This is a genomic window from Paenibacillus cymbidii (genome assembly GCF_004764705.1).
GTDB lineage: Bacteria > Bacillota > Bacilli > Paenibacillales > NBRC-103111 > Paenibacillus_AN > Paenibacillus_AN cymbidii.
In genome coordinates, this window is the sequence record NZ_SHLX01000002.1 from 57,672 (window position 1) to 115,342 (window position 57,671).

General features: G+C 58.6%; 39 protein-coding genes and 1 riboswitch (2 of these 40 cut by a window edge). Of the genes, 6 read left to right on the plus strand and 33 right to left on the minus strand.

Going from position 1 to position 57,671, the window contains the following annotated elements:
• The 7 genes from EXY20_RS03660 to EXY20_RS03690 all read right to left on the minus strand — a co-directional run.
• On the minus strand, nt 1–1,298 hold the 5' portion of the coding sequence (locus EXY20_RS03660) for a histidine kinase (protein WP_135547791.1). 1,024 nt of this gene lie to the left of the window's left edge; 1,298 of the gene's 2,322 nt are visible here — the first part of the coding sequence; it begins with the start codon at nt 1,296–1,298; its stop codon lies off the left edge, out of view.
• Entirely contained in the window at nt 1,295–2,128 is an 834-nt protein-coding gene (locus tag EXY20_RS03665; protein ID WP_135547793.1) for an alpha/beta fold hydrolase, read from the minus strand. The genes EXY20_RS03660 and EXY20_RS03665 overlap by 4 nt, the downstream gene beginning before the upstream one ends.
• A gap of 46 nt (nt 2,129–2,174) precedes the next feature.
• Nucleotides 2,175–2,789: a potassium-transporting ATPase subunit KdpC gene (kdpC, locus tag EXY20_RS03670; RefSeq protein WP_135547795.1), complete on the minus strand. Its 615-nt coding sequence runs from the start codon at nt 2,787–2,789 to the stop codon at nt 2,175–2,177.
• Between the two features lie 24 nt (nt 2,790–2,813).
• Complete coding sequence (gene kdpB, locus EXY20_RS03675; RefSeq protein WP_135547797.1) at nt 2,814–4,850, minus strand: potassium-transporting ATPase subunit KdpB; 2,037 nt, start codon at nt 4,848–4,850, stop codon at nt 2,814–2,816.
• A gap of 19 nt (nt 4,851–4,869) precedes the next feature.
• On the minus strand, nt 4,870–6,552 hold the full coding sequence (gene kdpA / locus EXY20_RS03680; RefSeq protein ID WP_135547799.1) for a potassium-transporting ATPase subunit KdpA: 1,683 nt from the start codon (nt 6,550–6,552) through the stop codon (nt 4,870–4,872).
• A 32-nt stretch (nt 6,553–6,584) separates the two neighbouring features.
• On the minus strand, nt 6,585–6,662 hold the full coding sequence (locus EXY20_RS40570; protein WP_407944892.1) for a potassium-transporting ATPase subunit F: 78 nt from the start codon (nt 6,660–6,662) through the stop codon (nt 6,585–6,587).
• Nucleotides 6,663–6,788: 126 nt separating this feature from the next.
• Entirely contained in the window at nt 6,789–7,304 is a 516-nt protein-coding gene (locus EXY20_RS03690; RefSeq protein ID WP_135547803.1) for a hypothetical protein, read from the minus strand.
• A 2-nt stretch (nt 7,305–7,306) separates the two neighbouring features.
• Nucleotides 7,307–7,468, minus strand: a riboswitch (cyclic di-AMP (ydaO/yuaA leader).
• Nucleotides 7,469–7,893: 425 nt separating this feature from the next.
• Here EXY20_RS03690 and EXY20_RS03695 point away from each other — a divergent pair.
• Both EXY20_RS03695 and EXY20_RS03700 read left to right on the plus strand, forming a co-directional pair.
• On the plus strand, nt 7,894–9,459 hold the full coding sequence (locus tag EXY20_RS03695; RefSeq protein ID WP_235885341.1) for an ATP-binding protein: 1,566 nt from the start codon (nt 7,894–7,896) through the stop codon (nt 9,457–9,459).
• Nucleotides 9,446–10,147: a response regulator gene (locus EXY20_RS03700; protein WP_135547805.1), complete on the plus strand. Its 702-nt coding sequence runs from the start codon at nt 9,446–9,448 to the stop codon at nt 10,145–10,147. Before EXY20_RS03695 ends, EXY20_RS03700 begins: the two co-directional genes overlap by 14 nt.
• Before the next feature lie 76 nt (nt 10,148–10,223).
• Here the strand turns inward: EXY20_RS03700 and EXY20_RS03705 are convergent, their stop codons facing one another.
• The 8 genes from EXY20_RS03705 to EXY20_RS03740 all read right to left on the minus strand — a co-directional run bounded on the left by EXY20_RS03705 (nt 10,224) and on the right by EXY20_RS03740 (nt 21,372).
• Nucleotides 10,224–11,210 carry a zinc-dependent alcohol dehydrogenase gene (locus tag EXY20_RS03705; RefSeq protein WP_135547807.1) on the minus strand — a complete coding sequence of 329 codons (987 nt, stop codon included), beginning with the start codon at nt 11,208–11,210 and terminating at the stop codon, nt 10,224–10,226.
• A gap of 51 nt (nt 11,211–11,261) precedes the next feature.
• Nucleotides 11,262–12,098: a carbohydrate ABC transporter permease gene (locus EXY20_RS03710; protein ID WP_135547809.1), complete on the minus strand. Its 837-nt coding sequence runs from the start codon at nt 12,096–12,098 to the stop codon at nt 11,262–11,264.
• 26 nt (nt 12,099–12,124) lie between these two features.
• The gene (locus EXY20_RS03715) at nt 12,125–13,081 is read right to left on the minus strand and encodes a carbohydrate ABC transporter permease (protein WP_135547811.1); all 957 of its coding nucleotides are present in this window, start codon (nt 13,079–13,081) and stop codon (nt 12,125–12,127) included.
• On the minus strand, nt 13,081–14,550 hold the full coding sequence (locus EXY20_RS03720; RefSeq protein WP_235885364.1) for an extracellular solute-binding protein: 1,470 nt from the start codon (nt 14,548–14,550) through the stop codon (nt 13,081–13,083). Before EXY20_RS03720 ends, EXY20_RS03715 begins: the two co-directional genes overlap by 1 nt.
• Nucleotides 14,551–14,599: 49 nt before the next feature.
• Nucleotides 14,600–17,839 (minus strand): DUF4838 domain-containing protein, encoded by a 3,240-nt coding sequence (locus EXY20_RS03725; RefSeq protein WP_167858964.1) that lies wholly within the window; start codon nt 17,837–17,839, stop codon nt 14,600–14,602.
• A gap of 44 nt (nt 17,840–17,883) precedes the next feature.
• On the minus strand, nt 17,884–18,978 hold the full coding sequence (locus tag EXY20_RS03730) for a sialidase family protein (RefSeq protein ID WP_135547817.1): 1,095 nt from the start codon (nt 18,976–18,978) through the stop codon (nt 17,884–17,886).
• Between the two features lie 289 nt (nt 18,979–19,267).
• A complete protein-coding gene (locus tag EXY20_RS03735; protein ID WP_135547819.1) occupies nt 19,268–20,671 on the minus strand; it encodes an extracellular solute-binding protein in 1,404 nt (467 codons plus the stop codon).
• A gap of 233 nt (nt 20,672–20,904) precedes the next feature.
• Nucleotides 20,905–21,372, minus strand: a complete 468-nt coding sequence (locus EXY20_RS03740) for a winged helix-turn-helix transcriptional regulator (RefSeq protein ID WP_328592486.1) — start codon at nt 21,370–21,372, stop codon at nt 20,905–20,907.
• 310 nt (nt 21,373–21,682) lie between these two features.
• Between EXY20_RS03740 and EXY20_RS03745 the strand changes: the two genes are divergently transcribed.
• On the plus strand, nt 21,683–22,045 hold the full coding sequence (locus tag EXY20_RS03745; protein WP_135547821.1) for a DoxX family protein: 363 nt from the start codon (nt 21,683–21,685) through the stop codon (nt 22,043–22,045).
• A 209-nt stretch (nt 22,046–22,254) separates the two neighbouring features.
• Here the strand turns inward: EXY20_RS03745 and EXY20_RS03750 are convergent, their stop codons facing one another.
• A complete protein-coding gene (locus EXY20_RS03750) occupies nt 22,255–23,292 on the minus strand; it encodes an LLM class flavin-dependent oxidoreductase (protein WP_135547823.1) in 1,038 nt (345 codons plus the stop codon).
• A gap of 169 nt (nt 23,293–23,461) precedes the next feature.
• Between EXY20_RS03750 and EXY20_RS03755 the strand changes: the two genes are divergently transcribed.
• Nucleotides 23,462–24,130 carry an ABC transporter ATP-binding protein gene (locus tag EXY20_RS03755; RefSeq protein WP_328592487.1) on the plus strand — a complete coding sequence of 223 codons (669 nt, stop codon included), beginning with the start codon at nt 23,462–23,464 and terminating at the stop codon, nt 24,128–24,130.
• Nucleotides 24,131–24,151: 21 nt separating this feature from the next.
• Here the strand turns inward: EXY20_RS03755 and EXY20_RS03760 are convergent, their stop codons facing one another.
• Both EXY20_RS03760 and EXY20_RS03765 read right to left on the minus strand, forming a co-directional pair.
• Nucleotides 24,152–27,220: an ATP-binding response regulator gene (locus EXY20_RS03760; RefSeq protein WP_135547826.1), complete on the minus strand. Its 3,069-nt coding sequence runs from the start codon at nt 27,218–27,220 to the stop codon at nt 24,152–24,154.
• A 348-nt stretch (nt 27,221–27,568) separates the two neighbouring features.
• On the minus strand, nt 27,569–28,660 hold the full coding sequence (locus tag EXY20_RS03765) for a TlpA family protein disulfide reductase (RefSeq protein WP_167858965.1): 1,092 nt from the start codon (nt 28,658–28,660) through the stop codon (nt 27,569–27,571).
• A 141-nt stretch (nt 28,661–28,801) separates the two neighbouring features.
• On the opposite strand from EXY20_RS03765, the gene EXY20_RS03770 reads away from it, so the two are divergent.
• On the plus strand, nt 28,802–29,674 hold the full coding sequence (locus EXY20_RS03770) for an SPL family radical SAM protein (RefSeq protein ID WP_135547831.1): 873 nt from the start codon (nt 28,802–28,804) through the stop codon (nt 29,672–29,674).
• A 41-nt stretch (nt 29,675–29,715) separates the two neighbouring features.
• Here EXY20_RS03770 and EXY20_RS03775 read toward each other — a convergent pair whose 3' ends face one another.
• The 13 genes from EXY20_RS03775 to EXY20_RS03835 all read right to left on the minus strand — a co-directional run bounded on the left by EXY20_RS03775 (nt 29,716) and on the right by EXY20_RS03835 (nt 48,599).
• On the minus strand, nt 29,716–30,636 hold the full coding sequence (locus EXY20_RS03775) for a dihydrodipicolinate synthase family protein (protein WP_135547833.1): 921 nt from the start codon (nt 30,634–30,636) through the stop codon (nt 29,716–29,718).
• 70 nt (nt 30,637–30,706) lie between these two features.
• Nucleotides 30,707–32,650: an SUMF1/EgtB/PvdO family nonheme iron enzyme gene (locus EXY20_RS03780; RefSeq protein WP_135547835.1), complete on the minus strand. Its 1,944-nt coding sequence runs from the start codon at nt 32,648–32,650 to the stop codon at nt 30,707–30,709.
• A gap of 1 nt (nt 32,651) precedes the next feature.
• Nucleotides 32,652–35,054, minus strand: a complete 2,403-nt coding sequence (locus EXY20_RS03785; RefSeq protein WP_167858966.1) for a helix-turn-helix domain-containing protein — start codon at nt 35,052–35,054, stop codon at nt 32,652–32,654.
• 126 nt (nt 35,055–35,180) lie between these two features.
• Nucleotides 35,181–36,746: an extracellular solute-binding protein gene (locus EXY20_RS03790; RefSeq protein ID WP_135547839.1), complete on the minus strand. Its 1,566-nt coding sequence runs from the start codon at nt 36,744–36,746 to the stop codon at nt 35,181–35,183.
• 123 nt (nt 36,747–36,869) lie between these two features.
• Nucleotides 36,870–37,790: a carbohydrate ABC transporter permease gene (locus tag EXY20_RS03795; protein ID WP_235885342.1), complete on the minus strand. Its 921-nt coding sequence runs from the start codon at nt 37,788–37,790 to the stop codon at nt 36,870–36,872.
• Between the two features lie 16 nt (nt 37,791–37,806).
• Nucleotides 37,807–38,757: an ABC transporter permease gene (locus tag EXY20_RS03800; protein ID WP_135547841.1), complete on the minus strand. Its 951-nt coding sequence runs from the start codon at nt 38,755–38,757 to the stop codon at nt 37,807–37,809.
• A gap of 233 nt (nt 38,758–38,990) precedes the next feature.
• Entirely contained in the window at nt 38,991–40,535 is a 1,545-nt protein-coding gene (locus tag EXY20_RS03805) for an ABC transporter substrate-binding protein (RefSeq protein WP_135547843.1), read from the minus strand.
• 28 nt (nt 40,536–40,563) lie between these two features.
• Nucleotides 40,564–41,454 (minus strand): carbohydrate ABC transporter permease, encoded by an 891-nt coding sequence (locus tag EXY20_RS03810; RefSeq protein ID WP_135547845.1) that lies wholly within the window; start codon nt 41,452–41,454, stop codon nt 40,564–40,566.
• Nucleotides 41,455–41,466: 12 nt separating this feature from the next.
• A complete protein-coding gene (locus EXY20_RS03815) occupies nt 41,467–42,396 on the minus strand; it encodes an ABC transporter permease (protein ID WP_135547847.1) in 930 nt (309 codons plus the stop codon).
• Nucleotides 42,397–42,671: 275 nt separating this feature from the next.
• Complete coding sequence (locus EXY20_RS03820; RefSeq protein ID WP_135547849.1) at nt 42,672–45,008, minus strand: AraC family transcriptional regulator; 2,337 nt, start codon at nt 45,006–45,008, stop codon at nt 42,672–42,674.
• Between the two features lie 128 nt (nt 45,009–45,136).
• On the minus strand, nt 45,137–46,708 hold the full coding sequence (locus EXY20_RS03825) for an extracellular solute-binding protein (protein ID WP_135547851.1): 1,572 nt from the start codon (nt 46,706–46,708) through the stop codon (nt 45,137–45,139).
• Nucleotides 46,709–46,744: 36 nt separating this feature from the next.
• Nucleotides 46,745–47,611, minus strand: a complete 867-nt coding sequence (locus EXY20_RS03830; RefSeq protein WP_135547853.1) for a carbohydrate ABC transporter permease — start codon at nt 47,609–47,611, stop codon at nt 46,745–46,747.
• A gap of 19 nt (nt 47,612–47,630) precedes the next feature.
• Nucleotides 47,631–48,599: an ABC transporter permease gene (locus EXY20_RS03835; RefSeq protein WP_235885343.1), complete on the minus strand. Its 969-nt coding sequence runs from the start codon at nt 48,597–48,599 to the stop codon at nt 47,631–47,633.
• 240 nt (nt 48,600–48,839) lie between these two features.
• On the opposite strand from EXY20_RS03835, the gene EXY20_RS03840 reads away from it, so the two are divergent.
• Entirely contained in the window at nt 48,840–51,128 is a 2,289-nt protein-coding gene (locus tag EXY20_RS03840) for a helix-turn-helix domain-containing protein (RefSeq protein WP_135547855.1), read from the plus strand.
• A gap of 145 nt (nt 51,129–51,273) precedes the next feature.
• Here EXY20_RS03840 and EXY20_RS03845 read toward each other — a convergent pair whose 3' ends face one another.
• Together EXY20_RS03845 and ileS are read right to left on the minus strand one after the other, a co-directional pair.
• Entirely contained in the window at nt 51,274–54,552 is a 3,279-nt protein-coding gene (locus EXY20_RS03845) for a beta strand repeat-containing protein (protein WP_167858967.1), read from the minus strand.
• Between the two features lie 156 nt (nt 54,553–54,708).
• Nucleotides 54,709–57,671, minus strand: partial view of an isoleucine--tRNA ligase gene (gene ileS, locus EXY20_RS03850; protein WP_135547860.1) — the 3' portion only. Its footprint extends 121 nt past the window's final position; the window shows 2,963 of its 3,084 coding nt (coding positions 122–3,084); its start codon lies beyond the right edge, outside the window — the gene reads right to left on this strand; the stop codon is at nt 54,709–54,711.

Genomic DNA, 57,671 nt, shown 5'->3' on the forward strand with positions numbered 1-57,671 from the left:
TGCAGCATCTTGAACGTTTTACCCACGCCGGGGGCCGCCCCGATATACACTTTAAAGGTGCCGCGGCGGATGGTTTCGATTTTCTGCTCGATTTCCCGGGAGGTGAGCCGACGGAACGGATCCTCCTTTCCGTTCGGCCGGGGCTTGATCGGCAAAATTCGTTCGCCCTCGTGTTCCGCGCGGTCGGCCATAAGAAACACGTCGATATGCCGCGCTTTTTTCAGCACCCTGCCTGCAATCGAGCCTTGCCAGCGCTCCTGCCAGCGGCTTTTTTTGGAATGCCCCATCACGATTCGCGTGACGTTGTTCCGAACCGCATAGTGGACAAGAACGGACGGCAGCTTGCGCAGATGCGGCAGCGGAAGCTCTTCGAACTTGGCGTCCACCTTCTCCACCAGCTTCTGCACGGATCGTTTGAACGTGATCTGCTCTTTGGACAGCGTTCGTTTCGGCGATACGAAAGTGACCACCATCAAATCGCCGTTAAGCCGTTTGGCGATCTGCTGCCCTCTGCGCACGTATAGCGATCCGTTCCAGTGGTACTGCGCCGAAACCAGAATTCGTTCCGCCGCTCCGGACGGGCCGATCAGGCCAAGCTCCTCCCGGTGCTTCTCGAGCGAATCGTTGACGCCCTCCGCCATCAGCCGCAAGGAAATTTCCCGCAGAACGCCCAGATTGCCGCGACGGGACAATGCCGGATGGGTATGGTCGCCCAATATCCCTTCGTCAATACGTTTCAGCATCGTCTCCGGCGAGACATCGATCAAGCGGACTTCATCCGCCAATTCCAGCGTGTCCGCCGGCACCGTTTCTTCCGACCGGATCCCGGTCAGCTTGTAAACCAGCTCGTCTTCCCCGTCGAGCTCGTACACGTTGATCGTCGTGATAATGCTGATGCCGCGATCCATCAAATAACGAATGTCCTCAAGCCTCGTCTTGAACTTCGCTTCCTGGCGGTTGCGATGGGCAAGGCCGTCGACCAGGAGCACTTCCGGATTGCGGGCGATCAGGGCATCCAGCGGCAAATCCTTCTGTTCCTTGCCGTCCTTCCACCAATGAATGCTCGGTACCCGTTCGAGCTCCAGCGTCTGCTGCACCGTTTCCGAACGCTGCATCGTCGACACCGCGCAAATGACCACATCGATCCCCTGCTGCTTCAGCAGGTTTCCTTCCCGCAGCATATGATACGTTTTGCCTGAGCCGCTGACCGCGCCAATAATGATCTTCAAACGTCCCCGCTGCAGCCGATGGATCGATTGCAAAATTTCTTCCGGCGTCTTGCGCCGAAACTCGGTCATTCTCCCGCCTCCTCCCGCAACGGCTTACTCTGGCGCACCCCCGTCTGGCTTTCCAAAAATTGCTGCACCACCGCGTTAAACACGTCGGGCTGGCACAAATTGCTCGGGTCGGCGGCATCGGGGATGACGACCAGTTGCGCCTGCGGGAGCCGGGAGACGACTTCTTTCATGCACGTGATGCCGAACTCCGTATAGTCGCCGACAACGCCCAATGCGGGGCGGCGAAAGGTCGTCAAATGCTCCGTATAATCGATTCGACTGACCGCGAGCCGCTGCCGGTACAATTCGCCCGGCCGTTTATCCAGCAGGTTTCTTCTGCTCTCGCGGTAGGCCAGTCCCCATCGCTTGTACAGCAGCCGAAGCGTTGGCAGGAGCAGCTCGCCGGGCGCATAGTACACCAGCCAGCTGAAATAAGCCGCGGCAAGCTGCAGCGCTCCCAGCACCGTCGACGTTTCGTTTCGGCAGAAGCTGTCGGCGATGACGATCGCTTTGACCCGCTCCGGGTACTGCCTTGCCATCTGCTGCACGATAATGCCGCCGTACGAGATGCCGACCAATACTGCCTCGCGAATCTGCAGATCGTTCATCAGCATGATCACATCCAGGCATTGCGTTTCGATAATGGCATCCGGCGACTGCCCCAGCTTGCCCGATTTGCCGTTGCCGCGAAGATCGCATACGATCACCCGATATTGTTTGGAGAAATAGTCCAGCTGCGGCTTGAACATCGTGTGCGTCCAACCGTGCCCATGAATAAAAACAATCGGAGTGCCCGTGCCCTTCATCTCGTAATATAGCGACGTTCCGTTTAATTGCGCGACCGGCAACACCAACACCTCATTTTCGCATCGTGATTGGATTCGTTAGCGCTCCTCGTCAGGGAGCCAGCTTCTCCGACAAAGCCAGATTGAGCTTCAGCACATTGACCCGCTTGTCGCCGAACACGCCCAGATCCCGGTTCTCCGTATAATTCGCGACCAGCGCCGCAAGATCGGACTCGGGAATGCCGCTCAGCTTGCTGATGCGGGGAATTTGCACAAGCGCCGATTGCGGCGTAATGTGCGGATCGAGTCCCGAACCGGAATTGGTAATGAGCGCGATCGGGAGCCTGGCGACCGGCACGTCCGGGTTGTCTTTCCGCCACTGTTCGATCGCCGCCTTCGTCCGCGCCAGCATGTCCGGATTGGACGGCGCATAGTTGTTGGAGCCGGACGCCTCCGCTTGATAATCGATGCTGGATACGCGCCCCTGAAAATAGTTCGGATCGGCGAACGATTGGCCGATCAACTCGGAACCGATCACGCTGCCGTTCTTGTCTTTGAGCAGACTTCCGTTCGCCTGCCGGGGGAACAACAGCTGCGCCGCCCCCGTGCTGACGAGCGGATAAACAATCCCGCATAATACGATGAATAACAGACTGACACGCAAGGCAATCCAGAACACAGACCCTCCGGATGGTTTCTCCTGCCCGTCTTGCGCCAAGGTGCTCATAGCCCATTCCTTCCTTCCGCTTAGTCAGATCCAGACATGAACGAACAAATCAATCAGCTTGATGCCGATGAACGGAGCGACTACACCGCCGGCCCCATAAACGAGCAAATTGCGGCTCAGCAGGCGCGCGGCGCTCATCGGCCGGTAGGCGACGCCTTTCATCGCCAGCGGGATCAACAGCGGGATGATGATCGCGTTGAAAATAAGGGCCGACAATACCGCCGACAGGGGCGAGCCGAGCTTCATCACGTTCAGCGCTTCCATCTCGGGAATGACCAGCATGAACATCGCCGGGATGATGGCAAAATATTTGGCAATGTCGTTCGCAATGCTGAACGTGGTCAATGCGCCGCGGGTCATCAACAGCTGCTTGCCGATCGCAACGACTTCAATGATTTTCGACGGATCGGAATCGAGGTCGACCATATTCGCCGCTTCTTTGGCAGCCGTCGTGCCGCTGTTCATGGCCAGACCGACGTCGGCCTGGGCGAGAGCCGGCGCGTCGTTCGTGCCGTCCCCGGTCATGGCGACGAGTTTGCCTTCGGCTTGTTCGCGGCGGATGACGGCGATTTTGTCCTCCGGCTTGCTTTCGGCGATAAAATCGTCCACGCCCGCTTCCCTTGCGATCGTTGCCGCCGTCAACGGGTTGTCGCCGGTGCACATGATCGTCCTGATACCCATCGCACGAAGCTGATCGAACCGTTCCTTCATCCCCGGCTTTACGGTATCCTTCAAATAAATGACGCCGAATATTTGCTTGTCGACAGCAACGGCCAGCGGCGTTCCGCCCTCCGAGGCGATGCGGTCCGCCAGTCGGCCCAGATCCTCCGGAATGGAGCCGCCCTGTGCCGCCACCCATTTGCGGATCGCGTCAACCGCACCTTTGCGCACCTGGCGTCCATCTCTCAAGTCGATGCCGCTCATGCGCGTTTCCGCCTTGAATTCGACGAAGCTGCCGCCTTCGCCAAGCGACGCGTCGTACGTTTTCCCGTTCTTCTTCATCCATTCCAGCACGGAGCGGCCTTCCGGCGTTTCGTCCCGGACGGAAGCGATCGCCGCCCAGGAAGCCGTCGCATCGATCGTTGCAGCGCTGACAGGTACGATTTCGCTGGCCATCCGATTGCCATACGTGATCGTCCCCGTTTTGTCCAGAATCATCGTGTTGATGTCGCCGGCGGCTTCCACCGCCTTGCCGGACATCGCCAGCACGTTGAACTGGGTGACACGATCCATGCCGGCGATGCCGATGGCCGACAGCAGCCCGCCGATCGTGGTCGGGATCAGGCAGACGAGCAGCGCGATCAGCACCGGCACTTCCAGCTTGATGTCAACGAAGGAAGCAATCGGTCCCAGCGTCACGACAACGATAAGAAAAATAAGCGTCAAGCTGATGAGCAGCGTACTGAGCGCGATTTCGTTCGGCGTCTTCTGGCGCTTCGCGCCTTCGACAAGTGCGATCATCCGGTCGATGAACGTTTCGCCGGGATCGCTGGTGATGCGGACTTTAATCCGGTCGCTGACGACTCGCGTGCCGCCGGTGACGGAATTGAAATCGCCGCCCGCTTCCTTGATGACCGGCGCCGATTCGCCGGTAATCGCCGATTCGTCGACCGAAGCGAGCCCTTCGATCACTTCCCCGTCCCCGGGAATCATCTCCCCTTGCGAAACGACGACGATATCCCCTTTTCGCAGTTCGGTCGAAGGAACGGTTTTGATCCCTCCGCCGCCAACGACTTTGTTCGCCGTAATTTCCTGCTTCGTTTTTTTCAACGTATCCGCCTGCGCCTTTCCTCTTCCTTCCGCCAGCGCTTCGGCAAAGTTGGCGAACAGCACGGTGAACAGCAGAATGAAGAATACGGCAACGTTAAAGCCCAGCCGGTCCGCCGCGTCGAAATAACCGGGGAACACAATCATCAACAGCACGATAAACGTCCCTGCGTAGACGACGAGCATGACCGGGTTTTTTATCATCACGGCCGGGTTCAGTTTGACGACGCTCGCCTTCAGCGCCTCGGCGACAAGAGCTCCGGAGAAGAGACTCCTTTTTCGATTTTCGTTCATGGCAGCTTCACCCCGTGTCTCAATAGCGTAACGTTAAATGCTCGGCAACCGGTCCAAGCGCAATGACCGGAAGAAAGGTCAGCGCACCGATCAGAATGACAGTGCCGATCAACAAGAACGCGAACAGCGCATTGTCCGTCCGGAACGTCCCGATCGTCTCCGGCACCCATTGTTTCCGGGTCAACGATCCCGCAACGGCCAGCAGCGCGATCATCGAAATGTAGCGGCCGAAAAACATCACTAGACCGGTCGTGATATTCCAGAAAGGCGTATTATCCGCGAGCCCCTCGAAGCCGGAGCCGTTGTTGGCGGCAGACGACGTGTATTCGTACAGGACCTGCGATATGCCGTGAAAGCCTGGATTCGTGACGGCTCCCTTGCCGAGATCGGTCAGGAAAGCGATCGCCGTCGGCCCCAATATGATGAGCGGATGCGTCAAAACGGCAATGGCGATCAGCTTCATCTCGCGCGGCTCGATTTTTCGTCCGAGAAACTCGGGGGTTCGGCCGACCATCAATCCGCAGATGAATACGGCCAGAATCGCGTACATCAGCATATTGACCAAGCCGACGCCTTTGCCGCCGAACACGACGTTAAGCATCATTTCGGCCAGCGGCGCAAGGCCTCCGAGCGGCGTCAGCGTATCGTGCATGTTGTCGACCGAGCCGGTCGTCGCCGCCGTCGTCACGGTAGTGAACAGCGCGGATTGGGCGATCCCGAAGCGTACCTCCTTGCCTTCCATGCTGCCCTGCGAAGCGTCGATGCCAAGCGCGTTCAGCGCCGGATTTCCGCTCTTCTCCGCCGTATAGCCGACGGCAAGAAACACAAGAAACAGCGTCATCATCGCCGAAAAAATAACCCAGCCCTGCTTGCGGCTCTTCGCGAATCTGCCGTACATAAAAGGCAGCGCGGCGGACAGCATCCACATCGACAAAATTTCGATCACATTCGTCAGCCCGTTCGGATTCTCGAACGGATGCGCCGAGTTGGCGCCGAAAAAGCCGCCGCCGTTCGTTCCCAGATGTTTGATCGCTTCCAGCGAGGCGACAGGACCGATAGCGATCTGCTGCGCGGCGCCGGTCAATGTCGTGATCGAAAGCGTCGGATCGAGTGTTTGCGGTACATGCAGCGCGACGAGCAGCAGCGTCACGAGAAAGGCCAGCGGGAAAAAGACCCGCGTATGCGCCTTGACGAAATCTTCGAAGAAATTCCCTACGGTTCGGCCCTTGCTCGTAATCCCTCTGACGAAAGCGACGGCAACGGAGAAGCCGGTAGCCGCCGACGTAAACATCATCATCATGATGACCGCCATTTGCGAAAAATACGTCAGTCCCGTTTCCCCGCTGTAATGCTGAAGGTTCGTATTGGTGATGAAGCTTATTACCGTGTTCATGACCAGTGTCGGTTCCATATTGCCGATCTCGTTCGGGTTGAACGGCAGCCCGCCTTGCAGCCGCAATATCAGGTAACTGACAGCCACGAGCACGAAGTTGGTCGCAAGGAAGCTGAAGGCATACCGTTTCCAGCTCATGCCGACGCGCTGCTTCAGCCCGATGACGGCATAAATCGTTTTCTCCGCCCAGCCGAACAGCTTGTCGGTGCGATTGGGCTCATTCGAAAAGACGTGAAACAAATAATTGCCGAGCGGTTTGGCAATCAGCATCAAGATGCCGATGACGATGACGATTTGCAGCAAATCCATAGCCGTTCCTCCTTGAATTCAAGCGACCCCGCTTAAAACTTCTCCGGGTGCAGCAAGGCGTATATTAGGTAGAGCAGCACAGCGAAAGCCACGATCCATACGATCGTCATGACCGTTCTCCCTCCGTCTCCTCCACCGTTCTTCCGCACCAAATCGCAAATCCGGCAACAAGCGCAAACGCGGCGATCAACGTTACGGTCATCCACAGGTCCAGCATCACGTCACTCCCTTTCCGATTAATCGTTCAGGCGGCTGAGCAAAAATCCGACTTCCCCGGTCTGCGAGTATACGACGCAAGAAGCGCCAAGACTTTTATACACGGCCTCCGGATGCCTTGCACTCGTAATCACCATGATCGTTTTGACGGACCATCGGGCTGTCAGAAGCAAATACTGACAAGTGAGAGGCAAACTGGACTCGAAAATCATCAAGCGGCGGATCGGAAACGCCGGTGCCGAGACCTCTTTAGTATGGGTAGTTCTTACATGTAAAATGTCAGGAACACCAATTTGTTCGAGCAGCTTCGCTTCTTTCTTGTTATTCGTCAATGCCGCTACCGGCAGCTGTTTGTAAAGAAGCAGCCGAATGAAGGTTCTCCCCGCTTCATTCGATGCGGCAACCACGGTATGTCCTTGTTCCATAGGTTCCTCCCCCGGATATAAGGAAGAAGGCAACAAAAAGAAGCCTGGGGAAAGAGGAACCTTACCCGAGGCTTCCTTATCAAGACGCATGGTCCTGATCGCTCGCGACAAGTGTTGCCTCTCCGATACGCTTACGAGGTTAGCTGTCGGATTCGGGCGCGAGAGTCGCCCTACCCCCGGCACCGTTTTCGTGCCGGGCGATTCACCCCATGGGGCCGTTACGGCCCCTGTCGGTTCCCCCGCTTCTTCAATCGAGAATTCAGCGTCAATACGATCAAATGCTTCCTTGCTGCAGATTCGCTGACGGACGCGGGCGGTGAGAGTCGCCCGTCCTTCCGTCTTTCCCAAACGTTTCCGCGGTTGTCTTGCTCTCACACAAGCTCCATTCGGTTGTTGATTGGCCCGCCAGGCGGGAAATGCCGGCGGAAACAACGATTCGGATTATGACGTATCGTACTCGCTGGCCAAAAATCTGTAAAGCGACGCGCATCCGATATTCCATGGAATCCGCAACGCTGCGCTCTGAATAGCGTTTTCAAACCGGTGAATCTTCCCCATACTCGCATTTGCTCGCAATTATGGTGCTTTTCGTCGATTTTTATGGAAATTTTACACCCAGGAGCGGTTTATTTTATCGTATTTTTACGATAACCTAGAGTCACCATGAACGGGAAAGATAACGGGCGGGAAGTGAGAAGCGGTGCGCAAGCGGCAAGATATATGGATGACGTGGAGGTCCTACATCAGCATCACCCTGCTGATCGTTCTCATGACGGCAGCGTTGCAGCCGCTCGGGCTTGCCCTGGATTTGGTAAACATTGCGCTGATTTATTTGTTTCCGGTTCTTTTGAGCGCTGTTTTATGGGGCATTCGTCCCGCTATTTTTGCGACCGTCCTGGCCGTCCTGGCGTTTGACTTTTACTTCGTGCCGCCGTTATTAAGCTTTACCATAGCCGACTTGCGTTACCTGGTTTCGTTCGGCGTTTACTTGGCCGTAGCATGGTTAATCTCCAATCTGGCGGCCAGGCTCAAGCAGCAGCTCGTTTACGCCAAGAAGAGGGAGGCGCACACCGCCGCGCTCTATGAGCTTAGCCGGCAAATGAGCGCTATCACGGACATTCACGTTTTGCTGGAAAATGTCTCTCGCCAAATCTCACAATTCATCGGAACGGAGAACGCGATCTTCCTGCCGGACGACCGGAATCGGCTGGTACTTATCCACCGTTCGGCCACAAGCAGCGATTGGGGACTTGGCGAGTCGGAACGGGTGATTGCGAAGCTGGCGTTCGATCACGGCGAACCGGCCGGATACGGCTCCCGTACCTTGCGGGATACTCCGGGCTATTACCTGCCGCTGCGAACGGAGGATCGCGTATTCGGTGTTCTGGCGCTTAACCTGAAAGAGCGCAGCATCGGGCTTACCGCCGAACAGCAGCGGCTGCTCGAGGCGCTCGGCGGATTGGCGGCCAGCGGAATCGCTCGCGTGAAACTGGCCGAGGAGGCCAAGATCGCCCATTTGATGGCGGAATCGGAACGGCTTCGGACGGCCATCCTGGATTCGGTGTCCCATGAACTGCGAACTCCGCTCGCGGCCATAATCGGCTCGGCGACCGGGTTGATTCAGGGCGATCATCTGTTTACTTCGGAAGACCGCATGGAATTGCTCGTCACCATCCGGGATGGTGCGCTGCGCATGAATCGGCTTGTCATCAACCTGCTGAGCATGGTCCGGTTGGAAAGCGGCATGCTGTCTCTGCGGAAAAATTGGTGCGACGTAGAGGACCTGATCGGAGTGGTGCTGGCGCAGGTCAAGGAATTTCAGGAGCATCGCGAGCTGAAAGTCCGGCTGCCGGACAGCGCGCCCATGGTAGTGGGCGATGAGGTGCTGCTCGAGCAAATGCTGGTCAATGTGGTCGGCAATGCGATCAAATATAGTCCGGATTACAGCGAAATCGACATTGCGGTATCTACCGAGGAAGGCAGCTTGGTGATCGCCGTTTCCGACCAGGGGACCGGACTCGCCGACGAGGAATACGAACGAATTTTCGAAAAGTTTTACCGTGCGGATGCCACCAAACAAATAACCGGCACGGGATTGGGATTGGCCATTTGCAAAGGAATCGTGGAGCTGCACAACGGGACGATATCGGGCAAACGCAGGGAACCGCAAGGAAGCGTGATGACGATTGCCCTGCCGCTGCCCGAACAGAACGGATTGCACGCCATACCGACGGAAACGGGAACGGAGAGCGATGACCATGGGTGAGCAGGGAGCCCGGATATTGATTGTCGATGACGAGCCGCAAATCCGCAAGTTGTTGAAGGTGACGCTGCAAGCCCATCACTATGCGATCCATGAAGCGGCAACGGGCGAGGAAGGTGTCCAACAAGCTTCGCTGATTCATCCGGATTTGATCGTGCTTGATCTCGGCTTGCCGGATATGACCGGCCTGGAGGTCATGGGCCGCATTCGGGACTGGTCAAGCGCGCCGATCATTGTACTGACGGCCAAGGATCGCGAAGAAGACAAGATTGTCGCGCTGGATAGCGGCGCCGACGATTATGTAACCAAACCGTTCAGCATGGGCGAACTGGTGGCCCGCATTCGTGTGGCGCTGCGGCATGTGGCCAAATCGGTCAACGAGCCAGTCCTCCAGTTCGGCGAATTGGCCATCGATCTTGCACAGCGAATCGTGGAATTGAATGGCGAACGGGTCAAACTGACGCCGACCGAATACGACCTCTTGAAGGTTCTCGTAGCCAACGCCGGGAAGGTCGTGACCCAGCGGCAGCTGCTCCAGCAAGTATGGGGGAGCCAGCACAGCGAAGCCGAAAGCCACTACTTGCGGGTGTATATCGGGCACCTGCGCAAGAAGCTGGAGGAGAATTCGACGCAACCCAAATTGATCGTGACGGAACCCGGGATCGGCTATCGGTTTTCCCCTCGCGATTGATAAGCCGCTGCCGCCCCAAACATGCAAATAGGCCATAAAAGATGGCCTATTTGGTAATTCCCCCTTCGCCGCCCGATCAATAACGGATGATGACGCCAAGCGTCTCCCGCGGGGACTCGATCGACTGCCGGTACGCTTCCTTGATTTCGCCGAACGTGTATTGATGCGTAATCAGCGGGTGAAGGTTCAATCGGCGTTCCGCCAGCAAGCGGATAAATTCGGCGATATTGCGCCCTTCCGTCCAGCGCACGTACCCGTACGGGTAATCGATGCCTTTCTGCTCATAATTCGGGTCGCTCCGGCCGGGTCCGCCCGCTCGCGATATCGTAACGGTCGCTTCCTTGGCGAACAGGGCGTTGCGCTCAAAGGTCGTGTTCGTGTCGCCGACGATGACGATTTTGCCGCGGTCGCGCAGCCATTCCAGCCCCCGATCGATCATGCGCTCCGTCTTCGAGCCGGCGCAAATCATCACGCAGTCGGCGCCGTACCCGCCGGTGCGTCGGTCGACCTCCGCCTGCAGCTCCCCCGTCGTCCTGGCGGCGTATCCGCTCCCCGTACGGGCAAGCAGCTCGCAGCGCTCGGGCAGCAGATCCAGCGCAATGACCTGGCAGGCGGCGGCATGGGCGATCTGGGCGATCAGCTGCCCCAGGATGCCGAGTCCGGCGATCACGACCGTTTCGCCGAAGCGGAGATCGGCTTGCCGCAGCGCCTGCACGGCGATCGTGGCAACGCCGGTGAAAGCGGCCTCCAGCGGATCGACATGCGCCGGCACCGGCACGCACAGGTGCTTCGGGACGAGCACCCGCTCCGCGTGGGCGAATACGCCGTAGATCGCGACGCGCTGCCCGACTTGCGCATGCGTCACCTCCTTGCCCGCCTGCAGCACGACCCCCGTGCCGCTGTTGCCCAGCATCGTGGTCGCCTTGTTGCGCAGCAGCATCAATTCGGTGCCGGTGCTGAGGGCGGAATATTCCATTTGAACGAGAAGATAAGAATCCGGTACCGCGGCAATGTCGACATCGACGATTTCGACAACGCCCGCAACGCATTTTGCTGCTTTCATGTCAGGATTACCTCGCTTTTCTGATGGAACGTCTGTCGGGGTTGCCGGCCGTCATCCTTTGACCGCGCCGAGCGTAGCCCCTTCAATAATCGAACGCTGCAGGAAAATGAACATCAGCAAGGACGGAACCATCGCCATCATGACGCCGGCGAACAAGGTCACCCAGTCCGCGCTGTATTGCATCATCCGGTTGGCCGCATACATGTTGACGCCAATCGTATATTTGCTTTGGTCGCTCAAGTAAATGAACGGGGTCAGGAAGCTGTTGTACAGATGCAGGAACTTGAAAATCGCCACCGTCACGATGCCCGGCACCGCAAGCGGCACGATGATGCGGACGAACGTCTGGAACAAGGAGGAGCCGTCGATCGACGCGCTTTCTTCCAGCTCCTTCGGAATCGATTGCATGAACCCGCCGAGCAGCATCAAATAAAACACGCTTTCGCCGAAGCTCTCGAGAATGACGAGCCCGGTCAGGCTGTTCGTCAGATGCAGGTCCCGCATCAGCACGTATTGCGGCACCAGGGCATTGATTCCCGGCAGAAACAACGACAGCATGATGATGCCCCAGACCAAGGTTCTCCCGCGAAAAACAAGCCGGGTAAGCACATACGCGTTAAGCGTCGTAATTGCGATCCCGAGCAGCAAGCTCGCCCCCACGTAATACAACGTGTTGAGCAGGGCTTGGCCGATATGGTATTTCGTCCAGGCTTTCGAATAGTTCCCCCATTGCCATACGTCCGGAAGCGCCCATATGTCCTGAAAAAACTCGCGATTCGTTCGCAGCGACTCGTATACGATCCAGCCAAGCGGGAACAGAATGGTCAGCGCCCAAACCAGCAGCGCCAACACGCCCAGTACGTCTACCGCCCTTCGCCTTTCTTGCACGCGCTTGCCTCCTACGCCAATCGTGGTTAATATTCGTAAGCCCGGTTCGGCATGAATTTGTCCATCAGCAGCTTAATCGCGATCAGCAGCACGGACAACATCATGCCGATTGCCGAAGCATACCCGTAATTGTGGTATTCGTCCCCGAACGCCAGGTTAAACATGTACAACCCGATCACGTCCGTGGAACCCGCCGGCCCGCCGTTCGTCAGGATGAGCACCTTCTCGAAGCCGTTCAGCGCGCCAAGCGCGAGGAACAACATGCTAATGCGAATGATCGGCGTCATGAGCGGCAGCGTGATCCGAATCAGCCGGGTGCCGTGACCGGCGCCTTCGAGAATCGCGGATTCGTACAACGATTTGGGAATCGTCGCCATGGCGTTCATGAAAATGATGACGTACAAACCGACTCCTCCCCACACGTAAGGAGGGATAATCGCCCATAAGGCCGACTTCGTTTCGCCAAGCCAATAATACTTGCCGATCGGTACGCCGAGCAGCTTCAGCAAGCCGTTCAGCAGCCCGAATTGGCCGTCGTAGATAAACGCCCACAGCAGGGCGATCACCACCGTCGACAAAATATTGGGGAAAAAGAACAATACCTTGTAAAAAGCCGTTCCCGGATATGCCTTGTTGGTTAACAAGTACGCCAAAACCATGGCGATGACGATGACAAGCGGCGGCACCGTCAGCATAAAGATCAGGTTATGGGATAAGGCGGTCCATACGTTTCGGTCCTGGAAGAGGCGGACGAAATTGTCCGCCCCCACAAACGCCGGATCCGATATTCCGTCCCACTCCAGCAGCGAATAATACACCGACAGCAGATTGGGGTACAGCGTAAACAACACATAGCCGCCAAAAGCCGGGATCAACGCGATTGCGACGAAGATCCATTTTTGCGTCCGGTTCCGATCGAGCCACTTCGTCTTCGTTGCGTTCGCGCGCCGCTCCTCCTGCAAGCCGTTCACCCCTGCCTCCATTACTTGGCTTTGGCCTCCACCGCTTTTTTCATCAGCGCTTCGGCTTCCTGCAGCTTGGGCAGCGGATCTTGCTTGCCGGTCGCGATCTGCGAGGTGGCGTCGGTCATCACCTTCAACGCCTGCGCGTAAGCCGGATCGGTCAGCGCCGCGCGCGACTGATTGACGAGCATCACCTTGTTGCGGTTCATGTAGTCGAACATCGCTTTCGGAGCGTCCTGCAGCTGGGCGGCGCGAGCGGCGTCATCCATGAAGTCTTTGCGGATCGGCAGCAAGCCGCCCGTCTGCACGATTTGCGCTTGCACGTCCAGGCTCCACAGCCAGACGGTGAACTCTTTGGCCCACTTCTTGTTCAGCTCCGGCTTGGCCGCCCAAATGTATTGCCCGTTGCCGACGCTGGAGCGAATCCACTTCACGCTGTCCGGCTTGTCGCCCATCGGCACGGCCATGAATCCCCATTTGAAGTCCTTCGGCACGGCATCCTTCATTTCGTTCTGCACGTAAACGCCGGTGGATACCATCGCGGCTTCCCCTTGCAGCATTTGCATTTGCGCTTGCGTATGCGTAAGGGCGGCAACCCCGGCCGGAATATACCCCGATTTGCCGAGCGTGTAGATCCGGTTCCACAATTCAACGCTCTCCGGAGACAGGAACTGCGGCAGGTTGATGTTGCGGTAGTCGGTTTCGAACTTTTGCGCCGTGCCTTTCAGGTCGGCCAGCTCGAACAGTTTGGCCGGGCCGAACGCGTGGTCCATATAAGCCGGGAACTGGCCCGGATACGTGATCGGGATGATGTTTTGCGCTTTGATCGCTTGACAGAGCTGCAGGAACTCCTCCCACGTTTTCGGATTCTGGTTCCAGCCGTTTTTTTCGAACAGCGATTTGTTGTAAAAAAGTCCGTTGCCGCTGCCCGCAATCGGCAGGCTGTAGGTGATGCTGTTCACGCGCGGCGTGCTTTCGAAGCCGCCGGAAATCGCCAGCTCCTTCAGCGTTTTGCTGCCGCCGTCGTACGGCTTGCGGTTCCACAAATCCTCCATCGGCTCCAGCTTGCCCGCCGCCACAAGCGGATCGATGCCGCCCGTCACGCTGCCCGAAAACATGTCGAACATGTCGGCGTCGTTATTTGCCGACACCTTGACGCTGGTGATTTTCGTAATATCGGGGGAGTACGTGACATCGAAGCTGACGTTGGGAAATTTCTTCTTGAACGTGTCCATCGCATTATCGATATACGCCCGGCCCATCCCGCCTTCGAAAAAGCCGAACTTCAGCGTCACCTTCTGGTCCTTGGGCAGACCGTTCTCGGGGTACACGTTCGCTTGCGGCGAAGCGCTCGCCGCGCTTGATGCGCTTGACGCGCTTGGGGAAGGCGACGTCGAGGCTTCGCCGCCTCCTTTGGCGCACGCCGCTACTGTACACAGGAGCAGCGAGCTTGCCACCGTTAATGCGAGGCCGTTCGTTTTTGTTTTCATCTGTTTCACCTGTTCCATCCCCTTGTTTGAATTTACCGTTTACGAAGCTTTACGGAGCCTGATACATGACCAGGTCGTCCAGAAACACGTTGGTCGTCGCCTGCAGGTTGTTCACAACGCCGATGATTTGCACCCGCTTGACCGCTACGCCGTTTACTTCGGCCGGAATCGTGCTTTTGATCGAAACCGGCACCCACTGTCCCGCGGCAAAGCTCGAAATATTGACGGTCGGCGTTGCGATATACGTCGGCAGCGGATCGTTCTGGGCATTCATCAGGTTGAGGCGCAGCTGCACGTTGCCGCTTGGCGCAACGCCGGTCGGCAGCTTGATCCACATCCGGGCGGCGAACGCTCCCGAGGATACCGCATAGCCTTGAAGCGGACCGCCGCGCGTGACGCCTTGCACCTGCAAGCTTGCGCTGCCGGTACGGGCATCCGATGCGGAGCGTCCGATGGTGCCGTCGGCATACTTGTTGTAATACAACCAATTCGTTGCCGGGTTCGTTCCGGATTCGAACGATGGGTTCAGCGCCAGCGATTGCCCGGCTGCCCCGTTCAGCACCATCGCCATGTCGGTGCGCATGGACTCGTCGGCCGATCCTTCGGACAGCTTGTCGACCAGCTCCGTCACCGGTCCGCCAGTCGGCTCGTTCGCCGCCAGGTAATCGACCAGCCCCCAGTAGCGGTCATTGCTCATCGTGATTTGGCTCGCAGCCGGCGGCTGGTAGAACACGACGTCGTCCAGGTACACCTTTTCGGTCAATTCCAGTCCGGTCAAGGTCGGAATGATCGTGGCATACTTCACTTGTTTGCCGGCATACGTCTCCGGAATCGTGTCCATAATGTCGAGCGACGCCCATCCGCCCCCATAAAACCTCAGCGTGTTCAGCTCCGAAAGAATTTGGCCGCTCGTCGGCGCTTTGTTCGCATCAAGCAGATTGAACGAAAGCTGCAGCGTCGACTGCGTATTCAGGTTCGGCGCCTTGAAAAACACGCGGGCCGCGAATAACCCCGGTTGTACGGCAAACGTCTGTTGCGGACCGCCGCGCGTAATGCCGGTCGCCATGACGCTGGCGCTTCCCGTGCGGGCTTCAGTCGTCGTCCGCTGGAAATTGCCGATCGCGGCCGTTTTGTTCCAGAAGCTCCATCCGGACGGCGCGCTTGTCGCTGTTGTTCCCTGCGTTTCGTAAGAACCGTTCGTCGCCGACGAAGCACCGTACGCCGCCTGCAGCAGCAAACTCATGTAGCTGCGGATGTTGGCCGAATCGGCGAAGTCGACGAGCAGCTGCACCATCGTTTTGATCGGCCCGCCGGACGGCTCATTGGCGCGCAAATAATCGGCCAGCTTGAACAAACGCTCGGCTTCCCAGCTCGACCAGAGCAGGCCTTTCACGCGCGGGTCGATCGTCATCTTCAGCAGCGGATCGGTGCTGTAATCGTCGATCAGTTGGAAATGCCGCACATTTTCGGACAAGCGGGTATCCTGCATGTCGAACACTTCGTTCAGCATGGCGGCCGCATCGGACGCATTCGCAATCGTTCCGGCTGGCTTCGGATAACTGAGCACGGACGCCTCGTAATATTCGAACGCATCCAGCAGCACTTGCGCGCGTGCCGCCTCCTCCGGCGTTTGCGTCAGCGCCAGTGTCTGTTCGAGCCAGGCTCTGCTGTCCGCCACGTCCTGATCGGTAGTCAGGCGCATGTAATATTCTTGCGGCGGACGGAGATACGTCAGCACCTTCTCTGTCTCGAACCACGGGGAACCGACGATACGATTCGTCCAGAAGTCTTCCCAATGGTCGTAATACTGCTTCAACACCGGTGCGGCGAGCGGACCGACGGCCTTCTCGTACCATTCGTTCTCCAGATCGGTTGCCGATTGGTCCGGATTCCACTGCAGCTTGGCCGATACCCAAGGCTTCGGTCCTTCCCCCCAACTGGGGTAAAGCTCCGAATACAAGGCGGCGACATTGTGATCGGCCGCGTATTGATAGTTCTCCGCCATCCGGTTCATATAGATGCGCGGAATCGGGTAGAACGAGCCGTATATGTAATCGTACCAGCCGATCCGTTCCGCCTTCAGGCTCCAATCCGCCGTCATTTGCTCGCCTTCCTCGCGAACGTCTTCATCGATCCAGGCCATCCGGTCCTTGGTCAGGAAAGGAACGACGTGGGAGTTCAGCGGGAAGCTCGGCGGGTCCTGCACCTCGTAGTAGGCGAGCAGCCCGAAGTATTTGTCCGGATGTACGGCAAGCACCAGCTCGACAACTTCGTTGACCCAGTTGTAATAAATGTCGGACATGTTGACTTTGCCGAGCGAATTGAATGTGCCCGGATAGTTCGGATGGCTCGGATTCGCTTCGCAGAAACCGCTCGAGTCGTTGACGCCAAGCGAAAACGATGTCTCCTCCGGATGATCGTTGAAATACTGAATAATCTGGTTCGCCGCAATCGTGATCGTGATCGGCTCGGAGAAACACGGCTGCCAGGAGGTGAGCTTGCCGCTGGAAACGGACGTCCAGGCACCGGTGCCTGCGGCCGGATATATTTCCGGATACGTACTCCCGTAAACCGAATACGGGAACAGGCTCCACAGGTTATGGTGGAAGCTGATGCGCCAATGCATCTTGTTGCGCGTCGCCCACTCGTAGCCCGTCGGTCCGGTCGCCTTGGCCGGGTCGTACATCGGGCTGAATACCCGGTGGAAAAACGCGGGTTCATCCGACACATCGCCGATCGGGATGAGCAGCGAGCTGTGCGCGGGTACGTCTTCGCCCACTTCCGTAGGCATCAGCCAGCTGACGCCGACGAAACGTTCGAGGAAATCGTAAACGCCAAACTGCGTTCCCCAGGCGGTCGGGCCCATAATGGTCAGGTGATCCGCAGCCGCCCGGATCAGGAAGCCGTCGTCGTCCAGAGCGGCGACGAGCGCGGGCACATCGGTATCCCCCGGCTCTCCGTTCCAGCCGACATAGATGCGTTTCATTCCGTCGTAAACGCTTCCACTTACGGACAGCTGAGCGTCCGTCATCACGGGCAACACGGCTGTTGTCGACTTCTCCACGTAAGCCGCCAGCAACTGTGCGGCGTCGTTCGTCCGGGCATCCCCGTATACCGCCGATGTAACAATGATCGCTTGCGGTGCGCCAGACGCGACGATGCTCACGTCGCTGTCGGCCGATACCGGGGGTGCCGATATCCAAGCAGCTCCCGCCGCGCCGGCAACAAGCAAGCAATAAGACAACCAGATCAGGACGGAGTTGCGTCGTTCCTGCAGCCAACGTTTCATTTGGCATTCTTCCTCTCTTATTGGACTTGGCGTAGGTCCGAATGTCAGGAAGTCACTTCCCTGACCAATGTGCCTCCGATATACCACGGCCCCGTTTCGGCATGCGAATAGTAGTACGACACGAGAATTTGCCCGTCCTCCACCTCGACAAGGCCGGTGTAGCCGAGATCGTAGCAGCCGCCGTCGTCGCGAAGCACGATTTCCGTCGTCGTGTCGATGTCGCTGCATTCCGGATTCATGATGACCGCACGAATGCCGTAAGGCTTCAACCGGTAGCCGTAGGCCATCATGACATTTCCGCTGCGAAGGCGCAGCAGGTAAGGCGGATTCGGGGAAAATAACGGCGTTGCCCTCGGCTTGCTCCACGTGACGCCTCCGTCGAGCGATTCGCACATGAAGATCGGGAATTTGATGCCTTCTTCGCCCGGCGCCACTTCCCGTTTCATCGTGCGCATGAAACAGACCATTTTGCCCGCTTCGGTCTGGTAGATGGCCGGCTCGAACAAATGGTATCCGGCGTCTTCGCGGAACGAGCCGATTTCGCTCCACGTCTGCCCGCGGTCCGGCGAGCGCAGGATCGTCACGACGGAAGTATCGCCGCCGCCCGACAAATTGCCGTAAGCCGCTGCCAGCAGGGAGCCGTCCTCCTGCTCCAGCACTTTGCCTCGCAGGGCCAGATGCTTCGAAACGAGCTGCGGAGCATCCCATGTCTTGCCGTTGTCCGTCGAACGAATGGAGTGAACCCCCATGTAGCGGTGAATGTAACGGTCGTGAATGTAGAACTTGACGTTGCTGTGGTCCTCCACGTCTTCCTTCTCCAGCACCTTCCAGATGAAAAACGTGCAGAAGATCGTGCCGTCCTTCAGCACGGTCAGCGCCGGATCCATCACGCCGTAGAAATAGTCGTCGTGAAGCAGCTGCGGTTTGCCGTCCCAGTGAATGCCGTCCTGCGAAGTGACGAATACGGCGATGGAGGCCGGGTCCACGTGGGAGTTGACGCCGAAAATATGCTGCCAGTCGGCAGCCTGGCGGAACGCAATCATGTAGCTGCCGTCGGCCAGCTTCGCTGCGGAAGTGAAGCAGTTGTAGTACTCGTTGCGCACGATTTCCAGATGCTGCGCGATTTCCAGTCGAGTCATGGTTTCAAGTCCCCTTGGTATGTAGTTGGAATATGTACGATAAAGCCTTTGATCCGGTGAACGGTAAGGAGGTCGTCAGCTATGTTTCACTTTTACTTTATATATTTACTTTACATCGGAATTCACCTCATTTATATACAGTACATATAAAGTAATAATTTCCTTTATCATACCCTCGCTCCCCTGCGATGTCAATGCACAAATTAACCGCGCCTCTGCGAGTTGCCTCCCTTGTCCGCAAAATGAAAAACAGCCCCCCGATAGTCGGCAGAGCTGTATCATACTTCCATTATTTAGCCAAAGGCATACTGTGAAGCTCTTCTGCCAGCCGATCGCAGAACCTTTCTTCGTCAAGGATGCCGGACCAATATTGCTTCAGCAGTTGACGAACGGTTTCGAGCGCCTGCACCGGCAGCCGCAAGTCCTCCTGTGTCTTTAGCGTGGGAAGAATTTCGCGAAACATGGCGTATCTGGACGGCCGGTTGATCGGATCCGCGGGCGAGGAGACAATCGATTCGGCGACGGTCTTCATGCTCGGAATGCTTACGGTGGCGGCCGCGACAATCCGCTGCGCCTCCTCCGAGCCGAAGAAAGCGGCAAGCTTGTGGGCCGCCTCTTTCACCTTCGATGCCCGATTGACCGCCACGCCGAACATAACCGCCAGCGTGCCGGGCTGTTCGATAAACGGCAACGGCGAAATATCGTACTCCAGCGCCGTTTCTTTCAGGTCGTTCATGGCAAAGTAAGTCGCCAGAATCATCGACACCTTGCCCTCGGCGAATAAGCGGGTCGTGTCGTCGTTGTTCTCCGACATATAGTGGGAGAAAGCCTGCTGGTTGCGGATGATCGCCATGCATTGCCGCACGGCGCGGATCAGCTTCTCCCGGTCGAAGGCATACGTTCCGTCGCGCTGCCGGGCGAAAGCCACGCCGCTTTGCAGGAAAAACACCGGCCATCTGTTTTCCGAAATGGGATGAAAACAAAGGCCGTGCCTTCCCGCTCCGGTTGTAAGCGCGGTAGCCTGGCTGACCGCATCGGACCATCGCCAGCTGCTGTCCGGCTCGGGAACGCCGGCTTCGCGGAAATGCGCCTTGTTGTACAACAGGACGACCGGGGTGAAGGATACGGGATGGGCGTACAGCTTCCCCTGCCGGGAGAACGTGGCCGACAAGAACGGATACGCGCCGGTCGGCTCGTGAATTTCGTCCAGCATGGACACGGCGCCCGACTCGTCGAGCAACTGAAACGTAGCGTTGTTCAAGGTAATGACGTCCAGCATGCCTTGCTTCAAATAACCTTCCATCATCTCCACGCTGGGGCTGGCGGGAAGCGCAAACGTCTTCACGCGAATGGCCGGATACAAGGTCTGGAAAACGTCCAGCAGTTCCTTGAGCGCAAGGTCGCGCGGGATCGACGGGAAGTAGCCGAGCGAAATGTGCTGATACGTCTGGCCGGCCTTCTCCGTCACTTTGCTGCCGACACGGTGAACCTTGACGATCAGGCCTTCCGCCACAAGCTGGTCGAGGCCGCTCCTGACCGACTTGTTGCTGAGCTTGAACCGCTCGACGAGAACTTCCTCGGAAGGCAAAAAATCGCCGGCGCGATAATGCCCTTGTATCATATCGTTGCGAAGCGATTGGATCATATAATCCAGCTTGTCGCGAAATGTACTGCGGCTTGGTTTTCGACTCAAAATAAAACGCTCCTCTAATCACCGATACTGTACATCTACGGTAAAAATTCAATTTCCTTTTGCTTATTGTACAGTAAAAACGCTTTTCATACCACTTTTTGCCGACATATGGGCGGACTAGGCTCGCCGGTCAGCGGCTGCGCGGGGTGGCCCGGTGGCAGGCATAACGGGAAAACCTCCCGTTATTTTTTCGCTTTTTGCTGAAAAACACAAAATAGCTGGAAAACCTCCTTTTATTTGGCCGCCAATCCCCGCTTTTCGGATAAATGTCGAAAATTAACGGGACGTTTTCCTGTTATTTTGGCGAATCGACAGTTTTGACGAGAAATAACGGGAGGTTTTCCTGTTATTCGTCTTCGGGGGCCGGGCGCTCTTCCCCCGACCGGCGGTTCATGTGCGACATATGCGCCACCCCCCAGTCGCTTACGCACCTGCAGGACGGGGCTGATCCCTTTGCCGTATTCCGTAATCGAGTATTCCACCTTCGGAGGAACCTGGTTGTACACCTCGCGGTGAACGATGTCGTTGTGCTCGAGCTCCTTCAATTGTTGGGCGAGCATCTTTTTGTTGATGTCCGGTATCGTTTTCTGGAGCTCGCTGAACCGCATCGTGCCATTGGCAAACAGCCGAAGCAGAATCAAAGGCTTCCACTTGCCCACCAGAATCTCAAGCGCCTTTTCAAATTGGCAAAATGTTGCCATCGCGCTCCTCCTTTATTCGGCCAAAAGATATAGGTAACTTATTGTTTACCAGGTAAATATTTAGTGCCTACTTCCCTGCCGCGAACGGTATGATCTATTATGCATCTAGGGCGTGTCTGAACACTCCGAGGACAGCAGATTGGGCCGAATTTTCGTTCCATGCAAGGCAGTTTTGTGCAGGCGTACCGGGGTACGTCAAACAAAAGTAACGCAGCAGGGGGCGAAAAGGCGGTGAAAGATGCACCTGAGCGGGTGTTCAGACACGCCCCGGCAAGGATCGAGCACAACAACCGACGGGAGTGAGCGACGGATGAATATCGCGCTTTGGATCGTGCAGGGAATCGCTGCGCTGGGGTTCGTTTATTCGGGCTGGCTGAAAGCGGTGCAATACGATTCGGCCAAACAGTCGTGGAAGTGGGTAAAGGATGTGCCGCGCGCGCTTGTCGCCTTCATCGGCTTTGCCGAATTGCTCGGCGCGCTGGGGCTGATCGTGCCGCAAGCGGCGACGATCGCTCCGGCGCTGACGCCGATTGCCGCGGCGGGGCTCGGCGCCATAGTGCTGCTCGGAGCCGTCTTCCACGCCATGCGCAAGGAGTACCGCGAAATCGGCGTCAACGCCGTGTTTCTGGCACTCGTTTTGTTTGTGCTGATCGGCCGGCTGCTGACGGCATAATCGTTTGCCGCCGGTCTCACTTAAAATAGCCCATGAAAAATGACTTATTCGCGCCATTTCGCGCGGATCATGGAAAATAGCCAGCGAATTCACTGGCTATTTTGCTCAAGCAGCCGCAAAATGGCGGTTTTCTGTCGAATAGCCAGCGATTTTACTGGCTATTTTTTGCTTGCCCGCCATTTTGGGCGAAATAGCCAATCAAACATGGCTTATTTCGCCTTCGCCTCCGCCTCTGACGCCGCGGCAAGCCCGCACGCCTGCGCGATCAGGCGGTACGACTTCACCCGCGCCGCCGGATCGTAGATCGGCGATACGATCAGCAGCTCATCCGCCTGGTACGCGTCGCGGAGCGCCAGCAGCCGCTGCTTCACCTGCTCCGGCGTACCGACGATGCGCCGTTTGCGCGCATTGTTGATGCGCAGTAAATCATACTCCGTATAATTGTAATCGAGCGCCGTTTGCACCGACGGGAACTTGCGCAGAAACTGCCCGCTCTCCAGCAGCAGAAAAAACAGATCCGTGCTCGTCGCCAGCAAGTTCGCTTCCGCCTCCGTCTCCGCGCAGATCGCCAGCACCGCCGCCATCGCCCGCGGCTGTTCGTTCAAATACGACGGCCGGAAATGCCGCCGATAATCATCGATCGTCTCCTCCCCGCCCGGCACGCCGAAAAACTGCGCAAACGCAAACGCGATCCCCTGCATCGCGGCAATGCGCGCGCTTTCGCCGCTGGAGCCGAGCAGCCACATGTCCGGCGCCGTAGGAATGCCAGGCGACACGTGCAGCGAAGCAAAGGGATGGCCGGCGGGCAGCCGGTTGTTCAGGTACCCGGCCAGATCGGCGACCTGCTCGGGGTACCTTGTGACAACGTCGATTTGTTTGTCTTCCTGAAGCGCCCGCGTCGCCAGCGGCATCCCGCCCGGCGCGCGGCCAAGCCCAAGATCGATGCGCCCGGGATGAAGCGCTTCGAGCAGGCGGAAATTTTCCGCCACCTTGTAGGCGCTGTAATGCGGCAGCATGATGCCGCCGGAGCCGACGCGGATGCGGGAAGTAGCCGCCGCCACGTGGGCGATCATGATTTCCGGACTGGAGTGGGCCAGCATTTCGCCGGCGTGGTGCTCGGACATCCAGAACCGCCCGTAGCCGAGCCGCTCCGCCTCCTGCGCCAGCGCCGTCGTTTCCGCCAGCGCGTCCGCCGCCGTGCGGCCTTCGCCGATTTGAGTTTGATCCAATATGCCCAGCTTGATCATACGCTCACCTCAAGTTGACTGTATCAAAATCGGCGATAGCGGTCAAAAAAACGCCGCACCCGAAGGAACGGCGCGGGGTGACGGTCGATTTTCGCAGGGGAAAAGGAAAATTCGGCTCCGCCAGCATATACTGGAGTATCCCGTAAAATGGCGGCAGGAGGCGATGGTCATGAGCCTGATCCGGTTGGACCGCGTCAGCAAAACGTATGCGATGGGCGAACAAACGATTCACGCGCTGGATCATGTGTCGTTGGAAGTCGAGGAAGGGGAGTTCGTAGCGATCATGGGGCCATCGGGCTCCGGCAAGTCGACGCTGATGAACATCCTCGGCTGTCTGGACGTTGCCGACGAAGGCGTCTATGCGCTGAACGGAACGGCTATTCACGCGCTTAAGGACGACCGGCTCGCCGAAATCCGCCACCAAACGATCGGCTTCGTATTCCAGAGCTTCAACCTGCTGCCGAAGCTGTCGGCGGAGGAGAATGTCGAGCTGCCGCTCATTTACCGCGGCATCGCCAGGAAGGAACGGCGCCGCATCGTGCAGACGGCGCTGCAGTCGGTCGAGCTGCAGCAGCGAGGCGGGCACAAGCCGGCGGAGCTGTCCGGCGGCCAGCAGCAGCGTGTCGCCATCGCCCGCGCGCTGGCCGGCAATCCGCCGGTCATCCTCGCCGACGAGCCTACCGGCGCGCTCGACTCGGCTACCGGCCACGATATTTTGCGGCTGCTGCAGGCGCTGAACGCGCAAGGCAAAACGATCCTGCTCATCACGCACGATCGTTCCATCGCCGACTACGCGCAGCGCGTCGTGCGCATTGCCGACGGGCGCATCGTCAACTGAAGCCGCGGCGAACGACGGCTATTATTGATCCGGCCTGCCGATGAGGAAGGTGATCACGGTGCCTTGGCCGGGAACGCTGGCGATGTCGAGGCCTCTGCCGTAAATTTGATTGAGGCGGCGGTTCGTGTTGCGCAATCCGATGCCGTGCGCAACCGACGGGTCATCCAGCATCTGCCGCAGCATCGCTTCCTCGATGCCGACGCCGTCGTCCGCCACCCGAATTTCGACTTGGTCCAATACTTCCCGGGCGCCGATACGTACGGTTCCTCCCGACGAACGCCGCAGAATGCCGTGGCGAACCCCATTTTCGACCAGCGTCTGGATCGCCAGCGGCGGCACCGGCGTGGACAGCAGCCGTTCGGGAATGTCCCACTCCACCTTCATCCGTCCCGCGAACCGTTCCTGTTCGATATACAGATAAGCTTTCACCAGCTCGAGCTCCCGCGAAAGCGGCACGACCCTGTCGAAATTGCGAAAATCGAAGCTGCCCTGCAAATAGTTGCCGAACGCCACCATCAGCAAACGCATGCGGTCGGGGTCGATTTCACTGAGTGCCGCAATCGTATTGAGCGTATTGAACAAAAAATGCGGCTGCACCTGCGCTTGCAGCCAGGCGGCCTCCATGCGCAGCCGCTCGCCCACGGTCAGCTTCAGCTCCGTCAGCGCGCGCACCCGGTGCTGCAGTTCAAGGCTGTCGGCCGGTTTGGTCACATAATCGTTGGCGCCGGCAAGGAAGCCGGCGGCGATATCCTCCGGCTGGCTGCGCGCCGTCAGCAGCAGCACCGGCAGCTCGGACATCGAGAACCGCTTGCGGATCGTTCCGGTCAATTCGTAGCCGGACATGCGCGGCATCATGACGTCCGCCACGACCAAATCCCACTCCTCCCCGTCGATCAGGCGCAATGCTTCTTGTCCGGAGCCTACGCCGACTACGTGGTATTGATGCCGGGGCAACATCCCTTGGAGGATGCGAAGATTCAGCGGGTCGTCGTCGACCATCAGCACCCGCGGTTCGCGACCTTTGCTTTCGGCTGACGCGGCGGTTTGCTCGCGGCCGGAAGACGCTGCCGCTTCCCGCACGGCGGCACTCCGCAGCTCGCTGTCCGGAGCGGAAGGAATGTCATCGTCGGACAGCTCCGCCGTCGCCAGCGGCAACACGAGCCGGAAGCGCGAGCCGCGTCCCGGCGCGGACTCCACCTCCAGCGAGCCATGGTGCAGCCTGGCCAGCTGCTGGCTGATGCTCAGGCCCAGTCCGATGCCCCCGCCCATCGCCGTCATGCTGGAATCCGCCTGCTCGTAAGGCTGGAACAGCCGCTTCTGCTCCTCCGGATCGATGCCGATCCCGGTATCCTCCACTTCCAGCACAACTTGCTCCCCGTCGACCCAGCCGCGAATCGCAACATGGCCTTGCACCGTAAATTTGACCGCATTGTGCAGCAGGTTGAACAAAATTTGCACCAGCCGATTCTCGTCCGCCATTACCGGGGGCAACGAATCGGGAATTTCATTGCGCAGCTCGATCGGCTTGCCCTCCAGCATAAACGCCATCATATCGAAAATTCCCGCCACCGCGGCTTGCGCCCGAACCGGCCGCGGCTCCAGCCGAAGCCCTTTGTCCTGCAGGCGGCCAAGATCGATCAGATCGTTAAGCAGCAGCGACATGCGCCTGCCGACGGCAATAAGCAGCTCCAGCCGGTCCCGGCCGGCGGGATCGATAGGTTTCTCCTCCAGCACGCTGCGCGCAATATTGATCATCCCGTGCAGCGGATTGCGCAGCTCATGGGACGTGTTGGCCAGAAAATCGTTTTTTTGTTTGTCGGCTTTCTGCAGTTCGGCCGCCAGCGTCGCGGTTTGCCGCGAATTCCGGAAGAACAGCCGGAACCAATAAGAGGAGAACGCAAAGAACAAGACGATAAAATCGATCGGATAAAAATAACGCGGATGCACGGCGGAATTGAAGCTGCTCCAGATGCCCCAGCCCAAATTGAGCGCCAATGCGACAAAACCGAGCCACAAAAAGATCGCGTCGCGATCGAGGCGAAGGGTGGCGCGCAGCGTCAGAAACGGCACGTACAAAAAACCCGCAATCAGGAGAGGGATCGTGTATATGTCGACCATCGAAACGTAGACGGGCGACAGCAGCGCATCCACAATCGTCACGGCCAGCACGGCCAGCCCGTAATAAATGTGCCAGGGACGGCGCTGCAATTCGGGATACAGCTGCTGCACGAAGCTGACCAACAGCGCGGCGCCCCACAAGTAGCTGAGCGTGTTGAGCTTCATGCTGATGTCGTAAGGCAATGCGGCCCAGATCACCAGCAGCTTGTCGTCCGTAACGAGAACCGACAAGCCGGCGCTGAGCATCATCAGCGCCAGGGTGAGCAGCGCTCGCTTCCGTCCGCCCAGGATGTACAGCATGACCGCATAAGCCACATGAATCAGCAGGAAAATACAAACAAGCAACTGCATCGCGATCGAAAATTGTTTGTTCGCCCGCACGGCGTCCTCGGCGCCGAACTGGATCGAGCCGAGCATGCCGCCCTGCGCCGCATTGCCGAAATTGGCCATATGAACCACAATCTCCACCTCGGACCGATCCGTGGAGAAGTCCACCGTGTACGGGCCCTCAAAAGCGACGGTAGCGTCGGCCGTTGTCCCCGGAACCCCTGCTCCTCCGAGACGGACGCCATCGACGTAGATCTCGGAAGCCGTTGCCGTGCCGGGCATCGCAAGCGCCAATTGGCGTTCGGCCGGATCGCCCAAACGGACAAGCAGCCGATAGCTGCCGTAGCCGATCGTTCGTTTCGGATCGGCCAAGTGGCCTTTCCACGAGCCGGGCACTTGCAGCAGCACCTCGTCCGTCCGCGATGCTGCGGCCCCCTCCCGCATCAGAAACCGCTCCGGATAAAATGCCCATTGCCCCTCCAGCAGCACCGGCTGGCTCCAGGAAACCCCGCGCAGATCAAGCACGCCCTGCGCCGCAAGCGGTTGATCCGACTTCCAGCCCGGATATAGCCAGATCAGCCGGATCCCCGTTATGAACGCGACGAACAGCAGCGTAATGGCGAGCACACGTTTTTTCGTTATCATTGCTGAACACTATTCGACAGCGTTCGTTAGATTCCTCCATGGCGGCCCATGCGGCCGTTTCCGTCCTTTTTGCACGAAAACGTTCTCTTTTGCCGCCTATTTAAGCTTTCTCCGGAATTAGGCCATAAAAAATGGCTTATTTCGGATCGCTTTATCGAAAAGGGGGGTGACTTAGGTGATTCGAGGTTGCTTCAAATGAGTGGCTACTGGGTGCTTGAGGGGCTTGGGCGGACGGAGCAGCAGGTTTGCTCAATGAGCAGGGAGGTAACAGGGCTATTCGTCGAACAGTCGGGCAGGGAGTCTTTTGTCAAAGTGCCGGACAAAGACGACCCCCGCGCAGTTCATTGTTTAAAGCTTGTCTACCGCCGCCTGCAGGCTGTCGGCGGACATGGCGCCCTTCCAGACGGTACGCACGACGCCTTGCGGATCGACGACGAAGGTAGTCGGGTATGCCGTCACCCGATACGCCCGCTGCACGTCGCCTGCTGCATCCAGCGCCACCGGGAACGTCAGCCCGCGCTTCTGCGCAAACTGCCGCGGCTTGTCGGCGCCGCTTTCGGTGCTCGTCAGGTTGACGGCCAGCACGACGACGCCACTCCCGGAAGCGGCCGCCTGCTCGTGGAACGTTTGCATCTGCGGCATTTCCGCCCGGCACGGCGGGCACCAGGTCGCCCAGAAGTTGAGCACAACGGTGCGCCCGCGATAATCGGCGAGCCGAATCGGCTGTCCGTCCGCGCCTTCCAGGGCGAAGTCCGGCGCCGGCTGCCCCAGTTTGGCCGCAGATACGGCCCCATCGCCGACCGGCGGCGTTGCCATCCGGCCGGGCAGCGCTTCCTCGAGCCGGCCGAACGCGAGCAGCGCCGCGAGTACAACGGCCGCCGCGGCCGGCAGCCCATACGGCGACGCTCCCCCGCCGTCCAGCTTGCGGCGCAGCGCCGGCAAGGCGGCAAGCAGCAGCAGCGATGCCGCGGCGGCAGCGCCGTGCAGCCACTGCGGCTGGGCGCCGAACGCAAGGAGCAGCAGCCGCGATGCGGCCCAGCCGCCCAGCATGAATTGCAGCGCGCCGAAGGCGACCGTGCGCAGCGGCATGCCGCCGCGGCGAAGCATGACGGCGATATAGATGGCGACAACCAGCGTCGCCAGCCATACGCCGCGCTCACCGCCGTCAAAATACAGCAGCGACGAAGGCTGCCGCAACGTCGCCGCGGGATGGAACAGCAGGAAGCTTCCTTTCCACAGGACCAGCCACAGCCAAAACGCCGTCCCCGCCCTCGCCAGCAACCATTGCCGCTCTTCCGACCGAATCGGCCCCTGCCCCTGCTCCTGCTCTTGCTCCTGCCCGGCGCCAAACCGGAGCACCAGCCAGCCGGCGACGCCAAAAAGCAAATAAACCAACAACGAGCCGTTCAGCGTCAACGAGCCGATTTGCACGCCGCCCATACGCAAAGCCCCTCCCTGCCGTTCGTTCGTCCTAGCTTCACCATACACCAACGCGGCCGCCGATGGAAGCCGGCGCATGCAAGATCAGCCGCCAATAGCGTATAATCGAATCAACCCGCACCGACGAAAGGAGCGGCCGCCATGAAGCCGGTCGAATCCAAAACGATCCTCAGCGTCAACAAACACCCGTCCTCCTGGTTCGGGGTCAAATATTCGCTGAACCTGTACCGCGGCTGCGAGCTGCAGTGCATCTACTGCGATTCCCGCAGCGAGCGGTACGGCATCGACGACTTCCACAACGTGACAGTCAAAACGAATGCGCTGCAATTGCTGGACAAGGAACTTGCCGCCAAACGCAAACGCGCCACAGTCGGTACCGCGTCGATGAGCGATCCGTACACGCACACGGAACGCAAGCTTCATCTCACTCGCAGCGCGCTTGAGCTGATCGCCCGGCACCGCTTCCCGGTGCATATCACGACGAAGAGCAACCTGATTTTGCGCGATGTCGATGTGCTCGAGGAGTTGAACCGAGTGTACGCATCGGTAGCGTTTACGATCACAACGGCCGACGACGAGTTGGCCGCCCGTATCGAACCGTACGCTCCGTCGCCGACAGACCGGTTCAAGGCGCTCGGCGTCCTGTCCGCGCTCGGCATCACGACAAGCATTACGATGATGCCGATCCTGCCGTTTCTCGAAGACGACCCGGCCAACGTGCGCGCCATCGTCGACAAGGCGGCGGCCTACGGCGTCCGCCATATCGTCGCCGCCTTCGGCATGACGCTGCGCGACCGGCAGCGCGACTATTACTTCCGCAAGCTGGACGAGCTGTTCCCCGGCACGCGCGAGAAATACGAGCGACGTTTCGGCGAAGCCTACCAGGCCCGCGCCAACCAATACGCCAAGCTTGCCGCGGCGTTCCACGAAGCGTGCCGCCGGCACGGCATCTCCACCGCGATGCCAAGCTACGAAAGCGTTAACGCCGCCGTGCAGCTCCGCCTCTTTGACTGATCCGCACTCCGCGCAGTCGGGCCCGCTCAGTCGCGAGCCGCTCATTGACGAAACGTTGCACGAAACGTTTCGGCGGCGGCGCGCAGTTGCGCTACTTCGTACTCCATGCTTATCGTCATCGCCGCGGCGGAAGAGCGTCCTTTTACCCGCAGCGGCAACCCTTCCAGCCGCGCATGATATTTGGCGTTCGCCGGATACAGCTGCCGCTCGATAACGGAAGCCAGGCCGAGGTAGCTTTGCAGCCGCTCCGCCTCCATCCATTCGCCGGCGCGAACGAACCGGAACAACGCCGCGTACAGGTCGGGGTGAAAATTGGCCATAATCCCGCTGTAACCGGCCGCGCCGTCCTTTAATGATTCAAGCAGCGTAGCCGCGTTGGCGTTGAACAGCCTCAGCGGCGTCCCGCGAACGGCTTTCAGCTTCGTCGCGATTTGGCGCGGGTCGCAGCTCGTATCCTTAAGGAACGCGAACCTTCCGGTATCGGCGCACCAGCGCAGCAGCTCCGGCGGGAGCAGCCGCTTGTAAGGCGATGGACATTCGTACAGCCCCAGCGTCACATCCGGCAGCGCCTGCATGATTCGCTCGGCATTCCTCTTCCACGTCTCGTCCGTTTCGTCGGGACGCGCCAACCGATTGGTGACCAGCACAACGGCATCGACGCCGGTTGACGCTATCGCCTGCAGCTCGGCGAGCTGGTCGCCGGCCGCATCGGACACATGGCCCGAAGCGATAACCGGCACGCGGCCGGCAGCGCTTTCCCGCACGAAACGCGCCAGTTGCGTGCGCTCCTCAAGCGTCAGGTAGAACATTTCGCTCGATTGGCAAACCGCGAACAAGCCGTCCACGCCGCCTTCTATATACCATTCGATCAGCCGCTCCAGCGCGACATAATCGATATCACTCGTTTCGGTAAAAGGGGTAATCATCGTCGGCCATATGCCGTCCGCGATGGTAACGCTCATGCCGCCACGCTCCGTTCGATTTGGTTTTTCTCCAATCATCGGTCCGGCTTCCGCTTCGGCCCTTCCGCGTTCAGTCGAGCGCCGGAGGAGCAGCCGTCAGCCATGCCAGGTTGAACGTATAGTGGATGCGGCTGCTGACCAGGTGAATAAGGCCGCTGCGGCTCTGCACCGCCGCCAAATACCCTTTGGGCTCGGCGCTGCTGCGATCCATTGTAAATTCGCCGGTCCATGCGCCGCCGTTCCAGACGCCGCCGGTTCGATCCGTCGACACGAGGCGCTTGTGCGGCCACGTCTCGCCGTCGTCGAACGAAACGGCCGCGAACAGACCTTTCACTTCGCGCGTCGCGCCGGCCGCATCGACAATCGCCAGCTTCTCAGCGAAGGAAACGAACAGCAGCGGCCCTTCCTGCAGCCGCCGCAGTACGAGCCGCTGGCCCATGCCGATCGGCTCGAACTCGGTGGCGGCGTATTGCCACGACTTCCCGCCGTCGTACGACACGCTGCGCGGCATATGTCCGTGGATCGTGTCGCCGCGGCCGAAGGCGAGCCAGCTGCCGTCCGCCCGCTCGACGACGGAGGCGTGAATGCCCGCAATCGTGCCGCCCGGATCGAACCACGAATCGCCGCCGTCCTTGCTGATCCACAGATTCGAGCCGCCGTCGCCGCCCGTTTCCGCGTCGCAAGGCTGCAGCAGCATCCCCGAACGCGTACGGATCAGCGCCGGCACCGGCATACGCCGCGTCCCGTGCTCGGGATCGAGCAACCGCGCTTTCGTCCATGTGACGCCGTTGTCGCACGACGTGCGCATCGCCAGCGCCAGTGTTCCCCATGTTCCGGCAGCGCCCATGCCGTTAATATGCACGAGCGTTCCTTGCCCGTCCGACCACAGGCTGCTGCCCGACATGTTCCTCCCGGGCGCGTCCCAGAATACGGACGCTTCGTCCCACTCGCCGGCGCCGTACCGAAGTCTGCTGGCGGCGATGACCATCTCGCGCCCGCCCTCCCACTTCGTGGAGAACCAGACGGCGAGCAGGTCGCCGTTATCCGTTTCCACAATGGAGGGCACATGATTGTGGTGGAAGAACGGCCCCCGCTCCGCCGGCTCCAGCTTGACGAACACCTTCGGCTCGGCAAAATACGGCTTCGCCGGCAGCGTTTCCGCCGCTCCCGTTCCCACGATTGAAGCCGGCGCCTGCTGCTTCACGTCCAACTGGTACCGCGCTTCGGCCGGCACAACCGGGAGCGGCTTCGTATCCGGCTGCTCGCCGAGAACGATGCGGAACCCGATCAGCCAGTGGCGCTCTTCCGGCAGCGCCGCCATGCGCTGCGACGAGCGCAGAAATTCCGGGTCGGTCGAATGGCTGCCGCCGCGCGAGACGCGAAACTCGCCGTCCTCCCGCCCCACGGGATCGATCTGCTCGCCGGACTCGTAAGGTCCGTACCAATCCTGCACCCATTCCTCCACGTTGCCGTGCATATCGTACAGCCCCCACGCGTTCGGCTCGAACCGCCCAACCGGAAGCGGCACGACCTCGAACTCCCGCTTCGTCTTCACCGGATCCGGGTACCAGGAATGCTGCTGCCTGCGATAATGCGCAACGGGGAACGAATCGCCCGTCGAATAGGCGGTCGTCGTGCCGGCGCGGCAGGCATATTCCCATTCCGCCTCCGTCGGCAGCCGGTAAGGCAGCCCTTCCCGCTCCGACAGCCAGCGGCAATAGCCGGCAGCATCGTGCCAGCTGACGAACACGACCGCCTCGTCGTCGTCCGTCGAGAATCCGAGCTTGCCGCGCAACCGGCGGTGCTCCGGGTCGAACCGCTCGTACTCCGCGTTCGTCACCTGACAGGCGCCCATATAAAACGGTTTGCCGACGCGCACCAGGTGCCGCGGGCTTTCATGAAGGTCGCCGCCGTCCGTGCCCATCCAAAAATCCCCCGGCTCGATCCGCACCAACTGCTGGCCGATCGAATTTCGATAGGTTTTCTCCTGCGGCAAAGCTGTCGTCTGGCTCATGTTACTCCTCCTCGAATCGAACCTCGCCGCGATCGTCCGCTTCGTCCGGACGATCCGGCTTTTTATCCTCGCGGACCGTTCGCAACTCGCCGGTCTTGCGGAACTCCTGCGGCGAAACGCCTTCCATGCGCTTGAACGTGCGCAGGAACGTCGTCCGGCTGAAATAGCCGACCTGCTCTGTAATGTCCTGGATGCTGCGGTTCGTATGCAGCAGCAGTTCCTTCGCCTTGGCAATGCGCAGCTGGCTGATATAATCGGTCAGGTTGACGCCGATTTTGTCCTTGAACACGCGCGACGCGTATTTGACGGAAATGTCCATTTCTTCGGCGATTTTCTCCAGCGACAGGTCGCTGGTGTAATGCTCCTCGACATAGCTCTGGATCAAGGCGACCAGCGAGCCGGACTTATGCGACTGCTTCTTCGCCATCAGCGCCGCGATGCGCCGGAAGAAGTCGAGCAACAGCCGCCGGCGCGCATCCAGCGCGGCCGGATCCTCGCCGCGCCCGCTCAGCTGGCGATGCTCCGGTTCGGTCGCGAATTGATCCGGCTGCAGACCGCGCTCCATCAGAAACCGTCTGCCCGTGTTGTACATTTCGTACAGCAGCGCATTGCGATCGTCGAACGATACGTGGCGTTCGTCCAGCTCGCGCAGCATCTCGCCGATCATTGCCGCCAGCCCGTCGGCGTCGCCGGCCTTGATCGCGTTCAGCAGCCGCGTTTCGTCGAAGAACGTATAAGGCACGTTGCGTTGAATGGGCAGCTCTTCGGCCCGGATGGTCAGGAAGTTGTCGTTCGGCTTCGCGCCGAGCAGCGCCGTCAAGGCGTCGCGATACGAGCGGTTGATGCCTTCCGGCCCTTCGTACACGTCGCCGATGCCGGCATTGATCCGGCAATACACCGCGTCGTAGCGGAACGTCTGCATCATCTGCCGCAGCTTTCGCTCGATGCCCGCCACGTCCTTGCCTTCCGCGATATTGGCCACGACGACATACAGATGGGGCTTGTATTCCAGCACGTACATTGCGGGATCCCCGAGCAGCAGGATGATCATTTTTTTCAGCTTGCTCTGGATCAAGATGCGTTCGACATCCTGGAAGTCGGTGAAGTAATCGCCGCGGAACTCGATCGTAATCGCGCAGCTGACGAAGCTCGGCTTGTCGAAGCCGAGCTGGCTCGCCATCATCGAACGGACGGCGCCGTTCTGCGCCGTGCTGAGCTCGCTGCCCTGCAGCAGTTGGACGATGACGTTGTCCATATACTCCATCGATAGCAGCTCCAGCTCGTCCTGCGCCTGCCGCCTGCGCTCGATCAATTGGTTGATGCCGCGGCCGATGCGTTCCCAGTCGTTGCTGCGCGCCGATTCAACTTCCTCGCGGCCGCCTTCCGATCCGTCGGAAAGCGACTCGCCGATGCGGCGAATCGGGTTATAGATGTAGTAGGCGAAGATGAACGAAAAGATGAAGCCGATCACCATCAGGATGACGCAAATAATGACCACCATGTCCAAAATGCCGGACGCCTGCTTGTTGAATTCGTCGATCGGCGTAATCGCATAAAAATTCCAGCCGTACAGCTTCGTGCTCAAGGCCGAAATCGTATAGGTTTTGCCCCCCACCGCATATTCGCCCTGCTTCGGCAGGCCGGACAGCTCGCCGACGGCGCGGAGCGCTTCCGCGTTGGCGAAGCCGGCGTCGGTCGTGAGCAGGTATTGCCCGTCCTTGTCCGTTACGACGACCCGGGTGGAAGCGCTGGCGAATACGGCGTCCATCCGCTGCTGGATCGTGGCGACCGGGACGGTCGTCACCATCACCGCCCGATTGGCGCCGATCATTTCCAGCGTCAGGATGGGAATCATGCGCTTGCGCGCAAACGGCGTCTCCACGTCGGTCGGATGAAAAATATCGATCGTTTTGCCGGATTTCATCATGCTTTTCCAGACGCTCGCGTCATAATCGGCAAACCGGTAATACTTGCCGAGGAACGGATCGAAATCGTTTGCGCCGCTGCTGGTGTATATTTTCCGGTCGTCAATGTAGACGAACATCTCGTCGACGAAGCCGCTGATGTTGACATGCGCGCGGGCGATGCTGCGCGACAGCTGATCGAGCTCCGCCCGCTCCGCCGTCGTATACAGCGAATCCGGCTTGAGCAGGCGAATAACGGCCGGATCGTTGAAGAAGCCGAAGCTGGATTCGTAAATCATCTGCAAATTTTCGTCGATCGCGTTGGAGGAAATCTGCAGGTTCATCATGATTTTTTCCTCAAAATCGCGCTTCAGCTCTTTGACGAAATTCGTATACGTAAAAAAACCGACGGCCACGATCGGAATCAGCAGCGACAGAAAGCAGGACAATATTTTCAGAAACAACCGATTGACGCGAAGCGGCGCAATCCGCTTTTTCATCCGGCATGACCCCCGTTCGATCCATGCGACGCTCCCGGTCCGCGAGTCGTCACGGCAAGGTGCGGACGGGAGGAAGCTCTCCCTCCGCATCCGCACCGCTGTCCGTCCTAAGTTGCGCGAGGTTTCCTATTTCACCCGTGCAAGCGCATCGTTATAAATCTTCTCCATCTCCGGCACGCCGGCGGCATTGAGCGATTCCGCCCATTTGTCGAACTCGGTGAGCGGCTTGGCGCCCATGATGAATTTCACCACATCCGCTTCCAGCGGCGTTACCTTCGTCGTAATCTGCTTCAGCTTCTCGTTTTCTTCCACGGTAAAGCCGGGATTGACGCCGGGCACGATATAGGCGCCCGGATCGGCGACAAGCTCCTCGCTCCAGCGGACCAGGTCGGGATGGGTTGTTTGCTTCATCGGACCTTCGTCGACGTTGACGGCCAGCGCCAGCAGCCCGCCGCCGATATCCGACAGCATCGCCCGAATCGGATCGGCCGCCGTTTTATACTTGGCGATTACACTGTCCATGATTTTCGGTTGGCCGTTCGCCATTTCGTACGTTTCGCCAAGCACGCCGTAGTTCGTCACTGTCGTGCCTTCCGGCCCGTACATCCAGTCGAACATCGCCAGCAGCGCCTCGGGATCCTTCGTTTTCGAGCTTATCGCATAATTGTCGACCAGCCAGCCTTTGGCGTACAGGTAGCCTTTCGATTTGCCGGTGCTGTTGATCAGATACGGGATGCGGTCAAACTTGGCGTTCGGATTCTTCTCTTGCAGCGCCTGATTGTAATTGACGGCGAATTGGTTGTTGTCGTAGTAGAAGAACGATTTGCCCGAGCTCAGCTTCTCGTCCCAGTTCTGCTTGGTATTGATTGCGAAGTCGGGATCGAGCAGCTTCTCTTTGAACAGCTTGTTCATGTACGTCAGCATTTCTTTGAATTCCGGTTTGTTGTTGCCGTAGAAATACTGCTTCTTGTCCGAATCGTAGGTCATGCCGTAGCCGGTGCCCATGCCGAGCGCGACGGCGTCCATAAACGACATGCCGCGCGTCGTCCACGGATACGAATCCGGGTACGCCTCCTTCATCTTCTTCAGCACGTTGTACAGATCGTCGAACGTCTTCGGCACGTCCAGCTTGAGCTCTTTCAAGATATCGGTACGAATCAGCAGCGCCTTGCCGCCCTGGATTTTGAATTTCTCCGTAATCGGGAACGCGTACAGCTTGCCGTCGACGTAAAGACGCTTGATTTCCGGATTCTCCTGAATGATTTTGGAGAAATTCGGCATCTTGTCGAGATAATCGGAGATCGGAAGAAACACGCCCGTTTTGGCGAATTCCGCCACTTCCTTCGACTCCAGGCCAAAAATATCGGGAATGTTGTTCGTCGCCAGCAGCGCCCGTTTTTTGTCGATGTAGTTGCTGCCCGGAACCGGCTCGAGATTGATTTTGACACCGGTTTGTTTATAAATTTCCTTCAATACCGGCGTGTCGGTCTTGATCACCTGGGCGGCATTTTCGCCTCGCATCATGCGCACCGTAATGTCGGTTTTCGGCTTGGCCGAAGCCGCGGCGGACAAGCCGGGCGTCGGCGATGCGGACGATGCGGACGGCTTGTCCGAGCTGCAGGCGGCAAAAATGACGGATGAGACCAGTGTAAACGATAACAAGGAAGTGCCGATCTTGGTTGCTCGCTTCATGTACGGTTCGCCCCTCTTCAGTCGTAGTTGTATTGTAAGCACTCCCCACCTGTCCCGCAAGCCGGCCTCCTTCCGGCGCAGCGACTTTCGGAGAGCGCATCATACCGTGTGGAACCGGCCGGATTACCCTTTCAGCGAGCCGATCATCGTGCCCTTGATGAAATATTTCTGCACGAACGGATAAATCATGACGATCGGCAATACCGCGATGACGATGACCGCATACTTGATGTTGGTTGCCGTGACGGAAGCGAAGACGCCGCTGATTTCCTGCGACTGGCTGGACATTTCGCCCATGACGACCATGTTGCGCAGCACGATCTGCAGCGGGAATTTCACCTTCTCGTCCAAATAAATCATTGCCGGGAAGAAGCTGTTCCAATGCCCGACGGCGTAGAACATCGCCATGGTCGCCATGATCGGCTTCGACAGCGGCAGCGTGATGCGGACAAGCGAGGTGAGCTCGTTTGCGCCATCGATCTGCGCGGAGTCGTACAGCTCGGCCGGGATGCCCTGGAAAAACGTGCGCATGATGATCATGTTCCAGACACTGATGGCGCCCGGTATCACAAGCGCCCATATGCTGTTTAACATGCCCAGCTTCTGGACGAGCAAGTAGCTCGGGATAAGACCGCCGCTGAAAAACATCGTGAACACGATCAATAGCGTAAACACGCTTCGCCCGTAGAAATCCTTCTTCGACAGCGGGTAGGCGCATAGCGCGGTGCATATCAAATTGATTGCCGTGCCCACCGTCGTATACAGAATCGTGTTCCCGTAAGAACGAACGATCGAAGGGTCCTTGAAAATGAGCCGGTAGGTGTCCCAGTTGAAGCCGTGCGGCCAAAAGGCGACATCGCCGCGCATTACGGCCGAGCCGTTGCTGACCGATACGACGAAAATGTAGTAAAGCGGGTAAAATGTGGCGAAGACGAGCGCCAGCATGATGACGGCATTCAGGCCGTCGAACAGCCGGGAGCCCGCTCCGGCGCGAATTCCTGTCGATGCGGTGCCGGCGGCGCCGCGAACGGCATCGTGCTTCATCGTGTTGTCCTCCTAGTTACCACAGGCTCGTTTCGCCGGCCTTGCGGCTGAGATAATTGCCGATCGTCAGGAACACGACGGCGATGACCGAATTGAACAGCCCGACCGCCGTTGCATAGCTGAAATCGCTGGACACGAGCCCCCGCCGGTAAACGTAAGTGGCGATAATATCGGACGTCTCGAAGTTCGAACCGTTCGACAGAAGCAGCACCTTCTCGAATGAAACGGACATAATCGCGCCGATATTGAACAGCAGCATAATAACGATCGCCGGCATGATGCCGGGCAGCGTGACATGCAGCATCTGCTTCCAGCGGTTCGCCCCGTCCATTCGCGCCGCCTCGTACAGCTGCGGATCGACAGCTGTCAGCGCGGCCAAATAAATGATCGAGCCCCAGCCGACGCTTTGCCAGATTTCGGAGGAAATATAGATCGTACGGAACCATTCGGGCAGCATCAGAAACTGCGTGCGCTCCAGGCCGAGCCATTCCAGCGCCTGGTTGATGAGTCCGTCATGCGACAGAAAGTTGACCAGAATGCCGCAGACGACGACAGTAGACAAAAAGTGCGGGAGGTAGCTGACCGTCTGCACGAACTTTTTGAACGTCCGGTGCTTCAGCTCGTTCAGAAGCAGCGCCAGAACGATCGGCGCCGGAAACGAAAACACGATGTGGTACAGCCCGATCGTCAGCGTGTTGCGAATCAGCTTGTAGAAATACGGATCGGACAAAAACTCGCGGAAATATTTCAGCCCTACCCACGGGCTGCCCCATATGCCGCTGAACACGCTGTAATTTTTAAACCCGATCACAATGCCGAACATCGGCACGTAGCAGAACAGAATAAAGTAAACGAGAGGGACCAGGAACATCGCATAATAATATTTGCTCTTGCCGATTCGTCGCCGCACTTGGCTCCATCCGCCTTCGCCGCGCAGCGCAATCGCTTCCATCGTTTCCATCGCCATAAGCCTGTCGGACTCCTTCCCCCGCTTGCAATCGTCGTTGCCGTTTGCCTGCCCCCATCATAGCCGGGCGCCGCCATCGTTCCAATTGGCAATCGGGAACCTCCTGAGTCAGATTTGCCACAAACCGGACGTTTGATGCATCTGTCTACCATGATGCAGCTATCGCGAAGCGCGCCAAAGAGCCTGCCTTCCCCTTTCGGGAAAGGCAGGCTCTTTGCGCTTGCCGATAACGATTACTTCGTTTTCTTCCACTCGTCCAATTGCTTCTGCACTTCGGCGACGACTTTGTCGATGCCGGCTTTTTTCAGCTTGTCTTTGTACTCGGCCAGCTTATCCTTCGCGTCGACCGTACCCGTGTTGAGGCCGGGGCCGTATTCGTCGATCAGCGCCGTGATGTTGGCGATTTCCGCAGCGACCGGACCGGTTTGGAACTTGAAGCCCATGATCGGCGACGGTTTGGCGCCTTCGTTCTCTTTTTTCGTCGCTTCGGCGACTTTAGGGTCTTTGCCTTCCAGCACGAGGCCGTTGAACACGTTGCCGATCGCCCAATCCCACATCGCGTAGCCGCTGTCTTTGGTCAGCTTCGCAGTGCCGTCGGCGTTCTTCGTGTAGTGTTTGCCTTCGATACCGAACTTGAGCAGGTTATACAGATTGGCGTCGGTGTTGACCAGGTTGATCAGCATCATCGCGCGCTCCGGGTTGGCCGACTTGGCGTTGATCGCCTGCATCGTCGTGATGATGGTGTTCGTGCCCGCATACGTTTCCGATGTCGGCACGTATACGACGTCGCGGCCGCCCATTTGCACTTTCGCTTCGGCTTCGCCGCCCGGCTTGAGCGCATTGTGGAAGCTGAACGGCGTTTTTCCCGCCTTTTGGAGGTCCGTCATCGCCTTCAGCGTGGCGGCGTCCTGGTTGATGTAGCCTTTCTTATACCAGTCGCGAACGGTGTTCAGATAGCTTTCATATTCCGGCGTATCGAACAGGCTGACGATTTTGTCCGGGTTGCTCAGGTTGATGTAGGCGATGTTCGGCACGACCGGCTCCATGTTGTAGGTGCGCGCCAGGTTGCCGAATTGGCCGAGACGGTACATCCCGTATACGAAGTCCGATTTCTCGGCCGCTTTCACTTGCGCCAGCACCGGCTCGATGTCGGCGAATTTTTTCAGCTTGGTCGTATCGATCTTGTATTTGTCGATGTAGTCTTTGTAAATGATGAAGCCTTCCTTGTTCGTAACCGTCTGGTAGTTCGGCACGCCGTAAATTTTGCCGCCGATCTTGGTTGCGTCCCAAACGAATTGCGGCATGCTCGTTTTGACGGCCGGCGCGTATTTGTTGATCAGATCGTCAAGCGCAAGGAACGCGCCTTTGCTTTGGTTCTGCACGTAGTCGAACAGCCAGTTGGACGTCCACAGGATGTCCACCTTTTCGCCGGAAGCGACGACGGTGTTCATCTTCTGCAGGTAGTCGCCGGAAGCGACAACGTTCAGCTTGACGGTGGCGTTGATTTTCGCCTTGGTGATTTTGTTCACTTCGTCCTCGACCGACTTGACGTCGGAAGGAACGTTCGTGTCCGGCAAGTACCAAATGAGCTCGACCGGTTTCAGATCGGCAGCGGCAGGGCTTGCAGATGCCGAGCCCGAAGGCGCTACGGAACCGGAAGGCGATGCGGATGCTCCCGATTTGCCGTCGTTTTTCGTGCCGCCGCATGCGGCCAGGCTGAGCACCAGCGCGGAGCTGAGCACGGTGAACCCGATTTTTTTGCCTGTGTTTTTCTTCATCTGGATAGACCTCCTTTAGATTGGACGATCAACTTTTCACCGAACCGACAGTAAGCCCGGCAACGAAGTAACGCTGGAAGAACGGAAAGATGAACATCATCGGCCCCGCGGCGAGCACGGCCATCGCCATTCGCGCGGACAAGCTGGGGAACGTCGTCAGGTCGATCTGCACGTTCACGAGACTGATGTTGTTGGTAAGGAACTCGATCGTGTTCATGATTCGGTACAGCAGCAGCTGCAGCGGCACCAGCTTCGGCTCGTTGATGAACAGCAGGCCGAGCCACCAGTCGTTCCAATAGATGAACGAAATGAACAACCCTACGGTGGCGAGCGCCGGCAGCGACAGCGGAAGCACGATCGTGGCGAAGATCCGCAGCTCGCTGGCCCCGTCCATCTTGGCCGACTCGAATATTTCCGGCGGCAGCTTGTCGAGGAAGCCTTTCATGATCAGGACGTAAAACGGATTGAGCAAGTACGGGATGATGAGCGCCCAGATCGAATCTTTCAGATGCAGGTACTGCGTGACCAGAATGTAGAACGGCACGAGTCCCCCGTTGAACAGCATCGTGAAAAATACGAACAGCGTCGTCACCCGGCGATACCGGTAATCCTTGCGCGAGATCGTGTACGCCAGCATCGATGTAAGCAACACGCTGACGATCGTTCCGATCACGGTAACGAGCACGGTGACGCCGTACGCGGTCAGCAGCTGCTTCGGGCTCTGCAGGATCAGTTCGTACGCCGTGAGGCTGAGCTGTTTGGGAATCAGGTGATACCCCGACTCCAGCAGCGCCGACTCTTTGGTCAGCGAGATGGAAACGACCAGCAGCAGCGGGATGATAATGGCGATCGACAGCAAAGTGAAAAACACATTGATGACAATCGGCGCCGTTTTTGATTTGGTAACAGATGTCTGCATGTTACGAACCCCCTACCACAACGCATTTTCCGAGTTGATTTTTTTGATGATCCAGTTTGTCGTGAGCACCAGAACGAGGCCGACGATCGATTGGTATAGCCCGACCGCGGTCGACATGCCGACATCGCCGACGACGCGAAGCGAACGATAAACGTACGTATCGATAACGTCGGTAACCGGATAGAGGAAACTCACATCGTTGGGTACGAAGTAGAACAAGCCGAAGTCTGCACGGAAAATGCCGCCAACTGCCACAATAAACAAGATCACGATAAGCGGCGTCAAGAGCGGAATCGTGATGCTCCGCACCATCTGCAGCTTGGAAGCGCCGTCGATCCGGGCCGCCTCGTAGTAGGACGGATCGATGCCGATAATGCCGGCGTAATAAATGAGCGACGAAAATCCGACCGATTTCCACAAATACACCAGCACGATAATGACCGGCCAGTACGCCGAATCCTGATACCATTTAATCGGATCGGCGCCGAACGACATCAGAATCTGGTTGAGGAAGCCGTTCTTGTGGTCCAGAAAGCCGAGTGTTACGTAGCTTACCACGACCCAGGACAGAAAATACGGCAGAAACAATACGGTCTGATGCAGCTTCAGCCAGCGCCGGTTGATTTCGTTCATCATGATGGCAAACGCCACGGCGATCACGGTCGTCAGGACAATAAAGCCGGCGTTGTACAAAATCGTATTGCGTGTAATACGAAACGCGTTGTCCGACGTGAAGAAAAACTTGAAGTTTTCGAACCCGACCCAATCGCTGCCCCAAAGCCCCTTCGCATAGTTGTATCGCTTGAAGGCAATAATCAATCCGATCAGCGGCAAATAATTGAAGATGACCTTGAACAGGACGCCGGGCAGCGCCATCAGGAACAGCTCGCGATTCTTGTAAAGCAGTTTGCATTCCGTTCTTACCCAAGCAAACGGATTCATGCTCTCACCCCCTTGTCATCCAGTATTCGCGATCCATGCCTTGATTATTGCTTCTCATCGTATCCCCCCGCCACTGCTAAGAGTGAACAAACGCTCTCAAATCCGCACTGCGTTTTCCTGCAGCACTGTAAAATTATTACCCAAATACGACTGTAAAATCATGCTTTCCTGCGAAATGATGCTCTCGCACCTGTCCGCGGATATGCAAAAAGCCTGCCGCGGCGCGGGTTTGCGCCGATCGGCAGGCCGGCGGAGCGGCGGGTCGACAGATGCCGTTATCCCGTGCTGCGCGTCAACCGGTATTCGTTCGGCGTGATGCCGAACCGTTTCTTGAACAGCTTGAAATAATTGCTTTCGTTCGTGAAACCGACTTTCTGAATGATCGCGGCGATGCTGTCGTCGCCTTGCTCCAGCAGCTTCAGCGACTGCGTCAGCCGAATTTCGTTGATGTAGTCGGCGACCGACACCGACTCCTTGCTGCGGAAGTAACGGCCGAGATACCCGGACGACATGTTCAGCGCGTCGGCGATCGACTGCAGGCTCAGGTTCGGATCGGTGAAGTTCGTCTCCACCATGTCCTTGACGGCCCCGATCAGAAATTCCGGCTTCTCCGGCTTGCCCGTTTCGCGTTCGTTCGTCAGCTCGAGCAGCATCCGGTCGAACAGCTCGCGCACCGCGGCAAGCGTCTCCTGCTCCAGCGCCTGCCGCCGGTACCGCTGCAGCACGACCGCCATGGAGCCGGCTTTGGGCGTTTTCATTTCCCTGATGGTCTGGTTGACGAACATCAGCAGCTGCAGGATCGCCTCGTCCACATGCTCGCAGTGGTAGGTGGCGATAACGGCGAACACGCTGTCCAGCCGCTGCTTCATCTGTTCCGGCTGATTGCTCATGATGCTTTCGGCCAGCTTGCGATACAGCTCCGGCGGCACCTGCCGGTCCGGCTCTTTCTGCTGGTTGTTGTAGACCGCCGGCGTAATGATCGTCCCTTTTCCGGCGATCATGCGATAAAGCGCATGCGTCTGCGCCAGCTGATAGCTGGCCGTGGCCTGCCGGTAGTCGGTCATCGGATCGCTGCATACGACGGTGATGCTGAGCTTGTAGTAGCCGAGCAGCGTTTCCTGGATGCGTCTCAGCACCGCTTCGACCTGATCTTGCTGCCTTTCCTGCCTGCCTGCGCCGTCTTCGGGCAGACCGATCAGCAGCAGCACATGATCGCCCGGCATGTCGAGCGTCTGGCCGGCGAACCGCTCGCCGGCGATTTCTTCGGCGATGTTGCCGATCGCGAAGCGGAACAGCTTGCGCTCCGCTTCCGATCGTTCGCTGCAGAAAGCCGCGTAATCGTCGATCTTGAGCAGCGCGATGCGAAACGGCGATACCGGAATCCACTTGTTGCCGCCGGTGTACTGCTCGATCTGCTCTTCGGTGATGGCGGCGCTGTCGGCCATCCATTCCCTCAGGAAATACTGGTACAACACTTGCCGGTTGGCCATGCCCGACTCCTGCATCTGGACGATGTTGGACTGCATGTCCTTGTAGACGTTGGTCAGGAAAATCATTTCGTCCCTGTCGCCGCCGGCCGCTTCCGGCCCGCGGTTCGGCAGCGTCTTCAGCTGGTTGACGAGACCGCCGACCGGCTTGTACACGCGCACCGAAAAGAGCACGGACACGAGCACCGAAAGGATGGCGATCGCCGCCAGCGCAAACAGGGAGAACGTGCCGATCTGGTTGATCTTGCCAAAAAGCTGGTCGTAGGGCTGCACGCTGACAACCTTCCACTGATTCAGCGAGGAGGTCAGGTAAGTGACGATTTGTTTGCCGGCGCCGTTCTTGACGATAAAATAGCCGGACTGATCCGTCGCATCTTTCAGCTTGTCCAGCATTTCCTGCCGGCTGGCGTCGGTCAAGTCGGATTCGTTGCCCTGCTCGATCAGCTGCCCGTCGCTGTCGACCAGATAGACGCTGCCCAGCGCGTCGTCGGCCAGCTCGTTCAGCGTGCGAATGTTGTCGAACAGCCATTCCGGCTTGATCAGAACCATCAGCACGCTTTCGCCCGGCGAATAGTTGTCGACCGAGCCGTACATAAAATAGGCGAAGACGCGCTGCGGCGCGCCGTCCATGTTCGTCACGTACGGCAGCAGCTTCAGCTTCGGCAGCACTGGATGCGCTTCCACATACTGCTGGAGCTCGCTCTTGTTGTCCTGGCTGCACGATACCGGCGCGTTGTCGCTGGCATACGTGCACTTGTTGTACGCGTTGTAAATCTGGATCGAACGAATATACAGGTTCGCGTTCTGGATATCCTCCAGCTTGCGCAGCTTGTTGTAAAACTCGAACACTTCAAGGTCGACCGTATTCATCAACGACGTCAAATCGCGGTTGTAGATGGCGGACACCGCCAGCGACTTGACCATCTCGTTCAGGTTGTCGATGTTGTAATTGACCTGGTTAAGCACCTTGCGGTTGGCATCCTGCTGCAGGTCCAGCGTCTTGTCGCGCGAATAAACGTAAACGATCGAGCAGAAGACCAGCAAAAAAACGACGACAAGCAGCGAATTCGTCGAGAGGATGCGCCAAAAAAACTTGCGCGAAAAATAGTTGGACAGCCACTTCAACCTTTTGTTCCTCCTTCCGACAACCCGTACTGTCTGATTATTATAACACAAGCGGCAAAAAGGAGGACAATAGCCCTCCCTTTTGCCGCCTTCTTCCGCCCTTTCGTCCCTGCCGATCGGAAATCGCGTTATTTGGCCGCCTTCAGCGCCCGTTCATAAGCCGTTTTGTAAGTCGTCAAAATTTTGTCGACGCCGAGCTTCTTCTGCTCTTCGACGTACTTGTCCCAATCGGCCAGACTGCGGTCGCCGAGAATGAACTTCGAGACGTTCTCGTCGCGGCTGTTGTTCAGCACGTCCCCGGCCGTCGCCAGCACTTCCATCTCCGCCGCGGTGAACGCCGGCGACGGCTGGCGCACGGAATCGTATTGCGGCGCCTGCTCGTAAGCCTTCTTCAGCTCCGGCGAAGCGAGCGAAATGTGAGCGTCGTAGTCGAACCAGATGTACGTGCCGTCCGTCGACAGCCCCGTTTTTTTGCGCAGCTCCGAAACGTCTTTCGCATCGACGGTGAACGTCTTTTTGCCGTTTTCGGTTTTGTACGTTTCGCCTTCGACGCCCCAGCTGACCAAAGTGCGGCCTTTGTCGGAATAGAAGTAGTCGAGAAACTTGACGACGTCCTTGATGTTCTTCGATTTGGAAGATACCATGAAGCCTTCTTCGGTAATTTGCGTATACGCGTTCTTGCGCGGACCGTTCGCCCAGCCGGCCGGCGGCGCCATGAACGCCAGGCTGTACGCCGGATTGTCCTTGCGCAGCGCCGCGTTGAAGAAGTCGATCCGCCCGATGTAGTCAAGCGTAATGAAGCCGCGATCCGTCGACATCATGTCCTGCCACAGCTTCGTGTCGACCGTCAGGAAGTCCGGTGGAATCAGCTTCTCCTTGTAAAATTTGTTCAGGTACGTCACCATCGTCTTGAAGTTGGTTTCCGTCGGGCCGTACTTCCATTCCTTGGTGCCCGCATCGTAGTAGACGCTCGGCGTCGAAGTGAACATCGCCGGCGTATCGAACGAAGCGCCGAAGTTGAGCAAGCGCTGCAGCCCGTTGCGGAATGTAAGCGGATAACTGTTCGGATACAGCTCCTTCAACTGCTTCAGCACCGTGTACAACTCATCCCACGTTGCCGGCGGCTTCAGGTTGTGTTTGGCGAATACGTCCTCGCGGTACATCCAGATCATCCGGTTCGTTTCGCCGATGCCCTGATTGGGCAACGTGTACATTTTGCCGTCGGAGGCGATCGCGCTCTGCGCCGTTTCCGGATTTTTCTCCATCCACTTCTTGAAATTCGGCATGTCGTTCACGTAATCGAGCATGTTGGCGAGCGCGCCCTGCTGCCCGTATTTGTCGGCGAGCGCCTTCGACTGCGTCCACAGCAGATCGGGCAGCGTGCCCGACGCCATCGTCAGGCTGAGCGCGTCCTCCAGCTTGCCTCCTGGCGGCGTCTGGATGTCGAGCGTGACGCCGGTTTCCTTCTCGAGATACTTCCAGATCGGCCAATCCTTCGCATACGGCCAGCTCGGATTGCTGTAGTTCAGGAAGCTGAACGTCTTCTTCGCCGGCGCCGCGGAAACGACCGCGCTCGGGTTCGCCGCGCTGGCGCTCGGACTGGCCGACGACGCGGACTTGCCGTCTCCCCCTCCCGAACACCCGGCAATCGCCGCGACTCCCACGGACACCGCAAGCAAGGACAACGCTTTGTGTTTCATGGTGCTGCTCCTCCCTTTTTCCCTTGGATTAGTATGTCAACCTTTGATAGACCCGATCAGGGCGCCCTTGGCAAAATACTTCTGCAAGAACGGGTATACCATAAGGATTGGCAATGTGGAAACCATAATCGTGGCGAATTTGAGCGACTCGTCGACGAGAATCGTATCGCCGCCGATGTTCGTCGCCTGATTCGAGTTGCTGACGCCTTGCAGCACGATGTTGCGCAGCACGACTTGCAGCGGGAACAGCTCGGTGCTGCGCAGGTACAGCATCGCCGAGAAGAAGTTGTTCCAGATGCCGACCGCGTAGAACAGGCCGATCGTCGCCAGAATCGCTTTGGACAGCGGCAGGGCGAGCCGGACGAATACGCCGATGTCGTTCAGGCCGTCGATGCGGCCCGATTCCTCCACTTCCTTCGGCAGCCCGGCGAAAAACGTGCGCATCACGATCAGGTTCCACGTGCTGACGGCCGTAGGCAGCACCATGCCCCAGATCGTGTCGACGAGCCCGTAGCTCTTGACCACGAGGAACGTCGGAATCATGCCGCCGCTGAAAAACATCGTCGCCACAATCATCATCATGAAGCCGCGGTGAAACAGCATCTCCTTCTTGGCGACGGCGAAGGCGCCGGCCGCAGTGACAAGCAGCGAAATCGCCGTGCCGAGCACGACATACAGAATCGTGTTGCCATAGGCGCGGACCATGAGCGGGTCCTGCAGCACGACCTTGTAGACGTCGACGTTCCAGCCTTTCGGCCACAGGAACACGTCCCCCTTAAGCACATGCACGCTGTCGCTGAGCGATACGGCGATCATATAAACGAAAGGATACAGAGTGGCGATCACGACGCAGGCAAGCAGCGCATACAGCGCATAATCGAATCCCGTCAGCCGTTGCCTCATGGCGTTTTCCCCCTTCTTTCTACCACAGGCTCGTTTCGCTCCACTTCCGGCTCAGCCAGTTCGCGGAAACGATGAAGAGCAGATTGATGACGCTCGTAAACAGATCGATGGCGGTGGCGTAGCTGTAATTGCCTTTGCCGAGCCCGACGCGGTAGACGTAGGTGCTCAGAATGTCTCCCGTCCCGTAAACGGCAGGGTTGAGCATGAGAAACACTTTTTCGAAGCCGATCTCGAGCACGCTGCCGACATTGAGGATGAGCACGATGATCAGCGCGGCGCGAATGCCGGGCAGCGTCACGTGCGCCATCTGCTTCCAGCGCCCGGCGCCGTCCATGCGCGCCGCTTCGTACAGCTGCGGATCGATCGCGGTCAGCGCGGCCAAATAAAGAATCGTCTCCCAGCCGACATGCTGCCATATTTCCGACAGCACGTAGATGCTGCGAAACATGTCCTCCCGCGCCATGAAATTGACCGGCTCCACGCCAAACGATTCCATCAGCCGATTGACGATGCCGCTCGACGGCGACAGAAACAGCGTCATCATGCTGACGACCACGACGTTGGAAATAAAATGCGGCAAGTAGCTGACCGTTTGCACGAATCGTTTGACCGCCATCTGCCGCACCTCGTTCAGCAGCAGCGCCAACAGAATCGGCGCCGGGAAGCCGAAGACGAGCCGGTAGAAGCCGAGCAGGAACGTATTGCGCAGCAGCTTGACGAAGTCGGGGCTGTCGAAGAACATGCGGTAATACTTCAGCCCGACCCAGTCGCTGGCCCATACGCCCTTGAACAGGTTGTAATCCTTGAATGAAACGAGAATGCCGAACATCGGGACGTAGCGGAACAGAATGTAGTAGACGAACGTGGGCAGGAAAAGGAGGAGCAGGTACTTGCTTCTCCCCCATCTTCTGCCGAACGTCGGCTTGCCTGACGCAAGCTGCGGTTGAATGTCGTTCTCCATGCGAACGGTGCGGACAGTGCGGATCATGCGGCGATTCCCCCAGCCTTCGAGTGTGTCTCCTGCCGTTATGGGAGCCATCGTAGCAAACGGAAGCCGCCGCGGGTATGATGCGATGTTGCGAACCTTGACCCGGCTTGCACTTTCGCCAAAAAAACGGCACGATCACAAATCCGGTCAAGAATCGCAAGAACAGTCGTTTGTCGGTGCGGAAGGGCGAGTGGTATACTCTAGTTTAAAAATAAGGCCGTTATCGGCGGGGGCGCGACTATGACGGGAATGAAGGGGAAGCCTGCGGGGAGAAGCCACACCTCGCTGTTCGGCGCATTGTGCCTCAGCTTTGCGGGCATCATCGCTTTGCTCATGTCGTTCAATTATTTGGCCTACACGTTTTTCCGCGACAACATCCGCCAGGAGCTGATCCGGGGCAGCAGCCTGAACCTGAACACGACCGTCACAAACTACGAGAAGCACCTCGGCCAGTTGAAAAGCTATTTGATGAGCTACCTGTTCCGCACCGACACACAACTGGTTGCCGACAACCGCAGCCGGCCCGCCGACTACGACTTGTACCGCAAGGTGCAGCTGGCGCTGAACAATACCACGAACAATTCGATTCTGTATATGGAAAATCTCGTTTACTACTTCCGCGACAGCCAGCTGGTCATCGACAAGAACGGCACCCGCGACCCGTCGCTGATGTTCGCCAAGCTGTATGCAAGCGACACGTATACGGCCGCTTTCTGGAATCGCGAAATCGCCCTCGCGCAGAGCTTCCGCATCTATACCGGCGAAACGTTCCGGGAGCAAACCGCCTTCGGCGAATCGTCCTACGGCGTCCTGATTCCCGTGCTGGCGAAGAAGGAATACGACGACCAGTTCGGGCTGATCGCGCTGCTGGACGGGACGGGCATGTACGCTTCGTTCCATCAGCCGGGCGGTAACGGCGCGTTCTATATGTTCGACGCGGAAGGCAGGCGGCTGTTCGCCTCCTCCGACCGGCCGACGTCCGGCGATCCGGCGTTCGCCGAGCTGGCTGGGCAAGGGCATCTGGTGCGCAAGGACGTCATTTATTTGTACCAGCGCGCCGAAGGCTCCGGCTATCTGTACGTCGACGCGATTCCGCTGCAGAACATATCCGGCCAAATCCGCCGGCTCAACTATATTTTCGCCGGGCTGCTGCTCGGCTCGCTGCTGCTCAGCCTCGTGCTGTCGCTGCTGATCGCCCGCCGGTTCCAGCATCCGCTGACCGGCCTCGTGCAGGCGATCGGCCAACTCGGCCAGCCGCTGCCGCCGCGGACGAGCCGAATCCGGGAGTTCAACCTGATCTCCGAACGCATCCATGCCCTCTTCCAGTCCCATCACGACATTAACCGCGACCTCAACGCCAAAAACTCGCTGCTGCAGCACTACGCCTACCTCAGCCGGGCCAAAATGATCGCCGCCAGCGCCGCCGATATCAAAATGGCGATCGACGCCGAACGCCCGTACCGGCTTGTGCTGTTCCATCTGGCGCTGAAGGAGCAGGCGTTGGCGGAAACGACGATCGAGCCGCACCGCGCTTACGCGCTGATCAAGGAAGTGATTCAGCTGTACATGGCCAGCGTCAGTCCGGATTCGCCGACCTTCCAGGTCGAACGCGACCAGATCCTGACGGTGCTGTTCGATGGCGGGGATGGCGTAGGGCCGATCGGCGACGAGGACACGCTGGCGCCGCTGATCGCCAGGCTTCAGCCGGAAACGCCGTATTTCAACTTCACGATCGGCGTCGGCGCGCGTTGCGAAAACGCCCAACAATTCGCCAAAACGTACGATGAAGCGGTCGAACTGGTCAAGCAGCGCACGCTTGGCGAAAACATTCAAGTGTTCGACCGGCTTGTTTCGCCGCAGCTGCCGCTGGTGCCTACGCTGGCGCAGGAGCAGGAGCTGGCGACGAACTTGAACGCCGGCAACGACGCCGTCTGCATCCCGCTGGCGGTGCGTCTGATCGAACAGCTGCATCGGGCGGGCGCTCCGGCGCAGGCGATCCAGACGCTCGCCCGCGAGCTGGTGGGCAAAGCGGTCAAAGTCGTTTACGCCCAGCATTTGACCGTGCCCGGCTACGAAAACACGCGGCAAGCCTACGAGGAGTTGAGGAGTTGCTACACGCTCGAACATTTCGAGCGGTTCTTCGGCCGTTATTGGGCGGCGTTCGGCCAAGCCGTGCGGTCGAAAAAAGCGGCGGCCGGCGCCGATTACATGATCTCTTTCGTGAAGGAATACGTGGAGTCGAACTACGGCGACGATATTTCGCTCGAGCTGCTGGCGGACAAGCTGAACATCACCGGCTCGTATTTGTCGGCCTATTTCAAGGAGAAGACCGGCTCCAACCTGAGCGAATACACCCACACGCTGCGGATGGCCAAGGCGATGGAGATGCTGCAGAACACCGATTTGAAAATCCAGGACATCGCCTCGCTTGTCGGCTATTTTACCGTCGCCCCGTTCAATCGGGCGTTCAAACGGTTTACCGGCGCCACGCCGACGGAATTTCGCCGGCAGCGGCAGTTGCAGGCGTAAGCTTCGCGCCGGCGTCGAAATAAGCCATGTTTCATTGGCTATTGGGTCTAAAAAGGCCGGCAACAAAAAATAGCCAGTGATTTCGCTGGCTATTTCTTGGAAAAGATCGCTTTTGCGGCTGTTTGGTCGAAATAGGGCTATTCTATTAGTATGTCGGCGACGTCACCGTTCCCCCTGCGCCTGAACCTGCTCCCGCCGCTGCTTGGGAAGTCAACTCCTCCAGCATGAGCCGAACATCTTCCCGGTCGAACAAGTCGTCGCCGTTCCAATCCGGCAGTATGGAGCCGCTGCGGATCCAGCCGAGCAGGTCATTGATGCGGGCTTGCCCCCGGGGCGGCGCAGCCGGATCGATCGTGCCGATCGTCACCGTAGCCGTCGTTTCGTTGCCGGCTTCGTCGACTGCCCGGAACGTGAAGCTGCCGTTCGCCTCAAACGTATACCTCGAGACGTTTAAATCCCCTTCGTTCGTTGTCGCGAACACTTCGATGCTCTCATTGGCAGGCAACCGGGGGTAAGGAGCAATCGTGATGACCGGCGCTACTTTGTCAATGTTCGTGATCGTTACCGTCAGCGTGGCCGAGTTGCCCGCCTCGTCCGTGGCGACGAAGTCGAAGCTGCCGTTCGACTTGAACGTGTGACTTTGCGAGGTCCAACTGCCTTCGCTCGCCGTTGCGGTGACCGTGATGTCCTGATTCGTCGGCGTCGAACTATTGAACGTTCCGAGCGTAATCTCCGGCGCTACCTTATCGATGTTCGTGATCGTTACCGTCAGCGTGGCCGAGTTGCCCGCCTCGTCCGTAGCGACGAAGTCGAAGCTGCCGTTCGACTTGAACGTGTGGCTTGAAGCGTTCAACGTGCCGTCGCTCGGCGTTGCGGTAACCGTAATGTCCTGATTCGTCGGCGTCGTGCCGTTGTACGGGTCGAGCGTAATCGTAGGCGCCACTTTGTCGATATTCGTGATCGTCACCGTAAGTGTGGCCGAGTTGCCTGCCGCATCCGTAGCGACGAAATCGAAGCTGCCGTTGGCCGTAAACGTGTGGCTCGACTCGTTCAGCGTGCCGTCGCTCGGCGTTGCGGCAACCGTGATGTCTTGATTCGTCGGCGTCGTGCCGTTGTACGGGTCGAGCGTAATCGTCGGCGCTGTCGTATCCAGCGTGATGGAGGCATAGAATGCGGAGCCTTCATTGGCAAGCGCATCCCGAAATTGCATATAAACCTTCTTGAGCCCGTCCCCCGCCGCTAGCGTATACGCCCGGCTGGCGCTATACGTCTCCCAGCCCGTCCAGTCGACTCCATCGTCGGACAATCGCATCGTCGCCGCTCCGGTCGCTCCGTCGTTCATGGTCAGCGTCACGTTTCGGCTGTTGGTCAACGATGCGCCGTCGTTAATGACCGCCGTTACGGTTGGCGGCGTCACATCGATCCCGTCATAATACAACACCGCTTCGGTCTGGTTGCCTGCGGCGTCGATCGCATAGGCCGAAATGTTGCGGTTCACGCCCCATGAGATCGGTCCCGTATAATCGACCCAGTTGTCTCCCCACAACGAGTATTTCTTCATCTCCGCATCGGACGGAAATTCGATGGCAACCGACGCTGCATGCGCTCCCGTCATGGTCACGGTAAACGTCGGTGCAGCCGGCGCCACCGTATCCAGCGTGATCGTATCGGAAATTTCGGCATCGTTGATCGTACCGTTGCTGCCGCGAAGCTGCACGTACACCGTCTTCAAGCCGTCGCCGGACGGAAGCGTGTATGCTTTGGAAGCGGCGAAAGATTCCCAGCCGGACCAGTTGGAGCCGTCGGCGGAGAACCGCATGTCGGCCGCATTCGTGCCGCTGATCGTCAAATTGACGGCGGTCGTTTTGACCGCGGCCGCTCCCCCTGCAATGCTCACGCTGCCCGTCGGAGTCGGGCCCTTGTAGACCGTCACCGAATACGTACTGGATTCGCTGCCGCGGACAACCGTTACCGGAATGATTGTCTGCTCCCCGGTTAATGCCACGGTACGGTCGAGCTCGCCTTCAGCGCCGGAGCCAACGGTCACCGCGTCGGTCGCTTTTGCCTTGGTCGCCTTGACCTGAACTGACGCGGTTCCGCCCGGTACATGGAGCAAATAACGATACTGGTCCGGGTAAAAGTCGAGCGAAACCGGCGAGCCGCCGACCTGTACCTCCAATTGCGCCAAATTTTTGGCGAGCGTCGGCGACCCTGCGCTTTCGGCGAGATCCCAAGTCGCAGCGAAATCCCAGCCCGCACCTGTAAAAATCGTCTCCTGCAACAACTGCGACGAGGTCAATCCGACGGCTCCGGTGCCGGTCACTGTCGACGCGGTGGACCCGTAAGCCGAGCCCCCCATGGCCGTATTCCAGAAGGAGCCGCTCACTTCGCCGGCGGCTTGTCCGATGAGCCCGCCAGCGCCTGTCGGAATCGCTCCGTTCGCGTAACTTCGAATCAGATGGTAACCGGGATTCTGCAAACCGACAAGCCCCCCGATCGTAGACGATCCGCGTACGTCGGCTTTCGCAAACGTATCCGTGATGGTGCCCAGGTTCATTCCCGCCAAACCGCCTATAATGGAACTGACGCCCGTCTGGCCCACCTGGCTTTCGACGTAGCTTTTTTCGACCGTGCCGAAATTGGTGCCGATAAGACCGCCCATATTTGAAGAAGTGACCGATAAACTGTTCGTTGACGATACGTAGGAGGTCGAGCTGATTCTTCCTGCCGCCTGATTGTCCGCAACCGCACCGCCGACTTCCGTCGTGCCCGTTACGTTTGTTCCGCTGACACGGCTTTTTTCGATCGTACCGGAATTGCTGCCCGCCATCCCGCCGACGCTTTGACCGCCGCTGACGCTTCCTCCGATCACCTGGCTACCGGTGATGGTGCCGAGATTCGTACTTGCGATGGCGGCGGTAAATGCGCCTCCCGCAATGGTACTGTTGCTGACCTTCACATTCGAGATCGTGCCGTAGTTGCTGCCGGCAACCAAAGCCGTCATACTGAAACCCGGATTCGAAACGTTGCCGCCCGCGAACGTCAAATCCGATACCGCGCCGCCGGCGGCGATCGTCTTGAAAAAGCCCTGCTCATAGGTGGTGCCGGTAATCTTGACCCCCGCAATCGTATGCCCCTGCCCGTTCAAGCTTCCGGCAAAATTGGGCAGCGGCGTCCACCCGGCCGCATAAGCGGACTGGCTCAAATCGATATCGGCGCCCAGCACAAAAGATTTTGTCGGATAATTGCGGATTTCGTTCAACTGCGCCGCTGTCGTAATGACATACGGATCGCCGGAATTGCCAGTCCCGCTCTCAAACACGCCTGCGTGCGCCCGCATGGTTCCGAGCTGCATCAGACCCGCCGCAAACAGGAAAGCAAACAGCAGCCGGATTCCGCTCCGCACCCGCGCCTGGTTGTCCATCATGGTCCCTCCCCTTGTAAATGGGTCGTATTTTGTCGCAATGCATCTGGGACAATTATCCTATAAAACACAAACAAACGCCAATCAAAACGCCGGCGACCGCCGCCACAACATGAGAAAGGCCGCCATAATCGGCGGCCTCGCATAACCACAACCCTACTCGATCTTCAAGCCGACCTCGGCGTCGCCGATCGCCACGCGCTCCATGTCCGGCTCCGCCGCGTAACGCACGCTTTCGAGCAGCACGTTCTCCCGCAGCACGTCCTCGAAGCTGGCGAGCGCCTCCTTGACGGCGGCATCGGCGTCAATTACCAGCCGCACGCGCTTCTCAATCGGCAAGTCGAGCTTTTTGCGATAATCCTGCACGGCGCGCACCACTTCGCGCACGAGCCCTTCCTGCTCCAGCTCCTTCGTCACCGTCGTATTGAGCGCAACGGTCATCTGGTAGCCAGAGGCGGAAGCAAAACCTTCCTTCGCCGACTTCTCGACGAGCAATTCCTCTACCGTCACATGCAGCGTTTCGCCTTCCGCCGCGATATCGAGGAACCCGGCGTCGACCGCCGCCTTCGCTTCCGCCGCGGACAGCCCTTTCAGCCGCTGCTGGATCGGGCCGACGAATTTGCCGTACTTTTTGCCGGCGGTCTTCAGATTCAGCTTCAGGCTGAACTGCACGAAACCGCCGTCGCCTTCCTCGACGCGAATCGATTTGACGTTGATTTCCTCCTTGATGATCGCCTCGAAGCGACCGAGGTTGAAATCGCGGTCCAGCGACACAATCAGCTCGGACAGCGGCTGCCGCGTCTTCAGGCCGGTTTCGTTGCGCACGTTGCGCGCCAGCTCGACGATGTTGCGCGCGGTTTCCATATCGCGCTCCAGCGCTTCGTCGATCGCGGACGCGTCCGCCTGCGGGTAGTCGGCGAGATGCACGCTGCCGCCGCCGCCGAGATTGCCGTAGACGTCTTCGGCAATGAGCGGCGCGTAGGGCGCGATCATCCGCGCCAGCGTCAGCAGCACATCGCGCAGCGTCTGGTACGCCGCCGCCTTGTCCTCGCTGATGCCGCTGCCCCAGAAGCGATCGCGCGAGCGGCGGATGTACCAGTTGCTCAGCTCGTCGACGAACGTTTCGATCTGCTTCGCCGGGTTTAGGAAGTCGACCGCGTCGAGCCCCTTGACCACCTGCTGCAGCGTGCTGTTCAGCCGCGACAAGATCCAGCGGTCGAGCTCGTTCGCGGACGTCTGGCGCGGGTGCTCCTCCGGCCGGTAGCCGTCGATCGTGGCATACAACGCGTAGAACGCATGCGTATTGTGGATCGTGTCGATCAGCTTCGACTTCGCTTCGGCGACGATCTGCTTCGAGAAGCGTTTGCTGTTCCACGGCGCGCTGTCCGCCAGCATCGCCCAGCGGAACGCGTCGGTGCCGTACGCTTCGATGATGTCCCACGGGTCGATGACGTTGCCCTTGCTCTTCGACATCTTCTGGCCGTTCTCATCGAGCACGTGGCCGGTCGAAATGACCGCCTTGTACGACGACTTGCCGTTGTACAGCGTCGAAACGGCGAGCAGGCTGTAGAACCAGCCGCGCGTCTGGTCGATGCCTTCGCAAATCATGTCCGCCGGGTACTGCTCTTCGTACGTCTTTTCGTCGCCGAACGGATGATGGTACTGCGCGAACGGCATCGAACCGCTGTCGAACCAGACGTCGATCACTTCCGGCGTGCGGTCCATCGTGCCGCCGCAGGAGCAGCGCAGCTTGACGTCGTCGACGTACGGCTTGTGCAGCTCCAGATCGTCCGCCAGCGGCGAAACCGACTTCTCGCGCAGCTCCCTGATGCTGCCCGGCGCCGTTTCCTTGCCGCAGTCGCGGCATAACCAGACGTTGAGCGGCGTGCCCCAGTAGCGGTTGCGGCTGATGTTCCAGTCGACTAGCTCGTCGAGGAACTTGCCGAACCGGCCTTCGCGAATGTGGCCCGGGTACCAGTCGATTTTGCTGTTGTTTTCGATCAGCTGGTCTTTGACCGCCGTTGTCTGGATGAACCAGCTTTCCATCGCGTAGTAGAGCAGCGGCGATTTGCAGCGCCAGCAGAACGGGTAGCTGTGCTCGTATTTCTCCTTGGCGAACAGCAGCCCTTTCTCGGACAAATACTTGACGATGTCGACGTCGCAATCCTTCACGAACCGTCCGGCAAAATCGGTTACCTGCTCCGTATACTTGCCGGCGCCGTTCACGACGCTGACGAAATCGATGCCGTGCTGGCGCGTCGTGCGATAGTCGTCCTCGCCGTGCGCCGGCGCGGTATGCACGATGCCGGTGCCGCTCGAGTCGCTGACATAGTCGGCGTCGACGACAATGTGGCCTTTGCCGACGTTCGTCAGGTAGTGGAACGGCGGCACGTAGGCGGTGCCGACGAATTCGGCCCCTTTGTGCACGGACAAAACCTCGTAGTCTTCCTTGAACAGCTTCTCGACCAGGTTGTGCGCCGCGATGTACACTTCGCCGTTGTGCCGCACCCGCGCGTAGTCGATGTCCTTGTTCACCGCCAGCGCGATGTTCGCCGGCAGCGTCCATGGCGTCGTCGTCCAGGCGAGGAACGACTCGTTCGCCGCTTTGCTGCGGAATTTGACCGTGGCGCTCAAATCCTTGACATCCTCATAGCCTTGCGCAACCTCGTGCGAACTGAGCGTCGTCTGGCAGGCCGGACAGTACGGGCTGACGCGGTGGCCTTTATACAGCAGCCCTTTGCCGTGAATCGTCGACAGGATGTGCCAGACGCTTTCGATATATTCGTTCTGCAGCGTGATGTACGGATCGTCCATGTCCGTCCAGTAGGCGATGCCTTCCGTCAGCTCGCGCCACTGGCGTTCGTATTCGAACACGCTGCTTTTGCACTTCTCGACGAACGCGGCAACGCCGTAGTTTTCGATTTCCTGCTTGCCGGAAATGCCGAGCTGTTTCTCCACGCCGAGCTCGACCGGCAAGCCGTGCGTGTCCCAGCCGGCTTTGCGCACGACGCGGTAGCCGGACATCGTTTTGTAGCGGCCGACGAAGTCTTTGATTACGCGCCCGAGCACGTGGCCGATATGAGGCCGGCCGTTCGCCGTCGGCGGTCCTTCGTAGAAAA

What these genes read in the sequence shown, in the direction of transcription:
- kdpB (WP_135547797.1), bottom strand. Translation starts at nt 4,850, where the DNA reads ATGAACGAAAATCGAAAAAGGAGTCTCTTCTCCGGAGCTCTTGTCGCC.
- EXY20_RS03805 (WP_135547843.1), bottom strand. Translation starts at nt 40,535, where the DNA reads ATGAAGAAAAACACAGGCAAAAAAATCGGGTTCACCGTGCTCAGCTCC.
- EXY20_RS03830 (WP_135547853.1), bottom strand. Translation starts at nt 47,611, where the DNA reads ATGAGGCAACGGCTGACGGGATTCGATTATGCGCTGTATGCGCTGCTT.
- EXY20_RS03745 (WP_135547821.1), top strand. Translation starts at nt 21,683, where the DNA reads ATGAATATCGCGCTTTGGATCGTGCAGGGAATCGCTGCGCTGGGGTTC.
- EXY20_RS03705 (WP_135547807.1), bottom strand. Translation starts at nt 11,210, where the DNA reads ATGAAAGCAGCAAAATGCGTTGCGGGCGTTGTCGAAATCGTCGATGTC.
- EXY20_RS03825 (WP_135547851.1), bottom strand. Translation starts at nt 46,708, where the DNA reads ATGAAACACAAAGCGTTGTCCTTGCTTGCGGTGTCCGTGGGAGTCGCG.
- EXY20_RS03815 (WP_135547847.1), bottom strand. Translation starts at nt 42,396, where the DNA reads ATGAATCCGTTTGCTTGGGTAAGAACGGAATGCAAACTGCTTTACAAG.
- EXY20_RS03810 (WP_135547845.1), bottom strand. Translation starts at nt 41,454, where the DNA reads ATGCAGACATCTGTTACCAAATCAAAAACGGCGCCGATTGTCATCAAT.
- EXY20_RS40570 (WP_407944892.1), bottom strand. Translation starts at nt 6,662, where the DNA reads ATGACGATCGTATGGATCGTGGCTTTCGCTGTGCTGCTCTACCTAATA.
- EXY20_RS03795 (WP_235885342.1), bottom strand. Translation starts at nt 37,790, where the DNA reads ATGAAGCACGATGCCGTTCGCGGCGCCGCCGGCACCGCATCGACAGGA.
- EXY20_RS03840 (WP_135547855.1), top strand. Translation starts at nt 48,840, where the DNA reads ATGACGGGAATGAAGGGGAAGCCTGCGGGGAGAAGCCACACCTCGCTG.
- EXY20_RS03775 (WP_135547833.1), bottom strand. Translation starts at nt 30,636, where the DNA reads ATGAGCGTTACCATCGCGGACGGCATATGGCCGACGATGATTACCCCT.
- EXY20_RS03760 (WP_135547826.1), bottom strand. Translation starts at nt 27,220, where the DNA reads ATGATAACGAAAAAACGTGTGCTCGCCATTACGCTGCTGTTCGTCGCG.
- EXY20_RS03765 (WP_167858965.1), bottom strand. Translation starts at nt 28,660, where the DNA reads ATGGGCGGCGTGCAAATCGGCTCGTTGACGCTGAACGGCTCGTTGTTG.
- EXY20_RS03845 (WP_167858967.1), bottom strand. Translation starts at nt 54,552, where the DNA reads ATGGACAACCAGGCGCGGGTGCGGAGCGGAATCCGGCTGCTGTTTGCT.
- kdpC (WP_135547795.1), bottom strand. Translation starts at nt 2,789, where the DNA reads ATGAGCACCTTGGCGCAAGACGGGCAGGAGAAACCATCCGGAGGGTCT.
- EXY20_RS03725 (WP_167858964.1), bottom strand. Translation starts at nt 17,839, where the DNA reads ATGAAACGTTGGCTGCAGGAACGACGCAACTCCGTCCTGATCTGGTTG.
- EXY20_RS03700 (WP_135547805.1), top strand. Translation starts at nt 9,446, where the DNA reads ATGACCATGGGTGAGCAGGGAGCCCGGATATTGATTGTCGATGACGAG.
- EXY20_RS03800 (WP_135547841.1), bottom strand. Translation starts at nt 38,757, where the DNA reads ATGGCGATGGAAACGATGGAAGCGATTGCGCTGCGCGGCGAAGGCGGA.
- kdpA (WP_135547799.1), bottom strand. Translation starts at nt 6,552, where the DNA reads ATGGATTTGCTGCAAATCGTCATCGTCATCGGCATCTTGATGCTGATT.
- EXY20_RS03750 (WP_135547823.1), bottom strand. Translation starts at nt 23,292, where the DNA reads ATGATCAAGCTGGGCATATTGGATCAAACTCAAATCGGCGAAGGCCGC.
- EXY20_RS03785 (WP_167858966.1), bottom strand. Translation starts at nt 35,054, where the DNA reads ATGAAAAAGCGGATTGCGCCGCTTCGCGTCAATCGGTTGTTTCTGAAA.
- EXY20_RS03715 (WP_135547811.1), bottom strand. Translation starts at nt 13,081, where the DNA reads ATGGAGGCAGGGGTGAACGGCTTGCAGGAGGAGCGGCGCGCGAACGCA.
- EXY20_RS03770 (WP_135547831.1), top strand. Translation starts at nt 28,802, where the DNA reads ATGAAGCCGGTCGAATCCAAAACGATCCTCAGCGTCAACAAACACCCG.
- EXY20_RS03790 (WP_135547839.1), bottom strand. Translation starts at nt 36,746, where the DNA reads ATGAAGCGAGCAACCAAGATCGGCACTTCCTTGTTATCGTTTACACTG.
- EXY20_RS03780 (WP_135547835.1), bottom strand. Translation starts at nt 32,650, where the DNA reads ATGAGCCAGACGACAGCTTTGCCGCAGGAGAAAACCTATCGAAATTCG.
- EXY20_RS03755 (WP_328592487.1), top strand. Translation starts at nt 23,462, where the DNA reads ATGAGCCTGATCCGGTTGGACCGCGTCAGCAAAACGTATGCGATGGGC.
- EXY20_RS03835 (WP_235885343.1), bottom strand. Translation starts at nt 48,599, where the DNA reads ATGATCCGCACTGTCCGCACCGTTCGCATGGAGAACGACATTCAACCG.
- EXY20_RS03730 (WP_135547817.1), bottom strand. Translation starts at nt 18,978, where the DNA reads ATGACTCGACTGGAAATCGCGCAGCATCTGGAAATCGTGCGCAACGAG.
- EXY20_RS03740 (WP_328592486.1), bottom strand. Translation starts at nt 21,372, where the DNA reads ATGGCAACATTTTGCCAATTTGAAAAGGCGCTTGAGATTCTGGTGGGC.
- EXY20_RS03720 (WP_235885364.1), bottom strand. Translation starts at nt 14,550, where the DNA reads ATGAAAACAAAAACGAACGGCCTCGCATTAACGGTGGCAAGCTCGCTG.